We start from the raw sequence: 57,671 nt of genomic DNA on the forward strand, positions 1-57,671 counted from the left end.
TCATAAAAGAATTAAGGCAAAATTAAAGGGTATGAGCCCAGTACAATACCGGGCTCATACCCTAGAGGCTGCCTAATGAAACGACCTGTCTAACTTTCGGGGGTCACTTCACTTATTACGGTGGCTTTTGTTGCTAATGTAAACATTGCTGAAATTTCCAAAAAGATGGTTGCGTTTCTTTATTACCAACAGGTTGGTTTTTAGAAGATTCATTAAAGGAATCCATTATAATCCGCTCATTTTGTACATTTGCAAATAAAATTGTGCTAGTAGTTGACGAATCGAATCAAATCAAGAAGTAATTTATCTTGATATTTATGGATAAGTTTATAAAGAAAAAAGGCATATAAATAATGCCTTTTTTCTTTATCTTCATTTAACTGGATAACAAACTTCTGTAACCCACTTATTAGGATCGGATTCCATCGCTGGGCTCACATGATAAATATTAAACATCGGGCCTGCTAATTTGTAACCCTCTGTCTCAATCCATTTTGCCGCAGCCTCATTTACAGCTGTCATCTGTTCATAACTTCCATTAACTGTTATAGAAGCTACATTAGTCGATTCCATATTTTTAAATGTAACGTCTTTTGTATTTTCGTGCTTACCTAGAATACTTAGCTGTATTTCTATATCTACATCATTTTCTTTGTATTCACGATCATGGAAAACCGCAATACTATAACTCGGTTGGGAAATACTAATATTTCCCATTTGAATTTCTTGCATTAATACACTCCATAAATCACCTTCGCAATTATACGATGGAATAACCTTTCTAACACTAGCTACAGTTCTTTCTGGAATTTCTTTTATTGAAACATGATAATTCATCTCAACAACATCCTCTCTCATCGTTTTCATTGAGTCTTCGAGGAAACGTAATTGTTTTTGGAGGTTATTCATGTCTTCTTTAATTTGAGCACTACGATTTAAAAATTGCTCTTTTATGGTATCTATATTATCGCATTCTATTATTTCTTTGATGGTAGCAATATTAAACCCCATAGCTTTTAACGTTTGAATTTGATTTACTTTTTTTAATTGGTCTGCTGAATAAAATCGATATCCACTATGCTCATCGACTTTTACTGGTTGTAGTAATTCCACTTTATCGTAGTGTCTCAACATTCGTATACTAATGGAAGATAGTTTTGAAAAATCCCCTATTTTAAACATGATTTCCTCCTATAAGTTACATCTACTTTGAAGCTCAACTTTATCTTAAACAATGACATTGTGTGAGAGTCAACTGTTTATAACGTTTGAATTATATTTCTTTATTTACTTTTATATCCTCTTCCTTCTTTAGGTTATAAAAATTCACTAATTGATTCGATCGCGACTAGCAATCAATTGATTTACCTTCATATGAACCTCTATTCTTATTTCTCATTAAAAACATATTTGCAATATAATAATTACATAATGAATATTACCTATTATGCAATTATCCTCTCACTTCATGAATCTTATCCTTGTATATTTCAAACCACTGTTGCCATTCATCTTTAGAAAATTCTTTCTCTTCTCCTTCTAAAACGTAAGAAAAAAGATTTAAACAAATATGCCAACCAGCTATATCTCTCGGTGTATGATCTGTTAATTCATGAATGTACTCTTTAAGGAATAAAAGAGTACCATTTTCCTCTTTATGTATTTCAAATCGGACACGATCTTTATCCCAAGTAAATTCAAGTACTGAGTTTACTTGACACTCTAAAATATCAATGTTTATGAATGAACCGTTCATCATGTCGAACTTTATTATTCCACCCGTTTTAAGGCTTTCAATCTGTAAATTGGACATCCATTTTTTCAGCTTACTGTTTTCTGTTAATACAGACCAAACTTCTTCTGCCGTATATGGAAATTGGCGTTCAAATTTCACAATATATCCATCATTTAGTTTCCCAATTTCAGCTATCATTTTGATTGCCTCCTTATATAGAATATATGTTCTCATTTTATTTTACACGAATATAAATATAAAATAAATATTTATGTCAACGAAGTGTTAATTTAAAGTGAATGACGCTGAGAAAAACTTAAATATTTTCTAAATCGAGTTATATAGTATTGAAAATTAAATATAGATTTACGTACAAATAAAAAAGCCGCATTTGCGACTTATGAAATCATAGGATTAACTCCTTTTTTGGTTGAATGATTAGCGCTTAATCGCATCAACAATTAGCGATGGAAAACCAAGTTTATCGCCTTTATTTCTAGAATCATACCTTTTCGAACGGAAAATAACACCGTCGTTTGCATCCCATTCGTTGTAATAAAACTGACCATTTTCATCACAATATTCAAGTAAAACTACCTCGAATCCAGCAGTTTCAAACATTTTCGTTAATGTTTTATAATTATGAACGATTTTATGACTTGCTGCTGGATGATCTTTCGGACCGGGTCCCCCTATTTGAACTATATTTTGATATACCTCATCCTGAAAGAATGCATCAGGGACTCCGCACCGAATATGACCAGATGGTTTTAAAAATTCATAACAGATTTCAGCTGCTCTTACACCTTCTTCAAAAGTAAGGTGTTCCCATACATGCTCAGCTAAAATAGCTGAAATAGAGTTGTATTCAAATCTTTCTTCCCACGTAGCTTTATCTAGTAAGTTAAGTTCATCTTCTTGCGTTTGAATCCAGCCTGGATTATTATTAAACACTCCAGCTCCGACAACTACTTTAATTTCGTCTTGTTTTATTGCCACCATGTTCACCTCTTAAACATTTTAATTCATTAATATATTCTATGTTTACTATTATCCTTCCTCCTTCAACAAATGTAGTAACATGAGCCCAGTACAATACCGAACTCATGCCCTAAAAACTCTCTAACGCAACAATCTGTCTAACTCTATAAAATTAGTTCATAATATACGATTTTTCTTACAGAAATATAGCACACCAAACATTAGCATAATACCAATTACGTAAAAATTTGTTGTTCCGCTCCCACCAGTATTAGGAATTACCCAATTATTCTTCGCATTTTTCACTGTTATTTTTTGTGTCTTTACTGCTTCTGTAATTTCTATTTCTATTGGATCTCTAAATAACATGTATCCGTTCGGTGCTTTTATTTCTTTAATCGTATACTTTCCAATTGCTAATTGGTTGGAAATTACCTTTCCTTTTTCATCCGTTATTAATCTACTAAGTTCTTTCCCTTCTTTATCTAACACTTGAAATACAGCGCCTTTTAGCTTTAATTCACTATCCTTATCATCAACTTTTTCAATTTCAAATTGCCCAGTCGGATCTGGCAATTTCTTATTTTCTATTTTAATTTCTACTACTGTATCTTTTTCTATTTTTACAGCTATTTTATCTTTTAATAATTCATAACCTTTAGGTGCCTCTACTTCCACTAGGGTATAGTTTCCTATTGGTAAGTCCTTTGATATCATTTCTCCTTTTTCATCTGTTATTAACTCTCCAACTACTTTTCCTTTTGCATCTTCTATATGAAACTTTGCCCCTGCTAGTTTTTTATTTTTATCACTTATGTCTACTTTCACAAGCTTCATTTTTCCCATTGGATCTGGCAATTTCTTATTTCCTATTTTAATTTCTACTTCTGCATCTTTTTCTATTTTTACAGTTATTTTATCTTTTAATAATTCGTAACCTTTAGGTGCTTCTACTTCCACTAAGGTATAGTTTCCTATTGGTAAGTCTTTTGATATTACTTCTCCTTCTTCATTTGTTACTAGTTCTCCAACTATTTTCCCATTTAAATCTTCAATTTTAAACTTTGCTCCTGCTAGCTTTTTATTTTTATCACTTATGTCTACTTTCACAAGCTTCATTTTTCCCATTGGATCTGGCAATTTCTTATTTCCTATTTTAATTTCTACTTCTGCATCTTTCTCTACTTTTACAGCTATTTTATCTTTTGATAATTCGTAACCTTTAGGTGCTTCTTTTTCCACTAAAGTATAGTTTCCTATTGGTAAGTCTTTTGATATCGCTTCTCCTTCTTCATTTGTTACTAGTTCTCCAACTATTTTCCCATTTAAATCTTCAATTTTAAACTTTGCTCCCACCAATTTTTTATTATCATTATTACTATCAACCTTTTTTATTTTTACTTTTCCTGTACTAGGCTTGTTCCAATGTTTCCAGTTAAATTTGAAATTGTGAAACTCAAATCCACCAGTTTGTTGTACCGCACCAACAAATGCTTGTCCATTAATCGAACCGCCTTTTGTTTCTAATACAGCATTGGGAGCAAACACACTCCCAACTACACCATATCCCTCTGTTGTAATTTTTTTCGCATTTGGAAAAACCCAAATCATTTTCCCATATAGCTCAGTAAACGGGGAATTAGGCGAATATGGTTGTGATGTAGGAACTATATCTGTAGCCTTTCCAATATTGTTCGTGTCATATAGAATAGACCCATTTTTAAATGTAACCTCTATTGCATCTGAATACATTACAATAAAATCTTTGTCCTTAGCATTGGGCAAAAATACATCTCTTATATCTACACTGATTTTCCCTGTCAATTCTGATGAAACATAAATATTAGGATTGTTTATATCTTTTCCGATTCCATGACTCATATTTGGAATTGGGGTATTCGTTTTATATTGACCTGCATTTTTACTAACTTGGTTCACTATATTGCGAAATTCATTAAATTTCGCGTCAATTTCTAGTTTTTCTTTATAAACGATACGATCATAGGAAGATTGTATGATGCGATCATAGGAAGATTGTATGATGCGATCTGGATCACTCTCTTTTGTCATTACGACTATTCCGTTTTGAATGATAAAAGATTCTTCTCTTGATTTTTTTAGTTTTCCAGACAATAACAAGGACGGATATCCCTCATCAACCCATTTTTCACCTACTATATTAGATGTTCCTGCTGCTGCACCTACAATCGTATACCCCGATGCATCCATATCACCTTGAACTGCAATTGCTCCTTCAATGTCGCCACCTATTGCTTTATGGTTACCAAAGACAACAGCATTATAACGCGATATATCTCCTAGACCTTCTAAGGTAGTCGTGGATCCATATGCTTCTTTTGGTACATATACGACAAAACTTACACTTAACATTAACAAAACAATAAAATGAATACTTACCAGCTTTAATCGTAGCCTCAATTCCTTTGTTCCCACCTTTACCGTATTTTTTTATAATCGAATAAAATGAATTTTTATTAATGATGATTTACTTCATCCCCTATATACCGTCTTTACTTATCTTTGAATTTCCGGTCCCACTTCCCATTAATGCAGGATAAATACATTCTATCGAGTTAACTTTTTCTTATAAATTACGACTAGAAGCACACATAACAATAGGATTGTAACTATTACAGTCCACTTATTAAATATAAATATCTCTGTACTCACTTTTTGTTTTTCTTTCTTGTTTAACTCCACGCGCTCACCTCGAACTAGCAATCTATTGGTGTTTACTCCATAAGGCGTACACGTAATTAAAGTTGTATAATCTTTATTTTCTACAATTTGTAGATCGTCCGTTTCATGTGGTAACACTACTTTAATTTGATCTACTTTATAAGCAAGAACTTTGTCTAAAGAATGAATATAAAAAAGATCTCCTTTGCTCAACTTATCTAAATCTGTAAATAATTTTGCTGATGGTAAACCACGATGCCCTGTTAAAATAGTATGCGTACTTTCTCCACCTACCGGGAGCGAAGAAAAATCTAAATGACCTATCCCGCGACCCAATACTTCCTCAGAGGTCCCTTGATAGATTGGCAGTTTTATATTAATTTTCGATATTTCAATATACCCCATTACATCTCCTAAATTTAACACATCAGCATACGCTTGATGATTACTTTTTTTTTCAGAAAATGGATCTGTAAATGTTTTCGCAGAAGTTTGAACTTGTTTATTATATTCGGCTGCTTCTTTTTCCCTACGTTCGACTTCTTTCTTTTGTAATGCTTTAATCTTCTTATCGTAAGAGCTAATCTCAGAATAATGTGCACGAGTCGCCAACCAATTACTAATAGTAGGATATAAAAAAATACCTAATCCAAATAAAAAAATACCCCCCAAAACAAGATTTCGTTTCATATTTCCACCTCTGTATATGCTTAAATATCGAAAAGAGGGAAGCATTTTGCTTCTCCCCTTTTCCCATAGTTACATGTTCCTAAAATCTTAATTTCTAGCAAACTTTTTTCTAAAGAAAACAAATGCCGCTGTAAGCATTAACGTAAGGCCTATTACAGTAAAAAGAGTCGTTCCTATGCCACCCGTTACCGGAAGAATCCATCCACTTTTATTATTTTCAATCGTCAATTTAACCGTTTGATTATTTTCACTAATCTTTACATCAATGGGGTCTTTTAATAATTGATAAGATGCTTTTGTACCATCTTCTTTTGTATATGTTGGTGCTTTCGTTTCAAAAATTTGATAGTCTCCATATGGAATGTTAGACCATTTAATAACACCATTTTCATCTGATACACCTGTTACTTCTTTTCCTGCTACGACAACTATTTTTCCATTATTATCTTTAAGTACAAACTCTGCACCTTTTAATTTATTCTTATTAGCACTATCAATTTTTGTTAACTCAATTATTCCAGTTGTCGGAATAACAACTACAGGTTTAGATTCCTTTTCTCCAATTACATCATTTTTATTTGTAAAATGTATTTTTGCTGTATTTAAAATTTCCGAACCAGATGGTACTCCTTCTTTTACTTGGGATTTAATTTGCAAATGAAATTCTTTTTTACCATCTAATTTTGTGAAATCTTTTACTGTAGCTGTTACTTTTTGACCTTCTATAGCTACCTCAACAACGTTTGCATTTACTTCTGCTCCATCAATTTTCACGATTGGCTTTCCTTGAATCACTAAACGATTATCCAAAGTATCTGTTACCACATATTTTTTGTATTCCTTAATGTCTTCTGGAATTAATGTTTTAATATCATAATTATAATTAGTTAACGGATTTATTGGTAACGCTTCCAATTTTCCGTTAATTTTTTTATCAATTGTTGGTTCTTCATTGTTTTTCACTTCTATTTTAACTACTGTACCAGAAGTAATAGTTCCATCTTCATTAATTGTTCCGGAGTTCTTAACAAAAAACTCACGTTTAGTTGGATCTATTACGTAGCCTTTCGGAGCTTTTGTTTCTTGGAAATAGTATTCACCATACTCCAATCCTTGCACGCGAATATGACCATTAGCATCTGTTACTAACTCTTTTTTCACTTCTGTACCATCTTTTTTAAATAAAGAGAATACTGCACCTGCTAATGCTTTTTCATTTACACCAGTTTTTATTAAATCCACTGCACCACGTTTAATCTCATTTTTGGGATACATGTGAACATCATAGTTTAGCACCTTACCCTCTTTATTCGTTAATGGGATATCCACTGTATACGTATTGGGATTTAGATTAACATGTGGAGGTCCTGCCACTTCTTTCACCTCATAACGTCCTAGCGGAAGATCTTTTAATACAGCTTGTCCGTTATCATCTGTTACTACTTGATTTGGAGTGGCTCCCATTACAGGTTTCACGTCTTCTTTTACGATTTTCCCATCGTTTGAAATTTTTTCAAAAGAAGCAACCCTTTTCACTTCAAACGTTACACCTTTTAATGGTTTCACATCTTTTGGCACCTCTTGATTTGCAGAACCGTCACCTTCTAGTCCCTGCGCTCCATCTTTTTCTTGTTCATACTTATGAATCGTTAAAGTACCTTTAGATGGTGAATCTGCCTTTACTAATACACTAGACCATGTAGAAAATGTTAAGAATAACACTAAAAGCACACTAAATATTTTTTTCATTTCTCTTATCCCCTTTACTACTTCTATCATTTTAAAAATTTCTTTATTACTATTACCTTCTTAAAAGCAATAGTGTGCCAAGTATCAGATTTAAACGAATAACATAAAACATAGTCGTCCAACAATCCATTGTTTACAATCACTTATTCACTTTTCTTATCTTCTATTATTACGTTGTCTCTCCGCATGATATATGTAATTTTCTCCCCTAAATTACACGTATATCCCTATTTCAAGAATCATTACATTTGTTACATAATAGCTTTCACTGCTAATTTCGACTAGTCACTTACTGTCAATCTATTCATATCTCACTTCCTATCCCTATTTAAAATCCAATCTTAATCATTTTTTGATACATATAAGTAATAACCAACAAATAAGTGTGACGATTCATATTTTACGTTACTGTCCAAAACTATTACCTGTATATTCAAATAATATGTGCTATTCATGTTAAATTATGGTATTATTCTTAGAAGTTTATAACTTTTATTTATATTTTTTATTGATAAAGGTTTTCCGTATCTACTTATGAAAAAGGAATATATGTTTATTTAACTATTACGCATAACTGTAAGGAGGAAGAATATGACTAAAAAACTCAGTCTAGTTGAGATAGAGTACATTTGCAATATGTTTTTTCAATCTTTCGAAATTCCAGTTTGTTTTTTAGATTGTAACAAAAATATTCTTTTAGAATTTAAATCCAAAAATGATTCACATTCGTTATATACATCAAAAATAGAACAGTTACATATGCTTTTTCAGAGAAATGATACATATAATTCCCCCATCTTCAGAACTCACGAATATCTAGAGCACTTTATTTTAATTCACATAAAGAGCGATTATATGGTGAACGGTACTGTTATTATTGGGCCCTTGACACATGTAAATTTTTCTACAAGTAAAGCGGATAGTAACCTTAATTTTATTCCAAATTATAAAAGAACAAGAGACCATTATTTTTCATTGTCAGTCAAAGATCAAAATTTCTTTGTAAATATAGCGATATTGTTCTATAACATTCTCTATAAAAAAAATTCAGATGTAAGCACCTTTTCAAATAACAGTGACTCACTTCATATAAGTCATAGCAGCATCTTAAACGAAGATGTATATATTTCAATGCAAAAAGACGAATCCATTTATCATAATTTATATATAGAGCAGCAACTACTTAGTTCTATAGAAGACGGGGATAAAGAAACCGTCCTCAAATATTATTACGAATTCCAACAAGAGACTCTTTCATCTTTATCTTCATTCCATCAATTAAGACGTCATAAAAACATTTGTATTTCATCCATCACGCTCGCTACTAGATATGCGATAAAAGGGGGACTTCCATCTGGGATTGCTTACAAAATTTATGATTTACATATTCAAAGAACAGAAGATTTAAAAGACAAAGAATCTGTTTGGGATTTATTAAAAAATGCTTTTTGTACCTTTGCAGACCGTGTAAAGGCACAAAAAATACAGCAACATTCACAGACTATTGCTATTTGTAAAAACTACATTTTTAAAAATATTTACAATCCAATATCTGTTAAACAACTTGCTAAATTTGCAAATGTGAATTCAGATTATTTATCTATATTATTTAAAAAAGAAGTCGGTATTTCATTAATTGAGTACATTCAACGTGAACGAGTCGAAGAAGCAAAGAAATTATTAACTTTCACCACCTATCCCTTATCAGATATATGCGCTTCGCTTAATTTTAGCGATCAAAGTTATTTCACTAAAATTTTTAAAAAATTCACCAATGAAACACCTGGTAAATACCGAAAATCTCATGTTGTCATTTAGAGTGACACTTCCATTAAAACAAAGTGTTTTCAGTAACTTATCAATGGCAAATTAGAAGTACTCCTATATTCATGAGCTATAGGATTTATGCTATTTTCAAATCAAAAAACACGTTACTATTCTTTTATTTTAATGAGAATAGTAACGTGTTTTTTATGTAATATAGTTCTGTAGACAGAATAGTATCCAACTGCAAATTTTTATAAAAGCCAAATGTACCGCTTAACTATTAAAATCTTAATAAGTAAAAAATCCATATTTCGTTTTATTTACTTTCTACTTTATTTCTTTTGAATACTGAACTCTTTTCTTCAAACGAATGATCCCTACTATTATTTTTGTATCTTTCTAAATTTGCGAATCAAAGTGAGTACTGTACCTGCAATAATCATCAATATGCCGATTGCTGCACTGTTAGTTGTACTTACACCCGTCTTTGGCAGCTCCTTATATGTATATTCTTTTTTATCGGTATTACTGTTATTTGAGATATTATTGTTATTTGTCTTATTAGCAAGACCATTAGGTTTGCTAGTTTCTTTATCTTTCACTAATACTTTTTGTATCGTATTTACCTCATTGCCCACGGAATCTCTTACACTATATATTATTTCATAAATACCGGCTTTATTTGTATCTATAGTTCCTTCATACGCTACTTTAGAAGTAAGGTCACCGTCTTCTTTGTCAGTAGCTGATACTCCTATCAACGGATCAAATTGATCACCCTCAGTAATTGAAGTTGTAGCAGGTACTTTTAGTATTGGTTTATCATTTTTAACTTCTTCTCTAACTTTGACCGTTACAGTTTGCTTCGCCGTTACTTCATGGCCTTTTGAATCTGTAACTGTGTATTTTAATACGTAAGTACCGGCTTTATTTGTATCTACTTCACCATCAACTTTGATTTTAGAAGTAAGATCACCGTCTTCTTTATCGATAGCTAATACTTCTGCCATTGGAACAAATGAATCTCCTACATGAATTGTCGCTCCAACAGGCACTGTTAATTTAGGTTCTAAATCTGATGTTTCGCCATTTCCCTCTACAATTACAGTCTGTGTAGCCGTTGCATTCCCCCCTTGAGAATCAACAACCAGGTATTCCACAATGTATGTACCTGGTTTTGAAGTATCTACATCGCCTTTATGCTTTACTTTATTTGTTAAATCACCATCTTCTTTATCAACAGCTTTTACATTTCTCATTGGATCAAACGTATCACCTACACGTAGTGTAATCGTAAACGGTACAGTTAACTCTGGAGCTTGGTTTTCTGCTGTTTTTTCGTTTTCTTTCACCGTTCCTGTAATTTTTGCCGCATCAAAAGCATTTTGGACTGCTTGAACTTCAATTGAGTTCGTTCCATATTTATTAGCTGCGACTTTAAGGCATGCCAATTTCAATTCAGAGAAATCAGAAGTCATGTTTAATTCATCAGTATTTGCATAATAGAAAATATCAAACATTTTATCTTCACCAATACCATTTACATTTACACCGTTATGAGTACCACCTTGTGCAATTAAATACGCAACTTTATTAATAATACTTGAATTAAAATGTACGCCTCCATAATCCTCTCCATTTAAATCATTATATTTACTATAATCATCGGGATACGGTAGTCCTTCTGAAAAATTAATTGCAGTTGGATTTTTCATATTACGAAAAGTCGATCCAGTTTGCTCTCCTATTGTCCAGTTAAATTCCCCATTATTTATGTATTTCTCTATAGCCGTTCCCATAATATCCGATAATGCCTCGTTAATTGCCCCAGATTCTCCTGAGAATTCAAGGTTAGATTCACTTGATGTAACTGCGTGTGTAAATTCATGACCGGCTATATCGAACGCTTTTACCATAGGATCTCCATATAAAAGCATACTGATGTTATTAATATTAGTACTAAATGCATTCTCCCAATTTTCAGGATCATTTGTCCCTCCAGAATCCCATGCATGTACAACTGAAACTACTTTTTTTCCTTTATTATCAAAACTATTACGATTATATTTTTCTTTATAAAAATCATATACCTTTGTTGCTAAGAAATGAGCGCTTACCGCCTTTGGATCATTAAATGTTGTTGAAGCGCTAGTTGCTAGTATGCCAGGATAATAACTTTCTTCATTTGTAATATCTCTATAATTTACATCATATGTCTCAATTCCTTGCCCTCTTGTGTAATCAGCAAGCGCATAATTCCCACTGGTCTGTTTAGAAATACCAAATGTACGAGTTACGCCTAAATCATCTTTTCCTGTTCCAGTTAATGATGTGAAATTGCTAGTTTTATTTTCCTTAACGGATTCAACATACTCTTCACTTATTTTCAAACTTGATTCTTGTACCATATCTTTTAACATATCGCCATTATGAGCATTCACTAAATAAGTTCCAGATACATAATTTGGTGTTGTAGCAGCAAATGTAACTTGATATGCATTGCTAGCCTGCCCATGATTTTCATCAACAAAAATAACCGCCTTAACTTCTGGTTCAGAAATAAATTTAATGTCGTTTCCGTACTTTTTATAAATATATTGTTTCGCTTCTTCTTTTGATAAATTAATAGGTTTCTTTAAATCTTCTTGTGTTAAATTTTGTGCGCTAGCTCCTGAAATGCTTTTAATAATACCTTTTTTATCTACGTGAGCAGTTAACTGGTGGCCATACACTTCTTTTCCTTCATATATTTGTTGCATGCGCACAAGTGTAGTTCCATCATAAGAACCACGTTTTTGAAGAACCTTGTAATCTACTCCTGTTTCTGCACTAACTTGTTTTGGAGACAAAGCATGCTCCGTATTTTCCTTAAGTGCATCTTTCACTACATTCTCTGGCGCCTTTTTTGATGGTTGTGTAAGATCACCTGTACGGAACGAATCCTCTTGAATTTCAACTTGCATTTGACCAGGTTCCTCTGCATGACCTACTCTATATGGTGTTACACTTGTTAAAACAAATCCTGTTGTTAATGCAACTATAGCTATTTCTTTTTTATTTCTCATGGTATTTACCTCGTATAAATTTCTATTATTTATATGAAACTGCTAAAATGTATACAATCTATTCCTAACATAAAAAGATGACTTTTGTAATCTACAAAAGCCACCTCTTCAATATATAATATCCCTAAAATGTTTTTAATACATAATTTCTATACAAAAAAGAAAAAAGCATTCATTAACGAGCATTTTGCAATACTTTTATTAGGTCATTTATATTTTCAACTTTCTGCTGAAACTGATCAAATCTGTTATGTAGCGATGAAGGATTTTTATCTTCAGTTGAAATAACTTGTTTTAATTCATTTTCTAATTTATCATACATATCAAAAAAATTATCAAATTCTACACTTACAAGCTCTTCATTTTCGCGATAGAATCTTTTTGCTTCTATATAAGTCATATATGATTTATTTAAAAATCCTAATGAAATTAAATATTTAGAAGTGTTTTCTTGATAAATAGCAATATCACATGCTATTTTAATATCAGAATAAGTCTTTTGAACGAGACAATGCAATTCAAAAATCTTAAACTTTAATCCATTATTCATTTCATCCCCTCCCATCGTATCTATTCTACATAAAATTAGAATATTATACAAAGAAAATTATTAGCAAGAAATTGACAATTAAAAAAATAACTTAAGGATAAACAAAATCCCTCTCATTATAAATTATAATTGCGGAGCATTTACCAACATAACAGCAAAATAAAAAACGAAAAGAATAAATCTTTCCGCTCTTAGAGTAATAAATACATTTCATATTGCGCTAAAGAATTCTTTTCAAATCCACATTTCTTAAAAAAACCCTCTAATAAATTATTGTTAGGAAACCCAATTGATAAACTTGATAAATTTAATTCTTCTCTTGCTACTTGTAATAATTTCATCCCAACACCAATATTTCTATAATCTTTGTCTACGAAAATAAAACTAATTTTACCTTGTTCATTTACACATAGAGAGCCTTTTAAGTCATTATCGACATATGCACCATAAAATACATTATTTGTTTGTTCGATATAATCAATATCATTTTGCCAATTTATATGGAAGTTTAACCATTTCTGAATTTCATCTTTAAAAGTTGGAAATTCTAATTGTTTTACTTCAATATCCTTACAATCTTTATTCATTATTTTAGTCAAATCATTTAAATTATAATAAGAAAGATCGTACACTTTTTCATAGCCCAACTTATTATAAAAATGAATCGCTCGGTCGTTTCCTACAATGACTTCGAGAAAAAGTTGCTTACATCCATGTTGAATCGCCTCTTCTTTATGCAGTTCAAATAATTTTTGACTCACACCAATACCGCGGTAATTAGGATGAACCGCTAATGTTCCGCAGCGCATAGTCTTTATACTTTCATAATCTTTTATACCACCTAATATTACGCCAACTGATTTGTCACCGTCTAAAGCAAGAAAAGAATGTTCTAGCAAATTACCTTCTGGTCCCAAAAAACGTTGTATAAAATCCTCTTTTGAAACCTCCATCTTAATAATGTAATCTGAAAATCCATCTTTAAAAGCTTCATATACTAAATCAATATTTACTTCACTACACCTTTTATATTGAATCATATAAAATTGCCCTCCAACTGCTTATATTAAACTCAACGTGTACCCATATAATATATTCCATCTATTATAAATTTCAGCTCTTAATTTGAAATGAGCGGACATTTCCCTACATATAACTCACTATTGATTTGTTTTATAACAAACTATCTATTATTTACTACATTAACCTCATAAACACGTAAAAAAGCAATTAAATGCTCACATGCTCTTTCACATGCTAGCATTTTAAAGATTTTTTGTTCTTCTTTCGTTTTATCATTAGCCTGATCTGAAGCAGCTTTTAAACAGAGAAATGGTTTTTTATTTATTTGGCATACATAGGCGAAAGCTGCTACTTCTTGATCAACTGCCAATGCTCCATATACGGTATGGAGTAAATATCTCATTTCTGAACTACGAATACGTTGATCTCCTGATAAAAATGTACCGAAATGTATCGGATCATACGATCGTATTTTTTTTATTCTTCTTACAAGTGATTTTGTTGTTTCAATAGGTGCTGTTCTACCGTTATATAAATTCAAAACATCTTCTCCTGAACCAGCAGCAGTAACATCATGTTGTATTGCGTTTAGTGCGACTACAATATGACCGTTTTTCACCTTGTTTGATAAACTTCCGCATATTCCTGTCATAAACAACTCATCTGGCTGAAACTCACTAATTAACAATTGTACACAACTAGCGCAGCTTACTTTACCGACACCAGTAACAACTGATATAATTTCCAGCTCATTAATAGTATGAAAATGAAATTCCCAAGCTGCTCTTTTTTCAACACGTTCACTTGGATAATGTTGATGCAAATACGTCAGTTCTGGTTCCCATGCAGAGACAATTGCAATACGTTTCATTACACGCTTCACTTCCCCTATTGTCATTTAAATGAGTTATCTATACTTTCTCATTCATAATCTAGAATCCATTCTTTATATTTCTTATATAAATCTCGTATTATTTCTTTATTCTTCGCAATTACTTCACTTCCTCTATCATCATACATAAACATGACAATATCTTTCGTTGCATTTATGAGAAATACATTTGGATAAGAAATTTCTTTTTTTCGTCCAAATCGAGGATATAAATCAAAGAAATCCTCATGATTAGCAACTTGTATAAGCGATTCATATTTAATATGTTCCGCAAGGCATTTTAAAGAAAAATGATATGTACAATATAAATCTGCTTCTTCATCTTCAAATAAAAACGGTAACGTTTCTTATCTTATATGAAATCTTAAATCTCTTTTCTTAATATATTTATTGTATACATTTATTTTCTGTGGAGTTTTTATATTTTCCTTTTTAAATCTATAAACATTTGTCACTACAAACACTACATCTTCTTTTGAAAATATGTCTTCAAATAAGAATTTATTATATGTATATAGTTGAGAAAAGTATTCCGTATTTAAATTGTCGGTTCCTTCTACAATTTGATATTTATCTTTTCCAAAATCAAAATGCAAATGATTTTCCCACTAAGAATATAAGTAGGGTACTAATGTAACTCCTGGAAATGTTTGATTCATATATTCTTTTAATTGCATTTCCTTGTCCTTTCTACTGTACAATTCCTTTTAAATCCCAGTATGCTTCTTCTAGCCATGGATGTATAACTTTCAATGTATCTTTCCTTTCCCACAAATATGAAATATATACAAAAGCTGCTTTTTCCAAAGATTTTTCCAATCCTTTTTTTATTTCTATTAAATATGGTGGTGTCCCGTTTTGATCCCATTCTATTTTATCTGCAACAAATAATACTAAATCCATCTTCGTTGCATGTTTACGCAACGTTGTGTGGCAACAAATTGCATTTAAAATTTCTTCATCTTCTACTTTAAATATTTCTTTTGCGATTACTCTCGATAGTTTTTGATGAATGATCATAGGAAACTTTCTTTCTGCTTCCACTATTTCTACACCAAATTCTTCAGCAACTGCAATCCGCTCCTCGTTCGGAAAAATGCCACTAATATCATGTAAATATCCTGCAATTGCTGCTTTTTCTTTATCTACGTGAAACTTTTCTGCAATCTTTTTTGCCTCATTTGCCACACGAATTGAATGTTTATATGTAAACTCTTTATTATATTTTAGTAGAAAAGCTTTAATATCATTTTCTATTTTTCCAGTTGGAGTAAATGAATATATATCATTACATAACATAGAAAATCCCCCTTATAACTACCTTTCATTATAATGTAGAATCTAAATATCTTTGTTATTTTATATTCGATATTAATCTTTTTACTCCTTTTTAATACGTTACATGAAATTTTATACAGAATCATCGCTACAAGTACATAAATGTTTGATATTATAGTAATGTTGATGATTTGTAAGGAAAGGAACTACACAATGAATAAAAACATATTAATTATTGATGATGATAAAGAAATTGTTGAATTACTTGCTGTTTATTTGCGAAATGAAGGCTATAACATTTATAAAGCTTATGATGGCGATGAAGCATTGCAAAAAGTTTCTACATATGAAGTTGACCTTATGATTTTGGATATTATGATGCCAAAGCGAAACGGATTAGAAGTTTGTCAGGAAGTGCGTGAAAATAATACTGTACCAATTCTAATGCTTAGTGCAAAAGCAGAAGATATGGATAAAATATTAGGTCTTATGACAGGTGCCGATGATTATATGATCAAGCCATTCAATCCATTAGAATTAGTAGCAAGAGTGAAAGCTTTATTACGAAGATCATCTTTCCAAAACGCTACTTCGCAAAAGAATGAAGATGGTATTATTCGTATTCGCTCTGTTGAAATACACAAACATAATCATACTGTTAAAGTAAATGGAGAGTATATTAAACTAACCTCTATTGAATTCGATATTTTATATTTGCTTGCAAGTAATACAGGAAGAGTATTTAGTTCAGAAGAAATTTTTGAACGCGTTTGGAATGAAGATGGTTACGGTTCAAATAAGACTGTAATGGTCCATATTAGCAACTTACGGGATAAACTTGAAACAGTAATAAATGGAGAAAAATTTATTCACACTGTTTGGGGAGTTGGCTATAAAATTGAGAAATGAAGCATTTGATATATTAAAAGATATCCCTAAATGGAAACTTATTTTTTGGCTCTTATTAGCTATCACACTCACGCCTATTACTGAATTAATTATTTATCGCCTCGTTACGAGTGTAATTGAGAGTTCACTTACTCTAACTGAACTCGGTAAAGAATTCATTCGAATTTTTGGTTATGAAAAGTATAAAGGGATTAAAGAATCGTTATGGATGATGATTGTATCTTATTTGTTTTTATTTTCTATTTTTTCATCCTATCTTTACATTTTTTATCGCCACGAGAAAAAACTTTACTATGAAACTTGTATTAAAAAAATGATAGAAGAAATTCGTTATATTGCAAATGGAAACTTCAATCATAAAGTTTCTATTGTAAATCATAATTATCTAGAAGAATTAGCAATCGGGGTCAATGAAATTGTTGAACAATTAAAAGTCTCCATTGATGAAGAAAGACAAGCGGAACAAGCAAAAAGTGAACTTATTACAAATGTATCACATGACTTACGCACTCCCCTTACTTCTATAGTTGGATACGTAAATTTAATCCATCATGATAATTATAGAGATGAAGTAGAATTGCGATACTATATTCAAGTCATTTACGATAAAGTAACTCGTCTTAATGCATTAATGAATGACTTGTTCGAATATACACGTGTTCAAAATAAAGAGTTAAGCTTGTATTCTGTTCCTATTGACATAGTAGAGTTACTTGGACAATTAACTGTTCAATTCCGTATACAATTTCAAGAAGCAAATATAGAATGTCGACCTTCTTTCCCATCTCAAAAGCTCATGGTATTAGCTGATGGTGAAAAATTAGTGCGTGTGTTTGAAAATCTTATTATAAACGCTATCGCTTATGGAAGCGAAGGTCGCTATATTGACCTTACTGCTTATGAAAGCAATAATATGATTACAATTGATATAACAAATTACGGACAACCTATTCCTAGTACGGATTTACCTCATATTTTTGAACGTTTTTATCGCGTTGAGAAATCTCGCTCTACAAACACTGGTGGATCTGGACTTGGATTAGCTATTGCAAAAAGTATAGTCGAATTGCATAAAGGAACAATTGAAGTATATAGTGATGATGAAAAAACAACATTCACTGTAAAACTACTCCCATACAAATGTTAATATTATAAATAAAAAGTTCAATTTCTTATCATATAAGAAATTGAACTTTTTCCATTAATGCCCAAAATTTAATAATCCTTTATAATTCTTTAGAAATTCTTTACCTTTTCTTTCTTCCTAATTAAGCATTCCTTTTTACAATACTAGTATTGATGTCATAATAGGAGGATCGCTTATGCAATTCTTAAAAAAATTCGCTATTTTATTATTATCTTTTTTCATTACTGCACTTATCGTTTTATATTTTTACCTTTATGTAAATGGTCCGATTATTCAAGCTAAATCAGCTATTTTAATAAATGCTAATTCAGGTGAAATTGTTTATAAAAAAAATGAAGAAACTCCAGTACAATCAGCTGCTTTATCTAAATTAATGACAGAATATATCGTATTGGAGCAACTAAATGATAGAAAGATACAGTTAGATGACTTAGTACAAATAAGTAACGAAGTTTTCCGAGTAGAAACAAGCCCTATACAAGTAACATCGAATGATAAAACAACGGTTCGTGATTTACTTCATGCATTGCTACTGGCAGGGAATAATCGTTCTGCACTCGCTCTAGCAGAACACATTGCCGGAAATGAAGATAACTTTACAGTATTAATGAATAAAAAAGCAAAAGAACTAAAGTTATTACAACCATCTCCATTTCTAAACTCTACTGGAATTAATAATGATACAGATAAACAATCAACTACAACAGCGATAGACGCAGCTAAACTAGCAGCAAAATTAGTAAAAGATTTTCCAGATGTATTGAATATTACGAAACTAACCTCTTACCAATTTACCTTCAAAGATTCCCAGGTTTTCAATACGAATAAAATGATATATTCCCTTAATGAAAACATTAAACTTCAAGGTGTTGATGGCTTACAAACTAGTTTTTCAACTAACGGTAATTATAGTTTTGTCAGTACAGCAAAACTTGGAGATACTAGACTAATTTCAGTAATATTAGATGCAGATGAAGAAAACATTTCATTTATTGAAACAAAAAAGTTGCTACAGTATGGTTTTGATCCTTCCTCGTACTCTGCACTCCAAGCTTTTAAAGACGCCCTTACATCTTGGACAATATTGCTTCAGTTTAAAAATTTAATTATACAAACTATAATGATTTTTTTAATCATTACCACCTTAATGTTTTTACATATACGTCAGAAAAAATCCGAGGATTTCAATTAAGAAATCTTCTTATATATATAAAACCGACTTGCGCTTAAGATGCAAGTCGGTTTTTAATTCTATCATCCTCTTCAAATTTGCTGAAACTGGTTGCAAGTTTAACTTCCTCGCCCATACAGACAGCTGACCAATATGATGAATTTCATATCCCATTACATGTCTTAAAACCTATGTTTTTTGAGGCATACATCCATCTCTGTTTCCTTTCGTTGTGTTCGTTTGTTTAGTTTAAATGGGTTAATCTATTAATTCTATTAAATCCAACAATTTAACTATTACATTTTAAAGTTCTACTCATATACTATAGTAAATTACTAGAAAGGAGGTTTAACTATGGATAGTTGCGTTGTATTTGTAAACGGACAACCTTTTCTAGTTCTTTCAGTAGCTGGTATTGAAATTGCTAGATTAGAGATTTCCCTTCAAGTAGCATTAGCTCTAAGAGTGCTTGGGATACCAATCTGTGATTAATTACCAAATTAAAAGAAAAAGAGGGCATTAGCCCTCTTTTTTTATTTTCTTCTCACCTTTTCTTAACAACAAACAAAATTCAAATTTAATTAATTATAAAAATTAAAGTATATGAACGTTACATGAAACACTTGTTAAGATAGCTGTCCTTCACACTATTTATTTCGCCGACATTATATAATCAAAGCACACAATGATTAACTTTTTATACGGCTTATTTTAAGTGTGCTAGCATTCTAGGCTAGATAATTATGACTGCAAAAAAACTTCAAGTTCTCGTTTATATAAATTAAATAACGCTTTCACTTTTTGAATCGATTGATAATCTTTAAATTGCTGTTCTCTATCTTCTTATCCTTGAAGAGCACTAATCCAACTATACTCTACATCTACAATATGAAATAATGTTTCTAACATACCCCCAGTTTGCAAAGTAAATCTTCCTCTGAAAGTTGTTCACACCACTTAAACCAATCATCTCTTACTTGCCAATTATATTGAAATAAAGTGTACACATTTATCTCTCCCTTACTTCAATTATCCACCTAACAGCATCTGTTATACATTTAACCATTGACAATCACTTCTCTTCGGCCAAGTTCCTCTACAGCGTGATTAATTATTTCACTTACAGATAAAGAACCATCCAATATGATATCTGAATTCGGCTTAACAGTATGAATTGCCTCTAAATAAGCTTTTCTCGCATATGTCATGTAATGTTCCAAATCATTATGTATTTCATCTATTGTACCTTCCTTAAAATCTCGCAAAATCCTTCTAGCCATCGCAATATCTAAAGGCGTATCAATAAATATAGTTACATCAATGAATTTTCGCATCTCACTATTTAAGTATGCAAAAGGATAATCTACAATAATATAGTCTAAGGTATTATTTTGTATAAGTTGCTCAATATCATGAATTAATGGTGTTAATACCCACTCGTCGTAATTCGCCCCATCATCAATCCATTTACAAATATCAGCAGGAGATTTATCAAATGTGTAACTATCAAAATATAGAGCTTTTGAGTTTTTAAACTTATGCTTTAATCTTTCTGTAATTGTAGTTTTACCTCCCCCCGAAACAGCTGCAATTGAAATTATTTTTGTTTTATTATCCACTATACCCACCAAACCCCTTTGTTAACATAATATAATTATAAATTACTATCGTTGCTACTTCTTCCATTCATATTCTAACATACTCATTTCCCATAAATTCCAATACGTTTCTCCTACTCTTTTTGACTCTCTTAATAAGCCTTCTTTTACAAACCCTATTTTTTCGTAACATGAAATGGCCGATGTATTAAAATCATACACACCAAGAGTTACTCTATGTAGTTTTAATTCGTCAAAAGCAATATGAAGTACTGCTTTCATCATATGTTTTCCTATAGAACGTCCTCTCATCTTCGTATTACCAACTAATACTTTTCCAATTCTAGCGGACTTATTAATATTATCTATTTGCCCAAGCGAAATATGTCCAATAACGTCTGAAGTCTCTTCATCTACCACTTTGAAAGCGAGTGTATTTGCACTTTCTATATACTTCTCTAATTGCTGTTCGTCTAAAGGAAATGTGAATGCATTTCCTGACCATTGTATTAGAAATTCTTCGGAATTAATCCAATTTATTAATTGTTTAAAATCAGATTTCTTAAAGCTTTCTAGTTTAATCACTTCCTTGCTCCTTTCGTACATCATGCTTTATAACCTCAAACTTATTTCTATATAAAGAATATATTCTCCTTTTATATAAAATTAAAATAAAGCCATTCATGTGAATGGCTTTACAAAAAAGCAGCATAATTATGCTTTGTTTGCTACATCAATACCATTAAAATCAAAGTCAGCAGTAACCGTTGTAACCGGTGGGAAAATTGCTTCAATTTTGCAAATGGAAATAATTACTCCAACCGATCCAGGAATAGCCGCAAGCCTAACTACATCACAACTTACAGACGAAACAGTACCTACATAAGTACGTCCCTCTGTATTAATTTGAACTGTTCGATTAATTAATTTCTTAAGTTCATCTCTAATTCCTTGTACGCAAGAATTATCACATTTCTCATGCTGTTCTTTTTTACACTCTTCGAATACTTCCCAACAATCATCTTGTTTACATGTACACTTCTTTTTACAATTATTAAATCGAGAACCCAATACCTCACCCCCTAATCCTTTCTATTAGTAAAGTATGTCCACTAGCTTAAAAGGGTACGAGGCAAACACATAAAAAGAAAAAAACAAACAATTGTACCAAACTTTCTTTTCATTATTCATTATAAAAACAGACTTCTCCTAATTAAAAGCTTTTTAATGAGCGGCCGTGAATTTAGTCCTACTCCATTTAATGTTTAGACACCACTTTCTAAAACAAACCTTTTTTCTTTTAAATAAGACGCCCCTTAAAAACACACTAGATTTTCCCATTAACTCACATATACATAGACTTTATTTGTGGATTTCCCATTTTTCATTGTGAAATATACATTTAAAAAGCGTACTCGAAAATAAGATATTATTTGTAATCAGAACATTTTCTTCAACAAACGTTTATTGAAAAATACCATATCCACTATCTCTTAAAAATTTGCATATTTTGTATAAACTCTATATCGAGTAGAAAACACTCTATCATATAAAGATAAAATAGTAGGTTAATAAACAAGCCATTTTTTATTAAAACATAGAATAATATGAACACTATTGAAAGGAGGTAGAAATGAATTTCCTGGAAAAATGATTGCTGGAGTTCCCAGAAAAAGCATTGTTGTGATGATTGGTGGAAATCTAAAGAAAAGCATCATTGTGATGATAATTGGAGTTCTCAGAAAAAGCATTGTAATGATGATTGGTGGAAATCTAAAGAAAAGTGTCATCGTGATGATGATTGGAGTTCTAAACGAAATAAGTGTCGTTGTAAATGTTTCTTTATTTGTTGCCATTGTAAAAGGAAAAATTGGTAATATTTCCGATGCCAACTTAAAGGAAAGAATATGTCTTTTGGAACCGATAAATACTAGAATGTATTATACAAAAAGCTGACTGAATATAATCAGCTTTTTATCAATGAACACGTAAAGATTTCAACAGACATATGTATTTACTGATTAGGTGGGCTATTAAGAAAAAACAAGCTAACTCTTATAAATCGATTTTTAATTACTTCACGTACGTATAAAGCTTTCGATGCCCTCATTACTTCAGACGAATTCACCAGTATTTTCAGCAAAAAATTCATGGAATCTTTAATTAGTCGAGTACTTTCATTGCCTTCAGAAACCCCAGAGACAAGCGGGGTTTCTTTTATTTAAATAAAGATTTTGTTTAAACTTTACAAAACTCACCTATATTAAAATATCTTCTAAAATCCTTATTGAACATTTATAATACTATTAAACGGTTTAAATTCGACAATCAGTAATGGAGGCATTTTAATGGGAAACATCCCAAAAGTATCATCACACCAATCAAATCCTAATATACCCTCACAGCAAGTGAATCCTAATACCCAACAAGGTAGTATAAAAAAAACAAGACGCCGTATTATAACTACTTTGGCTTTTATATTACCTATAATTTTTGTCCTTCAATATTCTCTGAATAACCAACAAGAAATGATTAAAGAAAAACAAATCACACTTAATACGGAACAACAAAAATTATCTTCTGTAAAGAAGGATGGTCATTCCCTTAACAAGGATGTCAAGGCTTTAACAAGTAGTGAAGAAGAAATTTTAAAATTCGCAAGGAAACTGTATGGATTTTCCAAACCGAATGAAACTATATTTCAAATAACTGAATAAAATTACACGGCATTACCTAAAAGGCGATTTGAAGATAATCGCCTTTTTATATTTAATTTCTAAAGGAATCATACTAATCTCTCTTTCTATCATATAACTACTTTGTTTAATTTGTTAAAATAAAACCGCTTGTCCGTTTCACTTTGCTCTATCATTACATTTACTATTAGTAATACGATTTTTAGAGGTGATAAATAATGGACGAGTTTTTATCTTTTGCTGCACTTAATCCCGGTTCTATTGGACCTACACTTCCAACTGTTCAACCTTTTCAATTCCCTACCGGTCCCACCGGTTCTACAGGAGCTACTGGATTAACCGGATCAACTGGACCGACTGGGCCAACCGGATCAACCGGACCAACTGGATTTAATCTTCCTGCTGGACCTGCATCTATTACCTTGACTTCTAACGAAACCACAGCATGTGTATCCACTCAAGGAAATAATACTTTATTTTTTTCGGGTCAAGTATTAGTAAACGGTATTCCTACTCCAGGGGTAGTGGTCAGTTTTTCGTTTAGTAACCCATCTCTTGCTTTCATGGTTCCTCTTGCTGTCATTACCAATGCCTCAGGTAACTTTACCGCTGTATTTCTAGCCGCTAATGGGCCTGGAACAGTAACCGTTACTGCTTCACTTCTTGATTCTCCTGGAACAATGGCTAGCGTCATTATTACCATTGTGAATTGTCCGTAATGATTTTATTTTTAAGAACTAAGCAATTTCTAATAAAAAGAGCACTGATTTTATAGTGCTCTTTTTTTATCATTTGGATGTGCCTTTCAAATTAAATTTCGTAACAGCCTATTAAAATAACGCTTTTATTGAATTTCATCCTTAACAAAATTTAATTACTCCAATGAATAAACATGCCACAGTATCGTATTTTAATAAAAACTATAAAACAGACATACTTAACACTAATAGTAGAATTTTTCTTCTTCATCAAATTCACTTCTTTTCTTTTTATAAACATAAAAAAGGATCTCTATTTATACAGAGATCCTTTCTAACTTTATAATTTACTAGACTGTAACCCCTGAATAAACGGAACTACTTCAGGATTTACAAGCGATGATAAATCACCTAACTCTTTTCCTAAGTAAGCTGCTTTAATAACACGGCGCATTACTTTAGAGTTACGTGTTTTCGGTAAATCTTCTACAACGTGGATATCTTTAGGACACAACGCTTTTCCAATATGAGAGTTTACTAAACTCATTAATTCTTTCTTTAATTCTCCTGTGAATGTTACATGATCTCTTAATACTACAAAACAATGACAAACTTCACCTTTTACTTCGTCAGGTACACCAATTGCAGCAGCTTCAATTACATCGTTATGTTTCACAAGAATAGATTCATATTCAGCAGGTCCAATACGTTTACCTGCAATATTTAACGTATCGTCTGAACGCCCTGTGATGATATATTGTTCACCATCGTAAATGACCCAGTCACCGTGGACCCATTTATTTTCAAAACGTGACCAATATGTGTTCACGTAACGTTCATCATCTTCCCAGAAGCTTTTCGTCATACCTACCCAAGGTTTCTCTAAGCATAATTCTCCGACTTCATCTCGAATTGGTTTACCTTGATCATCCAGTACGACAGCTGCCATTCCTGGTAAAGATGCGTTAAAACTAATCGGTGCGATTGGCTTAATAAGAACATTACCGAAAATCCCACCAGAGATTTCAGTTCCACCTGAGTAGTTACAGATTGGAACATTTCCTTTTCCAACTGTTTCAAACAGCCACATCCATGGATCAGGATTCCAAGGTTCTCCTGTTGATGCGAATACTTCCAAACTCTTTAAAGAATGTTTATTGACATACTCATCACCTTTTGCCATTAATGCTCGGATTAACGTTGGCGAAATACCTAGATGAGTAATTTCATATTTATCAACTGTCTCCCATAACCGGTCTGCTTCTGGGAAGTCTGGAACACCTTCGTACATAACCATCGTTGCTCCATTAATGAGTGAACCGAATAATAGAAATGGCCCCATCATCCAGCCCATATCAGTTACCCATAATACACGATCACCTTGTTTAATATTCATTCCAAATCCTGCATCAAAGGCTGCTTTCAAAGGAAATCCTGCATGCGTGTGTACTGTTCCTTTCGGCTTACCAGTCGTTCCTGATGTATAAATGAGCATTAATGGATCATCGCTTTGCATTTCTTCGGCATGTATGAATGGTTTTTCTTTTTCTAGCGTACTCCACGAAAAGTCATAGTTATGTGGTGTAAAATCATTTCCTGCATGACGAACGATTACCACTTTTTCAACAGTTGGGCAATGTTCACAAGCTTTATCTACTTCATCTTTTAAAGAAACAATTTTACCTCGGCGTGAAAATCCATCTGCGGTAATAATCATTTTTGAACCTGCCGCTTGCACACGTGTCATAACTGCATCAGACGCAAAGCCTGAGAATATTGGTGAAATAATTGCTCCAATTTTCATTACAGCTAGCATCGCAACAACTGTTTCTGGAATCATTGGCATATAAATTGTTACACGGTCACCTTTTTGAATACCCGCGTGTTTCAAACCATTGGCAACACGGCTTACCCAGTTATCAAGCTCTTCATATGTAAATGATTTTGAAGTTCCATTTTCCCCTTCATACTGAAGTGCTGGCTGTATTCTCGTCTCTTCATCCGCAAGCCAGCGGGATAAAGCTGATTCTACAACGTTACATGTTCCGCCATTATACCACTGTGCAAACGGTGTACCATTTTCTAAATCTAATACTTCTGTATAAGGTTTCATCCATTGATAGCCAACTGCTTTTTCTGCCTCTCCCCAAAACCAAGCTGTTTCCTCAATAGATTTATTATAAAAAGTTTCATAATCTTCATATCCCAATGATTTCATCCAACCATATAAACGTGTTTTTTCCTTGTACTCTTCTGTTGGAAACCAAACTGCTTGTTTCAATGTTTTCCCCTCCTTAACTTTTTGAGCAAGAAAGCCCTAAATAGGGCTTTTAAACTGGATATACAGGATGTTTACGATCCGTGAATACTTGATATTTACTCATATACATTTCGAAACGTCCTTTTAACTCTTCACGTAAATTGTTTGGATGAACAATACCATCAATCACCATCTCTGATGCTAAATGATAAATATCAATATCTTTCTTATACTCTTCACGTTTTTCAGCAATGAAGCTAGCACGCTCTTCTTCTGGTAAAGCTGCAATTTTATTTGCATATACAGCATTAACCGCAGCTTCTGGACCCATTACCGCAATAGAGGCTGTCGGTAATGCCAGACAGCAATCTGGTTCAAATGCCGGACCTGCCATCGCATATAAACCAGCGCCATATGCTTTACGAACAACGATAGAAATCTTCGGTACAGTTGCTTCACTCATTGCAGAAATCATTTTTGCACCGTGGCGAATAATACCGGCACGCTCTACTTTTGTACCGATCATAAATCCTGGTACATCCGCAAGGAATAATAATGGAATATGATATGCATCGCATAAATTAATAAACTTAGCAGCTTTATCAGCTGAATCGTGGAATAATACGCCACCCTTCATACGCGGCTGATTTGCAATAATACCAACTGGCTTACCATCAATACGTGCTAAGCCTGTAATTAGCTCTTGAGCAAATAATTTTTTTACTTCATAGAATGAACCCTCATCAATAACTCTATTAATGAGATCTTTCATATTGAAAGGAGCATTTTGATTTTCTGGAATGATTTGTTCTAACGTTTTATCGAATTGTTTCGGTTCTTGAGGTGTAACCAATGGAGTCTTTTCTAAATAGTTGTTTGGAAAATATGAAATGTATTGTCTTGCTTGTGTAATCGCATCTTCTTCTGTCTTACATAAAACATCTCCGCATCCTGATACAGAGCAATGCATACGAGCTCCGCCCATCTCTTCTAAAGTTACCTTCTCACCGATAACCATCTCAGCCATACGAGGAGATCCTAAATACATAGATGCATTTCCCTCTACCATCATTACAACGTCACAAAAGGCTGGAATATACGCACCACCAGCTGCAGAAGGTCCAAATAACAAGCATACTTGAGGAACTTTACCTGATAACTTCACTTGATTATAGAAGATTCTTCCTGCACCGCGGCGCCCTGGGAACATTTCTACTTGATCTGTAATACGCGCTCCAGCAGAGTCGACTAAATAAAATAACGGAACACGTAGTTTTTCAGCTGTTTCTTGAATACGTAAAATCTTTTCAACTGTGCGTGATCCCCATGATCCAGCTTTTACAGTAGAATCATTGGCCATTACACACGCAGTACGACCATGTATTTTACCCGTTGCCGTTACAACGCCATCCGCAGGTAAGCCTGTTTGTTCACAGTTAGCAAATAATGCATCTTCTACATATTCGCCATTATCAAATAGAAGCGCTAAACGGTCTCGAACGAATAATTTTCCTTTTGCTTTATTTTGCTCATGATATTTCGGTGCCCCGCCTTGTTTAATTGTTTCAACTCGTTCTTCAAATGAATTAGATTGTTGTTTTTGGTCTAACATATTTACTCCCCCTTATACATCGGTTTGCGTTTTTCTTTGAATGCCTGTAATCCTTCTATTCGATCTTTCGTATGGATTACACCTTCATACGCTTGTTTTTCCATTTGTAATCCGGTATGTAAATCAACTTGAATACCATTTGAAATTGCCTCTTTTGCTAATCGAACAGCAATAGGTCCATTACTAGCAATTTTCTCTGCTATTTCAATCGCTTTCTCTTCAAGTAAATTAGCTGGTACAACAAATTCTACTAAACCGTATTCTTTTGCTTCTTGCGCTGAAATACGTCTACCTGTATAAATTAATTCTTTCGCTCTACCAACACCAATTAATCTCGGTAAGCGCTGTGTACCACCTGCTCCTGGTATAATTGCAAGTGTCGTTTCAGTAAGACCAAGACTTGCAGATTCAGCAGCAATTCTAAAATCACAAGCTAAACTTAATTCCGTACCACCACCAAGTGCAATTCCATTTATAGCAGCAATAACTGGCTGTGGTAATTGTTCAACCATCTCCATAGTAGTGCGAATCATACTAACAGCATGGCGAACTTGTTCTTCATTCATACCGGCACGCTCTTTTAAATCTGCACCAGCACAAAATGCTTTTTCACCAGCACCAGTCAAAATAACTACACGTACGTTTGAATCTTCACTTATTTGAGTTAATATCGTTTGTAGTTCATCTAATAATGCCAAAGATAATGAGTTTGCTTGTCTTGCACGATTTAACGAAATCTTTACTACGTGAGGTGTTACATAATCAACTGAAATGTTTTGTAATTGTAGCATCTTCTCACCTACTTATCGTTTTATGTTGAAGCGCTCTATACACATGACTCGGTAATTGGATATTCAACTTACTTTGAATAAATTGACTAGCTCTCAATAACTTTTCTTCGTCTATATTCGTTTGGACTCCTAATTTATGGAGCATATGTACTAGGTCATCAGTGGCAACATTACCTGATGCTCCTGGTGCATAAGGGCAGCCCCCGAGTCCACCACAAGAACTATCAAACGTTGTAATACCGTATTCTAATGATTTAACTACATTCGCTAGAGCCATTCCATACGTATTATGAAAATGCATGGCAAACTGCGAAGCATCATACTTCTTTAATAGATGTTCTAATACTTGTTCTACTTGTAATGGATTCGCTACACCGATTGTATCCCCAAGAGAAACTTCATAAATGCCGTATGAAAATAGTTGATTACATAATTCGTCAACTGCTGCGACACTTATATCCCCTTCATAAGGACATCCAAATACAGTAGAAACATAGCCTCTTACCTTTTTCCCTTCGAATAATGCCTGTTTTGTTATATCTTCAATTACAACTAATGCTTCTTTAATCGATTTATTAATATTACTTTTATTATGAGATTCACTTGCTGATAAAAAAACATTCACCTCATCTACATTTTGCAAAAAAGCTCGTTCCAAACCATTTTGATTCGGAACAAGCGCAGCATATGTAACATTTGGATCCCTTTTTAGCTCAGAAAATACATCATTTGCATCCGCTAATGCAGGGACCCATTTTGGGTGAACGAATGAGGAAACTTCAACATACGACAATCCTGCTTCTGTAAGTAGTTGAATCCATTTTACTTTATCTTTTGTGCCAACAATCTTTTTTTCATTTTGTAAGCCATCACGTGGCCCGACTTCTTTAATGACAGCAAAATTAGGTAGTTTCAATTCGCTTCCCCCTATATCTCCCTATTCAATTTCTAATAATACATCTCCTTCATTTACAAAATCGCCTTCTTGCACATTAATTTTCATAACTGTGCCAGCTTCTTCTGAAATGATTGGAATTTCCATTTTCATAGATTCCAAAATGACGACATCCTGCTCTTCCTCTACTGTATCTCCTACTCCTACAACAATCTTCCAAACGTTTCCTGCCATCGATGCGTATACTTTCGTCATCATTTTTTCCCCCTTAATATTGTTAAATCTTATTTTTTAACGAGTTGTTTCGTTACAAAGCCTGTTGTATAAATACCCTCTTTGAACACTTCGTCTTCCAAAACTTGCAGTAGCATTGGCGTGTTCGTTTTAATACCTTCTACTTTTAATTCTTCTAGAGCATCATGTAATTTCGAAATTGCTTCTTCACGAGTCTCCCCATGTGCAATGACTTTCGCAATCATTGGATCATAGAAAGGTGTAATCGTTACATGATTTTCTAAGAAGTGATCAATCCGTACATTTGACGGTAATGTTAAATCTGTAATTTTCCCAGGTGATGGGAAGAATGTTTTCGGATCCTCTGCATAAATACGAGCTTCAATGGCATGACCACTACGTTTTACATCATCCTGAGTAAATGATAGTTTCTCTCCACTTGCAATCAGAAGTTGTTGTTCTACAAGGTCTAATCCCGTAATTTCTTCTGTCACTGGATGCTCTACTTGTAATCTCGTATTCATCTCTAAGAAATAGAAGTTCTTCTGATCATCTACAAGAAACTCAACTGTACCTGCATTTGTATAGCCAAGTGCTTTGGCAGCTTGTACAGCAACTTCTCCCATCGCCTTTCGTGTACCTTCATCTAAAAATGGTGAAGGTGCTTCTTCGATTACTTTTTGATTTCGGCGCTGTACCGAACATTCACGCTCCCATAGATACACTGTGTTACCATGTGTATCTGCTAAAAGCTGAATTTCAATATGATGCGCATCTGCTATATATCGCTCTAAATACATTTCTCCGTTACCGAAGAAGTTTTGCGCTCTTGTTTTATTACTTTCAAACGCTTTGGTGAGCGTTTGCTCAGTTTCCATCAACTGCATACCAATGCCTCCGCCGCCTGCGGATGCCTTAAGCATTAATGGATAACCAATTTGTTTTGCAATTTCAATTGCTTCTTCAGCAGTTTCAATATTTGTAGTAATACCTGGGACTACTGGGACATCTGCTGCTTGCATTGCGATACGTGATTCGATTTTACTTCCCATCTTCGTAATGATTTCTTCTGAAGGACCGATAAATACGATACCTTCTTCTTTGCAACGAACCGGAAAAGACGGATTCTCTGATAATAAACCATAACCCGGATGAATCGCTTCTGCATTTGTCTTCTTAGCTATTTCAATAATTTTTTCAAGGTTTAAATAACTTTCTTGAACACGCGGTCCACCTACTAAGTAAGCTTCATTTGCCATCTTCACATGAAGGGCATTTTCATCTGCTTCAGAATAAATAGCAACAGTGCGTATGCCAAGTTTTTGACAAGTTTTCATAATACGAACAGCAATTTCCCCGCGATTCGCAATTAATATTTTTTGAAACATAGTGATTCCTCCCTTTTATCTACATCCTAAATGTCTAGCAATTACGAGACGTTGAATTTCAGAAGTTCCTTCACCAATTTCTAATAGTTTCGCATCACGAATATGTCGTTCAACTTCATATTCACGCATATAACCATATCCACCATGAATCTGTACTGCTTGATTCGCAATACGGCTTGCTGCTTCCGATGCAAATAGTTTTGCCATTGCCGCTTCTTTGCCGAAAGGTTTATCATTATCTTTTAACCAAGCTGCTTTATGTACTAAATTGCGTGCTAGCTCTACTTCAGTCGCCATATCAGCTAATTTAAATTGAATCGCTTGGAAATTAGAGATTGACTTTCCAAATTGTTGACGTTCTTTCGCATATTGCAATGCACGTTCAAAGGCTGATTGCGCAATACCAACTGCCAATGCTGCGATTGAAATACGTCCTCCATCAAGTGTATATAAAAATTGTTTAAAACCTTTATTTACATCACCAAGAATATTTTCTTTCGGTACACGAACACCATCAAGTACGATTTCACAAGTATTAGAAGCGCGAACGCCCATTTTATCGTAAGGACTAGAAATCGTTAATCCTTCACTAGTAGTAGGTACGATAAATGCTGAAATGCGTTTTCTACCATTCTCTTCAACACCGTTGACAGCGGTTACAATAATGGTATTTGCATACTCTGCGTTTGTAATCCAACACTTCTCACCACTGATTACATACTCATCGCCATCTAGTACCGCTTTCGTTTGAGTACCACCTGCATCTGATCCAGCATTCGGCTCCGTTAATCCGAAGGCACCTAATGTTTTACCTGACGCCATTGGAACTAAATACTTTTGTTTTTGTTCTTCTGTACCGAAATAATAAATTGGAGAAGCACCTAATGAAATTGTTGCAGCATAGCTTAAACCAGTGCCACCACAAGCGCGACCAATTTCTTCAACTGCTAACGCATACGATACAGTATCGCCACCTGAACCTCCATACTCTTCTGGGAATGGGATGCCTAATAATCCTAGTTCGCCCATTTTTTGAAATGTTTCATATGGAAACTCTGCAGTTTTGTCATAATATACAGCTTTCGGTGCGATTTCCTTTTCAGCAAAGTCACGTACCATTTCTTTAATCATTTGTTTTTCGCGAGTTAGAGTAAATTCCATTCCGCTACACACCCCTTATCGAATATTGAGTTTCGACAGCGTGCGAGTTTCTACTACAAACATAACAACTTAAAAGACAAGAATATTAGTTAGACAATTGCTATAATTCTGTCATGACTTAATTTTAAAACAGATTCTGTACTAATGCACAAAAAAATTCCTACATTGTTCTACAACAACATAGGATATTTTGTGTCGAATTATGTAATTTATTGTTTAATAATCTCTACCTTTTCCCGAATCAGAAATTTCTACTAATGCTTCAGGGTATGGTTCGAAATACGTTTGTCTTAATAAATACTTTTCATCAAATCGAATGGCCCATGATTTTAAAATTGTAAGTAAACTACTAAGTGGTATTTTCTTTTCTGCATACTTTTGTAACAGTTCTATAAAATGATCTTTTTCTTGTTTTTTTAGCTTTGTTTTAAAGTATCCAAAAATGTGCTCGCATACATTTACATTCGATGTATAGCGGGGGGTGCGCATAAATAATTCATATAAAGTCTTCTCATAGTTTTCAAATACAACTTCAATCTTTTCATTTTTGTGATTTGCAATTATACGCCCTAATTCCTTTTGTTTCACTTGATTATATGCCATAAATAAATATTTATTGTCCGACTGAAACGATACAAGGTCTTTCATATTTTTATTATGTTTAATCATTTTGTAATATGCGATTGTAAATAGTCTTGTAAAGAAATGCTCTCTAATAATAAAATTCGACAATCTGCCTTCCTCTTCAATAGGAAGATGCGAAAATTTTTTTACTACTACTCCGCCAAATAAGCCCGATCCTTTTCCCTTTGCTGGCGCTTTTTCAAAACCAGAATAAATTTTCACATCACGCGTACCACAACTTGGTGAACGATTCTTTAAAATAAAACCATCCACATCCGATATCGTTTGTAAAAAATCATTTGAAAACTGCTCCATTTTTTCAGTTACATCTTCTCGTGTCGACGGTTGCACAAGTCTGTTCTCACCATTTTCTTCTACAATTCGTATCGTTTCACGAGGAGTTCCCAATCCAATCTCCACTTCTGGACAAACAGGTATAAATGTAACAAATGGCTGCAAATTTCGTATTGTTACATCTGGAATCATCTCTCCATTATATCGACAAGCATCAAATTCTAAACATTTACTTACGACGATTGTAGGTTTTGCAAATTGCCGCATCTCATTACCTCCTTAGTGCTAGTCCGTATACTATAAATTGTACTAAGATTAACATTTTAAGCAAAGTTTGATTCATTTATTTTTATGAGAAATATATATCCAATAATATATTAACAATCATTCAACTCTATTTTCAATAAATGTGCGCCCTATTATACTGGTTTAGATATTGTGAAATGAATAATACACAGATGCTCCGGAGAAATTAATGATTAAGAAAGGAGGGAATTGTTATGAAAAAGAAATTATCATCTATTTTAAGTGTTTTAGCACTCTCTATTATGCTTTTAGGTACATCTGCGCAAGCTGAATACGATGGAAATAATATGAATAGAGTGAATAACACTGATATTTCAACTCGAGTAAATGACAATAATTTAGACAGAGTTAATAATGATGTAAGAACTCGAAATGTAAATACAACAAATGATTTAAATGATAATCGTGATAGAAATAATAATTGGGCTTGGCTTGGTTTATTAGGACTAGCAGGATTATTAGGTCTTAGAAGAAGAGACAAAGAAACACGCTGATTTAGAATGTTTTTAATAAACAAGTACTTATTTATCAAAAATATATAACGAAAATAAATCGCCTTTTTAAAGGCGATTTATTTTTACTTAAAAAGTAATATATGTCATTCACACTTCGACGATTAAATTCGTGGAGTTAATCCATACAATATAAATTGAATCGTATTTTCAATTTCTGCTTCATCATTCCATTTTTCTTCAGGTAATAATAAAAATCGTGTTAATAATAAACCTAATACAGCTGATAAAGTAAGACGTAGTACGGAAGATGGTGGTATCTCAATAATCTCTCCTTCTTCTTGAAATTTCACAATCAACTTTTTGAAATGTGAAAACAGTTCTGTTTCTACTAATTGCTGTATTTCATTTTTTAGTTCTGGTTGAAATGGTACTTCTTGAATTAATATTTTTATCATAGGAAAGTGTTTTTGAGCAAATTTAAATCTATTATGAATTACAACTCTTAAAAGTCCTTCATACGATTCATACTCTGATTTAAATATTTCTTTTGCAAAGGTTTGTACGAAAAATGGTGCAACGAACTTAGTTAAAGTTGGCATTACGACCGCTAGTAATAAATCTTTTTTCGTCTTATAGTAGCGGAAGATGGTTCCTTCCGCTACACCAGCACGCTTTGCAATTTCACTTGTTGAAGTTGAAGCGTATCCTTTTTCTCCAAACATATCAACAGCCGCCTCTAATATTCGCATTTGACGTTCATTTCGTTTATCCGTATTAGTTGCAGCTATTAATTCCTCCAGCCAATCCTTCTGCATTTATAAAGCTCCTTTTTGTCATTATTATATTTTGCGATGTTTCTTTAAAGCAAATACATTTCCTACTGCAAATAATAGTGAAAAAAGTAATAATACAGTAAGATCTAATGCAATCTCTGTAAACCCTTGATTCCGAATCATCACTTGTCTCATTGCGTCAGCGCCGTATGTGAGTGGAAATACTTTCCCTAACATTTGTAGCCACTTATTCATAGATTCCATTGGAAACAATCCAGAAAAGAAGATTTGTGGCACAATAACAAGCGGTATAAATTGAATCATTTGAAATTCATTATTTGCGTATGCCGATAAAAACGTACCTAATGTTAGTGCAGTTAAAGAGAGCATACATGTAATAAGTAGCGTTAGCCATATGGAGCCAGCTACGTATAAATCTAAAATATAAACGGAAAAGCTTACGATAATAATGGATTGTATAAAGGCAAAGATTCCAAAACCAATAATATAACCTGCGACTATTTCCCATCTTCTTACTGGGGTGGATAATAACCTTTCTAGCGTACCACTTAAACGTTCTCTTACGAAAGATACACCTGATAATATAAATACAAAGAAAAATGTAAAGAAACCAATTAATACAGGACCAAGCCCATCAAACATCGTAAAGTCTTTAGAGCCATGTAAATAATTTACTTCAGGTTTCATAATCGATACATCATTCTTCTCTGTGCTTTTTTGCAATACTTGAAGTACAGCACGATTTTTTGACGAATCACTACCTTCCAACAGAAGTTTCATTTTTCCATTCTCTATTCGAAATACTGCATCTACCTTTTGTTTTTCCAACTCAGAAATCGCCTTTTCCTTACTGTATTCATAAATTGACGCTTCTTGATTTTTCATCACTTTTACTATTTGAGCGGGCATATCAACAACAGCAATTTGCGGTATATAGTCTTTCTGTGTAAACACTAGTGACAAAAGCCAAAGTAATAACATCGGCGCTCCAAACATCATTGCTAACGAACGCTTATCTCGAAAAAATTGACGAATAATACGTATAATTACACCAGTAACTCTCATGATGGCACCACCTCTTCTAGCAAAAAGACATCTTCAATCCGTCCAGATGACACGCGTTTTTTCAATTCTTCAGTTGTTCCAACCGCAACTAGTTTCCCTTCTCTAATTAACCCTAGACGCTCACAAAATTCAGCTTCATCCATAATGTGCGTCGTTACAATAATCGTTGTGCCTTTCTTTTTAAGATCATAAAATTTTTCCCAAATCGTTTTTCTAAGAAGCGGATCTATCCCCACTGTAGGCTCATCTAAAATTAATATTTCTGGTTCGTGAAGGAGCGCTATTGCTAATGATAAGCGTTTTTTCATTCCACCTGAAAATTGTTGTACTTGCTTTTTCATATACTGTGACAATTGTACAAGTTCAAAAACCTCTGCAATTCTTGTCTTTTTACGTTTTCCCTTTAGTCCATACATCGTTGCTATAAAATCTGCATTTTCATATGCTGACAATTCTTCGTATAATGCATCCGCCTGGGCCATATAACCAATTCTTTTCATTTCATTTAAATTAGGCATATTAATATTATTAACAAGCACTTCACCTTTCGTTGCCTCATTAATACCTGCAATCATTTTAATGAGCGTTGTTTTCCCCGATCCAGAAGGTCCAACAAAACCAAAAATTTCTGCTTTTTCAACTTGCAATGAAAGATTGTGTAACACTTCTTTTTTCCCAAAACTTTTTGATACAGTCCGTAAAATAATGGAAGGTTGTTGCACGTTTCATCCTCCTTTTCCAATAAAATGAGTGAGTACTCACTTTTATTTTACCCTTGCTTAATTATATGTCAAACTTCATTGATTAGTATGTATGTTCAATCAACGATATTAAACAATGAAACAGAGTCGACATTAGAATTTCATTTCCTAAAGTCGACTCTGTTTCATTTAAACTATAAATTTCACTTTACGTTTTTAAATTCATATACTTCCGAATTCTAGCAACATCTAAAGAATATTCAATAACTAATTGCTGTAACGGTAAAATAACTGTGTCAGGATATAAATGTGCATATTGTAATGTTTCTGCATATTTTTCTAACCTTTTTTCTAAATACTTTATTATTTGATCAGGATGACTTACTAATAAACATTTACAATAATAATGTATTTGTTCCTCAATCGCCGTGTATTCTTCAATTTCATATTCTTTATGCATGTGTACACCCCTTTAAGTTTTTTACATGAATTACTTATCACAATTTTCACTCGACAAATTTTAAGTTTTTTGATTATTTACACTATAACAAACAATCAGGGTCAAATTTTGTTACTTTATGTAACGTAGAAAATTTTTAACAAAATTGTAATGTTAACTCCTGCAAAATACATAAAATCTCTTTACTCACTTTTGTATAAAAAAATCGTACAGCTTAATTTAACTGCACGACTACAATCTCTGGCCTATTCAAAATTCTTTGCGGAATGATACTATTTCCTAATCCTCTACTCACTACCATTGATGTAACATGCCCGGTTCTGTTCTAATAGTATCATATAACATTAAAGCCGAAATTCCTAAGTTAAGGAAATTCGGCTTTTTGAGTTCGCATAAATATCTTAGTTTTAGTTCTATGTACCTTGCAGTTGTAGATCTTAGTACATACCAGTTGTCTATCTATATGTGATGAGTTTTTTATCTTTTTCAATAATCAACTATGTATAAAATATTTAACTTAATTAATCCCCTTAATGGATATCATGCTTTTTAAAGTTACCGCCTTGTACTTCCGCAACATCATATACAGTGACAAAGGCATTTTCATCAATTTCATGAATAAGTTCCTTCATTTTATTCTCTTCTAAACGACTGATAACACAGCTAACTTCTTTATAAGCTTCTTTCGAAAAGCCACCATACATTTCATTATAGATTGCATTTCTCCCAAGACGTTCCCAAATTGTATCTATCATTAATTTAGGTTCTTTTGTAACAATTTTAAATGTTTTAGAGCCACTTAATCCTACTTCAATAATATGAATTACTTTAGAAGCAATAAAGTACGCAATCGCTGATAAAATTCCACCCTGAAGACCGAATACTGTTGACACAAAAATAAATACGAACATATTTAAAAACAAGATAAGATCACTTGTGCCAAACGGTAATCTTCTAGACAACAATACCGCTAACATATCAATTCCATCTAACGCCCCACCATTACGAAGTGCCAATCCCATACCAAAGCCAATAATCACACCACCAACAACAGTAACTAGCAATGTATCTCCTTCAATAATTGTAGGCACATTATGCATAATCACAGTACCTATTGCAAGTGATACAATACCAATAACTGAATAAATTGCAAATCCTCTACCGATTTGTTTATAACCTAACCAAACAAATGGAATATTAATAAATCCAATTAAAAGACCTAATGGCAACCCAAATAACTGAGAACTAACGATACTTATACCTGTTACACCACCATCTGAGACATTATTAGGAATAAGTACAGCCTCTAATCCATACGCGGTTATAAATGCTCCAATAACAATTAAAATTGCTTGCGAGATTCTTTTTAATTTATTAACATTTTTAGTCCTTATACTTCCCATCTCAATTCCTCATTTCTCACATTTTTCTCTTTTTGTCATTTTATAATTACATCAGCTTCTTTAATCTTAGTGTTACACCCTACTATGTAACTTCTCTCAAACTATAACTTCCTATACTTAATCCGAAGGGTATACGGTATATGTATGGATTCTTATAACTACTAATCATGCGTTACCCTATTAAATACGTTATCCACTTTGCCATTTAAACACCATGAAATTATTGTTAATAGACCGCACACAGAAACTACTGGCTGTTCCACCTCCCAAGAGTTTAAATTATTTCCGTCCACTTACCTATCACACAGTATCAAAACCGTAGTTCATGAAATCAATTCCATAAACATACTGAGTGCTACTTTACAAGTCTCAAAATAGCACTAACTGACCAATATACTCATTCAGTCAATTATAATATACCTAAAACTAAAGAGAAATTCCATTAATTAATATTATTTCTCTTTATTAAAACAAGATACATAATGTAGGATTGTTTAAGTTTTTTATAAAATAAGTAAGTTTTATAAACACTCTAGTTTTCAATGTTTTTATGATGTGAAAACTATTTAAATTACGCTTAATCGAGAGTAATTTATTCAATATATTCTTTCTTTTCACTCTTGTATTTTATCTTCATTCGTGTATTATATGATGCAAGAATCTTCACATAGAAGAAAACTTTTAACAACGAGGTGTATCATATGGAGACAAAAAATAATGTTACAATTGGTTCCTACGTACAATTTCCCTATCGTAATAACTCCACCTTACAATTAACAGGTTGTGTAGTTAATATCTTACAAAATACGATTGTAGTTGATATTGCTGATATTGCTGAAACACATGCTATTGAAGAAACTAGGCAAGTTGTAAAACATGGTTATTATAAAGTGAAACTTTAATCAGCCCTCACCAATCGGGCTTTTACGGGCAGCAGGGCCCCACCTAACTTCTTTTCTTTCGTTGAATTTTGAGGTGGGGTCTTACTGCATGGCAAATAGCAAGATTAAAAGATGAAGTAAATCGGTAACATAAAAAAGACACTAGTACACACTAGGATCTTTTTTATAGCGTTGTTTTTATAGTATTTTAATTTACAGCCATCATACTAAAAAGAATCGCTTTCCAAGTTCTTATTTTTAATGATATTACATAAAGAATTGAGAGATTATTATCTAAGAGCCTTAACTATAACTTTAGTTGCCTCTGCAATGAGTTGATTATCATAGGTTGCCTCTTTCTCATCTTTACTAGATAAAATTACGATGATAATTGGTGCTCTATTTGGAGGCCAAACGATAGCAATATCATTTCTTGTCCCGTAACTACCAGCACCTGATTTATCTCCAACTACCCAGTCAGTTGGTACGCCTGCACGAATAAGTTTGTCCCCTGTAGCATTTCCTTTCATCCACTCTGTAAGAATTTTACGTTTTTCAGCTGGAAGTGCATTTCCGACCGTAAAAGCTTTAAGATTCATAGCAATAGCTTTCGCTGTACTAGTGTCACGAATGTCTCCTGGAATAGCTTCGTTTAATTCTGTTTCAAAGCGATCAGACATAGTAATCCGATCCCCCATATGCCTAAGCGCTTTTTCATATCCTTTAGGTCCGCCTATTTTATTAAATAAAATGTTCCCTGCAGTATTATCACTTGAACGAACAGCAGCCTCAGCAATTTCTCCTAGTTTCATTCCAGTATCTACATGTTTCTCTGTAACAGGTGAATAATCCACTAAGTCTTCTTTCGTAAATGTAATTACTTCATTTAATGTATCAATTGAGTTTTGCTGTAGTAATACTCCTGCTGCTAAAGCCTTGTAGGTTGATGCGAAGGCAAATCTTTCGTTAGATCGATAAGAGATTGTTTGATTTGTACCAGTATCAATCGCATATACACCTACTCGAGCATCAAATTTTTTCTCAAGTTGTGAGAACTCTTTATGCGTCGCCTGATTTTTATGTTTCACTTGTCCAGTCTTTTCTTTCGCTTCAACTTGCAGTGCCCCTCCTGTAAAAGCTTCTAGGCTTGTAATACTTAAACCTAATATACCAACGCATATTCCTATTTTTAGCATCCTCTTATTTTTCAAAATCATCATTCCTTCCAAATTTTTAGCACCTTTTTATACGTACACATAATAGACAATCACCGAACCAAATTTGTTCCACAAACTAAAAAAATTATAGCTAGTATGAGAGTTATTAACAAAATAAGAGATAGTAGCTACGACGCCTCTATCTCTTATTTCATATTTCATTTTTTTACTTATAAATGGCTTTATATGAACAGGGTCTCTTCCCTGAGAAAAGTACTCTAATTTTGCTTAGAACTACCTGTACTAGTAGTTTCACCATGTATACGTTGCTGTTTCAAATCAAAGTATGCATCTAATACTTCCTTTCCAATTATAGAATTAATTCCATTTTTATCATCATGAAGCCATGGAACTACTACGGAAAATGCTACTTCTGGATTATCATATGGAGCATATCCAACTAACGTTAAGTTGTAACATTCCATACGTTCTCCTTTTGCATTTCTACCAATCGGGTCATCTCCACCATATACAGTTTGGGCTGTTCCTGTCTTTCCTGCTGGTTTATATGGCGCGTTTTTGAAATATTTCACGCCAGTTCCATCACCTTCTTGGAATACCCATCTAAACCCTTCTTTTATCCGATCAATATGTTCTTTCTTCATATCAATTCGATTTAATACGACAGGCTCTATGGAACGTATAACTTTGCCAACCTCTTCTTTTATTGATTGTTCTCGTATTTCTTGTACAATTTGAGGTTGCATTCTATAACCACCATTCGCAATCGTTGAAATATATTGCGCTAATTGCAACGGCGTATACGTATCATACTGACCGATAGAAAAATCTAGTAAAAACCCAGGTTGACTATCTACTTTTCTCGTTTGTCCAATTATTTCATTCGGTAAATCAATACCTGTTGGGACACCTAAACCAAATTGCTTGAAATAATAGCGCATCGTATCAAATGCTCCTTGTTTAATATCCAATGAGCCATTTGGTACGTAATTGACCCCCGCAATTTTTAAAGCTGTCTGGAACATGTATACATTCGAAGATACTTGTAAAGCCCGTAAATCATTAATATTACCAAATCCGGATACATTCCACGATTTCTTAGCTTGTGTACCTTTAAATTTCATCGGCGCGTCATAAAATTGATCTCCTGGATGTATTGCCCCTGTCTCATATCCAGTTAATAAAGTAGCACCTTTTACAGCTGACCCTAGCTCATACGAAGTTGTCATGTTTCCTAATGCCAAATCCTCAACCTCTATTTTCCCTTCTTTTTCTACAATCTTTTTGCCTGCCATCGATAAAATTTGTCCGTTATTTGGATTCGTCATGACAACAAAAGCTCGATCGAGCAGTGGCTCTGAACTCTTAAAAGCTCTCAAGTTTTTTTCTATACTTTCTTCCACTTTCTTTTGTAATTCCATATCAATCGTTAATGTTAAACTATTACCACTTTTTCCTTTAGAGATTATTTCTGTGCTAACAATGTTTCCTAATTTATCAGTAATATTTTTTACTTCTTCTTTTGTGCCGTGTAATACATCTTCATATCGTTGTTCAATATAACTTTTTCCAACACGATCATTACGGTTATATCCACGTACTAAATAAGAATCTAAATTTTCTTTCGGTAATCCTTCTTCACTACTCGTAATATTTCCTAATACAGAACGAAATAAATTACCGTTTACATAATTACGTTCCCAATCAACAGTTGCATCTACTCCTGGAAAATTCGCAAGATTTTCGCTTATCCGCGCATACTCTTCATCTGTTACATCTTTTTTAATGATTTGTGGTGTTAGTTGATAACCTGAACTCATTTTACTTTTAATAGCTAACACCTTTAAATCTTGTGCTGTTAATTCTGCTAATTCTACCTCTGTAACCCGACCTCGTCTTAAGTCTTCTATTTTTTTATCTAACTCTTTTCCCTCTATACCCTTTTCTTTAAACTTTTCTATATCTTTCTTAGTAATCTTTGTCTCCGCACGTTTCGAATTCAACTGCATCCAAAAATCTTTTTTATCGATATCTGTTAATTTATTTATATCTTGTTCAGGCATTTCAAGTACTTTCGCCAAGTCTTTTGCTGTTTTTAAAATATCTTCACTCGTAATTCCCTTCACCCTTGTATACGTAATTGTGCGAAGAGATTTATTATTAACAACTGTTTTCCCTTCTCGATCTAAAATTTGTCCACGTGGAACTGGAATACTAGTTATTGCATTTTGACTACTTTCCACTTGGTTCTTATAAGCCTCTCCCTCAACGATTTGTACCTTTCCTAGCTGCATAATAATAGCTGAGAATAGTACAAATATGCAAAGGAACATTATATTTAATCGAATAGATATATATGTCTTCTGCTTCTTGCCTTTTTGTTCTTTCATAAATCCTCCATTTAATCCTTTCAGAAATTGCTACAAATACTAAAAGCATTTCTTATATATTAGATACCGCTAATCGGTTATAAATATCGCCTCAATTTTTTGCTTAATCCTTGTAAGCATCCATTCTTTTTCGTTTAGCTACGGCATTAATAACTCTCCCTTCTTGTTTTCTCTCTATTTTTTTGCCGCTTGCATTAGAAGTGCTAAACTGTATAATGACTCTTATTAAACTTACATATAGACTTGCTAGTAAATTTTCATGCTAATTATTCCTTTCTTCATGCTTTAATACTTAATAGACAACCTAAACAATAAAGTTGTTCCACATTTACAAAAAAAATAATTAAATATAAGATGAAATAGGCTACATAAGGGAGGGTTATATGTTACATACAAAAAGATGGAGATTTTTTGCGGTTCTTTCTATTGTAGGTTTGATTTTACTAATTTTATTAAAAATCAACTTCATTTCAATTACTATCGCAACTTCTTCAGCTGAAAGAGGAAAGATTTTTGATCAAAATGGTGTAATACTAGCTACAAATAAGAAAGTTAAGTCTCTATATTGCACTTCTAATGATGAAAAGCTATCGAAACAAGATACATCAAACACATTAGCTTTTTTTAATCAATTTTCAAGCGAGTTTCAACATGATATTTCTACAGAGAACATAAAATCTCAATTACAACAATCTTGTAAAAAGCAGACTATGAATGATATACCGTTATACTCTCATATAACTGAGAATGAACTTGCATTCATAAACAAAAACAAACCCAATAATGTAATAATTAAAGATGAATGGATTCGATATTATCCTAAACACGAAATTGGTTCACAAGTAATTGGGTATGTAGAAAATGACCTTAATTCAAAGCATATGGCTGTTGGAAAAAGCGGGATTGAGCTGCAATATGAAAATGATTTAAAAGGAAAACCAGGTAAAACTCTTATTTTTAAATTGAATAATAAAAAGTTCTTATGGGACATTCAAAAAGTACAAATAGGTAAAGATGTACGGCTAGCTTTAGACTCTGAGTTGCAGCAAAAAGCAGAAGAAGCATTAAGATCTCAAATTAAGAAAATACCTGATGCTAAAGCTGGTTATGCTGTAGTAAGCGATGCAAAAACTGGCGCAATTTTAACTATGGCCAACACGGCAGTTTTTGATCCAAATATATTAAATACACGTGTATCTTCTAGAAAAGAAAACATTAACTCTCTTTCGCAAAATAAAGCAATTCAAAAATTAAAGTATGGTGAATCTTATGTAAATATGGCTTCTACTATAAAACCACTCACTATTTTAATTGGATTAAACGAAAAGCTTTTCCAACCCGAAGATACTTATTTAGATAAAGGTACTTTTCAGTATGATAATCAAAATAACATTACGAATGCGCCTGGAACACCAACAGGGGAGATTACACCGAGGCAGGCTATCATTAATTCATCTAACACATTTATGACAGCAAAAGTAGCTCTGCCCCTATTCAACCAAAATAATGGGAATATAGAAAAAGTGGCACATATATGGACAGATTATTTAATGCAATTCGGCCTACGTTCTAAAACCGGGATTGATTTACCCTTTGAAGAAGACGGACAATATGAATTCCATCCATCTAATAAGTTTGAAAATGGAATCTCCGCTTTATTAAACGCCTCTTGGGGAGGAAATGAAGTGCATACCCCTCTTCAACTCGCTCAATATGCAGCAACTTTGGCAAGTAAAGGTGATAAATATAAACCTCAAACTGTAAGTGCAATTATTAGTCCGGACGGTAAGGAAACAAAAAAGTTTAAACCAATTTTAGAAAGTTCAAATCGTTACCCGATGAACTTTTGGAGTGTCGTGCAAGGTGGAATGAGTCAAAATATAGAGGAAATTAAAAAGTTGCCCTTTGACGTCGCAGGTAAAACAGGTATTACAGGTTTTCCGAATGAGCAAGAAAGAATGATAAATCATTCTCTTTTTATTGCATATGCTCCTACTGAAGATCCACAAATTGCCGTTTCTGTCGTTATTCCTGGTAGTAATTCAGAAAAAAACATTGCCGCTCTCGTTACATCAGAAATTTTAGAGTACTGGAATACTCTTCAAAAAGAGAATAAAAACAAAGAGGAAGGTTCATTAAAGTGAACCTTCCTCTTTTACCATATAGAATCTATATTTATTATTTTCCATGTTCCTTCATTATTCTTTTCGAACATAAATGAATATTTAATATCAGTTAAAACGTACTCTTTCTGTACATATCCAGTATTACCGTTAATTGTCGAAATTTTTATATATCCATCATTTTGCACTTTTTCTGGAATCCAAGCTTTTACCATTTCATTAGATATTTCATATAAAACTTGTGATTCTCTCTTTGGTTCAGCTAAAATTTTCGTTTTATTTCCAGTAACAGTTGCATATATAAAATGCGCTTGGTTTGGTTGGTTACTTTCTGTCAATCCACTTGGTACTTTATATACTTGCTTTGTATCTTTTGCAAACTCTCCTCCCATTGTAAGGGCGACTTGCAACTCATGAAAGATATCTTCATCAAACTTCAGTTCATCCTTCCTATAACTCTTTCCTTTAAATAGAACTTCATCATTTAACGCTTTGTACAAGTTATTTTCATTTTTTGAGTTCGTACTTTGATATAGTTCATTCATAAATTGTTTTAATGATGGATCTTGAGCAGACTCATCTTTTGTTTTAGGCTTAATTTGAGTACTACTTTGTACCGGCGATTTATTATCATCAAGCCAAGGTTGTTGAACAATGAAAAATAACATTGTACAAACCAAAACAACTACAATAGGTAATGCTTTTTTACGAAATGGTCTTTTATGTTTTACAAAATCCACTTCATTATTTTCATATATAGACTGCTTTATTTTAGAAATAAATTCTTCTTCATCTTTACGATTCTCCATTGGCCCTTTTTTTATTTTTCTATACCAGTCAGGATTTTGTTTATTGTTCATCACTACTACCCTCCCCTATTAATTTTGAAACCTTACTTCTCGCTCTACTTAATCTCGATTTTACAGTTCCAATGGATACTCCTAATGTTTCAGCCATTTCTTCATAAGATAATTCATATTTTGCGTCCAATATAATTATTTCACGGTGCTTTTTAGGTAGTTCTAATACAACCTTCCACACATCATTCATTTCTTCTTGCTTAAAAAATTCTTGTTCTGCTGACAGGGATTGCTTATCGTCACTAAAAAATCCTATTAAAGATATCCTTTTAAAATAAGAGGATTTCAAATAGTTTATTGCCGTATTTCTTGTGATTTTTAATATCCACGTTTTAATAGATGACTCCTTTCGAAATGAATTCCAATTTTTAAACACCTTTATAAATACATCTTGCGTGATATCATCTGATAAGTGTGGATCTTTCGTAATAATAAATGAATAATTCCATACATCTTGCCAATAGTCTTTTATAACATAGTCCAGCTCATCATGATTACACTTTTCAATAAACGTCTGTTCCATTTCCACACCTCAAACTTATTTGAATAAACATAAAAACTGCCCTCACTTTTATTATGGTTTCAATATATAGACAAGATACAAGTTTCATTTGTTCCATTGTTTATCTTTTTCAAGCAGAATAATACTACTAAAAAACAAGTAAAGCATACAATGATAAAATTCTACTCATGAAAATCTGTTTTTTGAATTTAACGTAACACTCCACTTGTCCATTTCAATTTGCTATCTCCTTCTATTTGCCATTAACAATGTCAACTTTTCTAGAATCACAGCAAAAAAGCATTCTTTCTAATCGAGAATGCTTTTTTGAAATTTAATTGTTCTATATTTTCCCCAATTTATATCTTTGAGTTAAGCAAACCTGTAATAAATTTAGTCAAAAAATTCACCATATAATTAAGTATTATTTCTGAAATACATGTTTTACTTTTTCACCTGGAACGTTACTTCCTCCTCTTCCTTTTACATCTTCAATCATCATTGTAACAATCATGTCTGGCGCATTTGCATCGAAAGCTGCGAACCATCCCAGTTCTTTTCCGTCTGCTTCTTTCGACTCTTTCAGTTCTGCTGTACCAGTTTTACCAGCAAGCGTTACACCATCAACCTTTGCAATTCTTCCTGCGCCATCAGGGTCATTAATGACTTTAATTAATGCGCTCTTTAATATCTCTTGATTCTTTTTAGAAACCACATTTTCTTTCCAATTCCCTGCTACTTTTGCTTCTTTTAAAAGATGTGGCGACGGAATATTCCCTTCATTCACAATCGGTGCATATGTTAATGCTAAATGAAGTGGTGTCATTAGTACTTGTCCTTGTCCATAGCCCGTGTCTGCTAGTTGAATATCGTTTTTTATCCCATCTTTTGCAATGATTGAAATAGGAAGTTCGTATTCGATTGGTAATTTTTCATGAAATCCGTACTTTTTAAATTCATTTACATACTGATCTTTTCCCATTTTCAAAGCTTGTTGAGCAAAATAAATATTATCAGAGTACTTCATTGCCTTATCAAAATCAATTGGACTTGCATCCTTTACACGCGTTACATAGTAATTTCCCCAAGACGAATCTTTTGTCCACTTCGATCCTTGAATTTTAAATTCTTCCTTCGGATTTATTGTGTTTGTTTCCAAACCAATTGCACCTGTGATCGTTTTAAATACGGAACCTGGTACAAATGCTTGTGTAAAGCGATTCGTCATTGGTAGTTTCGAGTCGTTACTCCATGCTTCTCGTTGGGCTTTCGATGCTCCTCTAACTATTATATTTGGATTATAAGCAGGGCTACTTACAAGTGCGATTGTTTCACCTGTTTTAGGATTGACCGCTGCACTAGACCCTGCTTCAGTTTTCATCTCATTAAAGATTTTTTCTTGAATTGCAGCATCAATTGTTAACGTAACATTTTCTCCTTCTTTTGCTTCTTTTTTTGCTACGTTTTTAATCTCTTTCCCCTTCTCATCTTCTATAAATACGCGTCCACCCTTTTCACCACGCAATTTATTTTCTAACACTTTCTCTAAACCGGTCTTACCTACTAAATCATCTGCTTGATAACCTTGTTTTTGAAGTGATTTTAACTCCTCCGCATTCACCTTTCCTATGTATCCAGTTAAGTGTGCCGCTGCTTCACCTAATGGATACGTACGAATATTTACTGGGTGAGATGAAACTCCTTCTAATTCAATATAATCATTCTGTCTGGTTCCCTCTTTTAAAATACCAATTGGTACAAAGGAGTCTGGTTTTATCCATTTTGCTGTGAGCTTTTGTTCGACCTCTTCTATAGACATATCAAGTAATTGTGCTACTATTTCTTTCGTTTGCGCTGCTGTTTCGCCTAGTTTCTCTGGAATAATTCCAACCTCAGTCGCTTTACCATTCGTTGCAAGCCCTTTTCCATTTCGATCATATATTTCTCCACGTTTTCCTTGCTCTATTTGCATACGTACTTTGTAATCTTTTTTCATTCCTGGAAAAATGAAGTCTGGCGTCCAATCTATTTTCCAAGACTCTTTATCTTTCACAAGTTTTGCTTCATGGATGAATGAAACTGATCCTACATCGGTATCCATCTTAACTTCAAAAAGAAAAAGCTCTTTATCTTTCGTATTCTCTCCTTTCATTTTAACTTTTAAATCCTTAGCTCCAATCCCCTCATAGATTTTTTGATATTTTTCTGTGAATTCTTTTTTAGAAATTGATTTTTTTGCATGATCTGATAAATGATCATACATATTTGTAAATTTTCTATCATTCCATAAATTGATATATTCTTCAAATGCTTGTTTTGGCGGTTCGTTTTTATTACATCCTACCAACATAACCGCGAAACAAACGAAAAGCAGCATCCATAATTTTTTCAATTCAATCTTCTCCCTTAGTTAAAAATGATGATTCCTTTCTTAATTTATTTAATAAAAAATGTTTTAACGCTTAATAGACAGTGAAAGTAAGGATATTGTTCCATATTTACAAAAAACTAAAAAAGAGTGATAAGAATTCCGTAAATTTGGAATCCTCATCACTCTCGTTTGATATTGTGCAAATCATGAATATGAAATAATAATTTCTAATTTTAAAAAATAATTTTAATTTTCCAACTAACGAGATAAAAATCATGTATTTGTTCTATTTTTAATAATTCATAAATTCGTTGAAATGTTCGCATCAAATTCATCTGATGTTTTGGTATCTATTTTTCTCCCATCAATTGTCATCTTTATTTTTTGTTTTTGGTTTGCTGTTACCACCCAAGCGTTCGGTAAATAACGATCTTCATGGGATAATGTAGACGGTGAATTTATAACCTTTCCTCCTAAATATAGCGTAGCAGAAGAACCTCCATCCATTGCCATTGCATTTATAGCTCCTTTTTCATATAGAATATCTTGACACTCTTTCAACGTAGCTCCTATACTATGTGTCTGTCTACCGTCAATAACTAGAAACATAATTGTACCATCTTCTTTTTGGGCCATAATACTTCTTGGAGCCGACCCCCAACCGCCGTCTCCTTCTGTAATCATTTTTTCTCCATTTACAATTAACTGTGGCATAAATCCAGCTGCGGAAACGACTTGTTTATCCAACAGTTGTTGGGTAGAATAATTTCCTGTTATCATTTGACCAAACTTTGTTAATCCAGTAATAATTGTAGGGGCATTTCTATCCATATTTGTATCAATAGCTTTCCCATTTTCTATCACAATTCCAGTAGCAACATTTCCTCCACCCCTTCCTGTTTCGTCAGCAAATCCACTTGCATTCACAGCAACAAGTGCATGATTACGTTTTGCCATTACACTAATTTTTTCTCCCCTGTTAGCACCCTGTGTTCCTTGATGGCTAACAAGTTTAACATTGAAAGGATTACTAATTGTGACTAACTTTCCTTCGAAAAGAAAGCGACTATCTTTATTACTTTTAATCGTTTCTACATCAATTTCTAATGGCTGATTTTTTAATTCTTCTAATCTTTTTCCTACTATTTTTTTATAAATATGCTCATCACTGTTTGACCATTTTGGATGATTAATTCTATCTTGCAGTTTATCTAGTTCCTTTTGGGATAGGAATGTATATTTCGCATATTGTGGATGCTGAGAAGTTAATATACTCCCAGCGATTGTTATACGAAGCTCTCGGCCATAGCTAGTACCAAATAGTATTCCTACGCCAATAATCATTAAAATAGAAAATAGAAGCAAAATTCGTTTGAAGATTTTTCTTAGATGTTTCATAGTTTTATCCTCCAGCATTCATTACATTCAATAAATCCATTAAAATATTATTTATCTAAAGACAAAAGTGTTTGATTTCCCCATGCCTGAATTCCCCACTATGTTTTAGCAATTAAGGCAACATACTTATTCCGGATTTCGTTTTTTCAGTGTATATTTATAAATTTAATAATATTTTTGCAACCATGAAGTAAATTACTAATCCTGTTCCGTCAACAAATGTTGTAATAAATGGACCTGAAACAACTGCAGGATCTAGTTTTAATTTTCTTAGAATTAAAGGTAAAACAGCTGCTACAAGAGAGGCCCAAATAACAATAAATAATAAAGTAATTGCTACAACTTGCGCAACTTCTGTTCCAACTCCTAACATATAAGCACGAGTGAGCCCAGCTATCCCAAGTGCAAGTCCAAGAAGCATACCAATTGCAAATTCTTTTTTCATTACACGGAAAATGTCTTTAAATTTCAACTCTCCAATACCAATTGCACGAGTAATTGTTGCTACAACCTGTGTTCCTGTATTCCCTCCAGTACCTACTAATAATGGAACAAAGAAAGCAAGGGCAACTACAGTTTCAATTTCGTCTTCAAAATACTTTAATACTGTACCTGTATATGCCTCAGCAACAAAAAGAAGTAATAACCATGGTAGACGTTTTAGGAAAATGCTCCAAATACTAGCTTCAAAGTAAGATTGATTCAATGGTTCACTTCCGCCTAACTTTTGAATATCTTCTGTAGCTTCTGCTTCCATAACATTCATTACGTCATCAAATGTTATAATACCAATCATTTTATTATTTGCTGTTGTGACAGGTATTGCTGCTAAATTATAATTCAGTAGCTTTTTTACAACTTCTTGCTGGTCAACTTCAGCGTGTACTGAAATTGCCTCTGGCATCATGATAGTAGATAATATCTCTTCATCTGCTGCTAGTAATAACTCATGTATGGAAACGATTCCCTCAAGATAACCATGACTATCAAGAACATAACTATAAGATATTGATTCTACATTTTCAGAATGTTCCCTAATGTACTTCAATGTCATTTTTACTGACCAATCTCCTCTAACTGCAACAAAATCACTTGTAACAAGACTTCCTGCCGTTTCAGGTTTGAAAGTCATTAATTTTTTTACGTTATGTTTTGTAATTTTATCTAGATACGCCATTAATTTAGCCTGCTTTTCCGAATGAACCGCTAGAAGTAAATCTACTAATTCATCAATCGGTTGTAAATTTAGTAACTTTTTAGCTTTATTTTCAGATAAGTGAATTAAGATATTATATTTTTCTTCTGCACTCATATATTGAAGAACTTTAGAGCTTTTTAATACAGGAATCGTATTTAGTAATATGACTTGATCTTCAATTGAAAACTGTTTTACTTCTTGCGCAATATCATACGACGGAAGACGTAAAACTTTCTCTGCATCCAAGTTATTTTGGGTTATAAGTAATTCCTTTAATAATTTCTTCATGTTAACTCCTCCTCATATTGCTAAGGGAGACTCTAGAGTTTCATGAGTGGTTTTGTTTTATTTTATCTGTCTTAATTTTTTTATTAGAGCAATAATAGTTACATTGCAATCAATTTATTAGTTAGAATTACCTCCTTTTTGAATATAGACAAGATAAAAATAAATAACATTAAACAGAAAAACCTTTACTCAAAAAGGAGTAAAGGTTTTTTCACAATACAAATAAATGATTATTAAGACAGCTCTGCCGAAATCACAGAGGTGCCTTTCTATCAAATCGTATACCACTCCCTCGTTGAGTTTTAGCACTGTATAGCATAGGTTTTTATAACCAGCTACATTAAGAAGGGCCTTAATCCGACCGTTCCTGTTGACCCATTGGCGTCTCTCGACATTTTTGGGCAGCAGCGTTTCTCTATACAGGAGCCTCACCTAACAAAGTTTATTGAATTACTTCAAAATTTAAACCAGAATTTAATATTTGTCAACTGACTTTCAATTCCATTTATAAAAAAATCTTTTATAGAAAATGAAATTATATTTTATTATAAATTTAAAATCCCCCTTAAAAAACATAGAATTCAAATAGATTTAATTCGAAGAAACGTAATAAAACATATGAAACTTATTATTTTTAATCAAATTCCAACTTTATAACAAAAGATGAATAATTAGTCATTCTGTATATAAAAAGAACATTCACAAAAAATCTTCTTTTATGATTAAAATCTTCTTTACTATTTATCAAATTTATATGGTTAAACTACTTAATTAAACGATACACTACAAGTCAAAAATATGTACTTATACAGAATGATTACAGACATTTTTTTATATCATTTCTCAAAGGACTATAAAGCAATAAAACAAATAAAATTAGCAATATGGTTGCTTGACAAGCAAAAAAAATATATTTATGCTTGCTACACGAAACAAACACATAAAATTTATATTGCTTAACCTGTTAGGTGAGGCTCCTATGCAAACACAGGCTATTGCCCAAAAATGTCGAAAGACGCCAATGGGTAGAACAGGAATTGTCGGATTAAGGCTCTTCTTAAGATAGCTAAGTAATGAATTTTCATTACTTTACGTTGTATAGTGCCAAAGCTCTACTAGGGGGAAAAAGCCTTATTTAGTCATGCCATTTTGAATCCCTCTAGTTACATACTAGGGGGATTTTTGCGTAAAAAACAGGGAATAAGTGATAGAATCTTTCTAAACAAAAGTCATATTTAGTAATTGACGAGAACAAGATTCTATTCATTAGCAAATGTAATATTATGTTTTGTTTTAAATCAGGAGGATATTAAAATGAAAAAAATATTAAAACTCGATTATCTATTGCTCCTTCCTCTATTCATAACATGTACTTTAGGTATTATCATGATGTATAGTGCAAGCTCCATTGTCGCTGTCCAACATTACGGTTATAACAGTAAACATTTTGTTGATTCTCAATTAACAAAGCTACTTTTAGGAACAATAGGATTAATAATTTGTGCTTTACTCCCATATGAAATATGGAAAAAACGAATAGTCTCAATCTTTATTATGGTTGGGGGGATTTTTTTATTAATTATGGTTTTATGGAAAGGAAAAGTGGTAAATAATGCTCAATCATGGATCTTTGGAATACAGCCAGCTGAATTTCTTAAATTAGGAACAATACTTGTAACAGCCCGTTTTTTTGCATTGCGACAAGAACAAGCTAAAAATAACTGGAGTGGTATCGGAAAACTTTTATTTTTTTTAGCTACAATTTTTTTTCTTATCTTTAAACAACCAAATTTAGGATCTGCACTTTTAATATTAGGTATAGGTATTAGCATATTTCTTTGTTCAGGAATAAATATAAATCTACTAATCAAAAGAACTACCATCGGTTCTATTTTATGGTTACCTATTTTATATTATTTGATTCAATATAGTTTATCAGCAGTTCAAAAGACACGTATTACTACGATTTTCAATCCCTTTCTTGATGCGCAAGGAAATGGATATCAGCTTGTAAACTCTTTTATTGCCATTGGCTCTGGAGGAATCACTGGTCGTGGATTTGGAAATAGCATACAAAAAACAGGGTATCTTCCAGAACCACACACTGATTTTATAATGGCAATAGTTTCTGAAGAACTAGGATTTATTGGTGTATTTATTCTATTGGTGGGAGTTTTGACTATAGTACTTCGCTCCTTAAAAATTGCACAATTATGTGTAGATCCATTCGGCAGTTTTATAGCAATTGGTATAGGATGTATGATTGGTATGCAATCTGTTGTAAATTTAGGTGGTATTACGGGACTATTTCCTCTTACAGGTACTCCATTTCCATTTGTAAGTTTTGGTGGAAGTTCTTTAATGGTCAATTTAATAGCAATAGGAATATTGCTTAATGTCTCAATTTTCAATAAAATGAGACATTCTCCTTTTTAAAATCTATTGTACTATAGTCATTTTTGTTACATTTAGAGAGATTATACAGGCTTTCATAATGATTTGATCAAACTGTAGATTTATTAATTTTAGACGAACATTTAAAATATTTTATAGCATAGAATAGACAGTATACAGTAGACACCACTAATATCTACTAGGTGAATAAAAAAGAAGGAGAAAATAAATGACTCTAAATATAAATAGAGTATTCCCACGTAATTGGTATGCTGTGAGTTATGCAAAAGATATAAAAAAGATTCCAGTAAAAAAAAGATTTGCTGGCAAAGATTTTGTATTATATCGGGATGAAAAAGGCGAAGTTCAGGCTCTATCACCTTACTGCCCTCATCGTGGCGCTGACTTATCACTGGGACAAGTAGTAAATGGTAAACTAGTCTATCCCTACCATGGTTGGGAGTTCGATAGTTGTGGTACTTGTGTAAGAATTCCATCCCAACCCAATAAACCTATCCCGAAATTTGCTCATACCCTCTCATACCCTGTAAAAGAAAAGATTGGGTTGATTTGGATATATCCTGATAATGAGGAAACTCCACCTGAATGGCAAACTTTTCATGTAATGGAGAACACTCCTTTTAAACTCTCTTTCTTCCACGCCACTTGGAATGCACACCTTACTCGATCAATCGAATCTGTGCTGGATATTGCTCATCTTGCTTATGTACATAAAAAAACGATTGGTAGAAAAACAAAAGCCGAATCAACCAATTATAAGCTGGAGGGAACACTGGATCAGTTTATATTCTCAAATGGTGATGCTTACCTTGAATACAAATTCCCACATCAGTGGATGCTTCACAGTGGCAAACAGGAGAATGAGTCATTTATTCAGTACATTACGTTTACACCAATTGATGAAGAAGAGACATTAATTATGGGATATACCGGAAGGACATTTTTAAAGTACTTCCCTTTACTAGACCAAATTTTAGCTAAATTTAGTTTAAGAGTACTAAAAGAGGATCAAATTATTGTAGAAAGTCAACATCCTAGACCTATACCAGAAGCTTTAAAAATGGAGGCCCATGTTCATGCAGATATGGCTCAAGTTCAGTTTAGAAAACGTTGGTTTCAGTTTTTACAAAATGGGTCTTGTTTTTCACTTGATTAAAGGCACGTAACGCAGTATTAAATATAGGTGTAGTGATGTTGATAGACGTGGATGCTACCCCATCGCCATCAAGCTAAAATTTTATAGTACCCCCTGAACCCAATTTTGTACTAACTCGTAACAAAAAATCCCTTCAAAAAAAGAAAGGCGCCTATGCACATTTCTTTTGTAATTCATTCTCACTCTCTTAGCATTCAGAATCCCTTATGAATCACTTTAATGCGTCATTGTACGGACCTAATTACTCTTTAAAAAAGTAATAATTTGTCTCCTTACTTTTCAGTAACATATTTCCTCTTATTATTAAAAATAAGTCGTTTCTGCTTAATATTTTTACTATAACTCTAACTAGTGCTAACCAAAGGATCATAATAAGCCAAATATAATTTATTAATCACGTTTAAAGTACATAAGTCTGCACTGATTGAAAATGCAGAACCAGCATTAATATCGTTTAGCGTATTCCTAATCCGCTAACGACTTAAATCACCTTATTTCACTCTCTTCGGTAAAGCTGAGCCTGCATGTTCAATTACTGGATGAACATAAACATTAATATCAGCATTACTAAAATAATTTTCACCTTGATCCCAATTCTTACTTATTTTCTTCCATTCTTTATAATTATTCCGCTTATATACTTCTCCTAATGCTAATACATCCACCTTATATTTTTTTGAACAAGCTTTATTGATTTTTGAATCCTTTGATCCATCTCTTTTGAAATATCCTTCGTTAAGCGTTTTTTATCTCCATGCTCAAATGTTTTCAATTATTTTTGTTTCTCCAGATTTATTATAGAATCTTTCATCTAAAATTAGTCTGTTTTACCAGTTAACATAGAATTTGACAGACGAATAAATTCTTCTTTGCGATCTAAAAAAATGTATGTGCAATAAGAGTTATGTTTAACATTAACAAAACACTTAATATAACCAATAAACCATACACCCAAAATTTACTTCTTCATTGAAAAAACAACATTTTTAGCTAGATGTAGTAAGTTATTTTAGGATGAAAAATTTAAAATATCTATCTTTATATACAGTTCAATATATTACTACAATTTTAACAAAGGACTACAAGCAATTGTAAAAGAGAAAATGAAAAAACAACTTAAGTTTTACCCTATACAATCATTAAAATATATTAAATTTATTGTTGTATTAATTACCAATAAGAATTTCATAAAGAAAGCACAGACTTATTAAGGCACATATTTATCTAACCTACATAAAATAAAGATGTACAATTGCCTACTTTATGAATTTTTTATAATGATATATAGAAAGGATTCATTAAGTTATGTTTGTTGGGAAATAACATTTATATTTCTTCTAAAATAAACAGGGTACAAATTACACATATCAGCCTTTTTATTTTAGAGAAAAGTTGTTTATAAGTAGTTCTTTTCTTTAAAAGAAGGAACTACATTTTTTAAATTAAATTTCTACATGAATAAATTTAGCACGGGAAAGGAATTGAACTTATGTCTAATTTAAATTTCATTTCTGATCAATTTGCTGCAATTCTTAAAGGAAAGAGTAAAATAAATCAAGGTGGTTGTTCGGTGTCTTTTCACCGCAATTTTAAGGTCCTGGTTCAAGGAAAACCAAGTGCCTATGTAGTTCCCGTCGGAGTAAGTTTTGAATCGTTGGATCAAAATGGCAATGCATTAAATTTAGGAGAAATCGCGGTTCTACAAGAAGAGATCCCTGCATTTATGAAATCAATTGTACAACAAGGAATTATTGTCAGTGCTTTACATAATCACTGGTTATACATGAATCCCTTAATTATGTATATTCATATCCAATCG

At 32.8% G+C, this 57,671-nt stretch carries 50 protein-coding genes, 7 pseudogenes and 2 riboswitches (1 of these 59 running past the window's edge); of the genes and pseudogenes, 15 read left to right on the forward strand and 42 right to left on the reverse strand.

The annotated features are described in order from the left end of the window. The coding region (locus tag ACS2CR_RS16025) for an IS3 family transposase (RefSeq protein WP_142309144.1) at positions 1-76 on the forward strand (76 nt) is incomplete at its 5' end. A gap of 296 nt (positions 77-372) precedes the next feature. Here the strand turns inward: ACS2CR_RS16025 and ACS2CR_RS16030 are convergent. The 6 genes from ACS2CR_RS16030 to ACS2CR_RS16055 all read right to left on the reverse strand — a co-directional run bounded on the left by ACS2CR_RS16030 (position 373) and on the right by ACS2CR_RS16055 (position 7,855). After that, positions 373-1,182: a MerR family transcriptional regulator gene (locus tag ACS2CR_RS16030; RefSeq protein ID WP_053512865.1), complete on the reverse strand. Its 810-nt coding sequence runs from the start codon at positions 1,180-1,182 to the stop codon at positions 373-375. 271 nt (positions 1,183-1,453) lie between these two features. Beyond that, on the reverse strand, positions 1,454-1,933 hold the full coding sequence (locus tag ACS2CR_RS16035) for an SRPBCC family protein (RefSeq protein WP_000559838.1): 480 nt from the start codon (positions 1,931-1,933) through the stop codon (positions 1,454-1,456). 240 nt (positions 1,934-2,173) lie between these two features. Beyond that, positions 2,174-2,737 carry a class I SAM-dependent methyltransferase gene (locus tag ACS2CR_RS16040; protein WP_000225725.1) on the reverse strand — a complete coding sequence of 188 codons (564 nt, stop codon included), beginning with the start codon at positions 2,735-2,737 and terminating at the stop codon, positions 2,174-2,176. A 156-nt stretch (positions 2,738-2,893) separates the two neighbouring features. Then, positions 2,894-5,155 carry a SpaA isopeptide-forming pilin-related protein gene (locus ACS2CR_RS16045; protein WP_053512866.1) on the reverse strand — a complete coding sequence of 754 codons (2,262 nt, stop codon included), beginning with the start codon at positions 5,153-5,155 and terminating at the stop codon, positions 2,894-2,896. 147 nt (positions 5,156-5,302) lie between these two features. Continuing rightward, a complete protein-coding gene (locus tag ACS2CR_RS16050) occupies positions 5,303-6,106 on the reverse strand; it encodes a class C sortase (RefSeq protein ID WP_003284325.1) in 804 nt (267 codons plus the stop codon). An 87-nt stretch (positions 6,107-6,193) separates the two neighbouring features. Then, positions 6,194-7,855, reverse strand: a complete 1,662-nt coding sequence (locus ACS2CR_RS16055; RefSeq protein ID WP_000719305.1) for an LPXTG cell wall anchor domain-containing protein — start codon at positions 7,853-7,855, stop codon at positions 6,194-6,196. A 591-nt stretch (positions 7,856-8,446) separates the two neighbouring features. On the opposite strand from ACS2CR_RS16055, the gene ACS2CR_RS16060 reads away from it, so the two are divergent. Further along, positions 8,447-9,673 (forward strand): AraC family transcriptional regulator, encoded by a 1,227-nt coding sequence (locus ACS2CR_RS16060; RefSeq protein ID WP_153602640.1) that lies wholly within the window; start codon positions 8,447-8,449, stop codon positions 9,671-9,673. Positions 9,674-10,005: 332 nt separating this feature from the next. Here the strand turns inward: ACS2CR_RS16060 and ACS2CR_RS16065 are convergent, their stop codons facing one another. From ACS2CR_RS16065 to yqeK, 6 genes and pseudogenes are all read right to left on the reverse strand, one after another. Then, complete coding sequence (locus tag ACS2CR_RS16065) at positions 10,006-12,687, reverse strand: M4 family metallopeptidase (RefSeq protein ID WP_001244672.1); 2,682 nt, start codon at positions 12,685-12,687, stop codon at positions 10,006-10,008. Between the two features lie 175 nt (positions 12,688-12,862). After that, on the reverse strand, positions 12,863-13,237 hold the full coding sequence (locus ACS2CR_RS16070; RefSeq protein ID WP_001059023.1) for a hypothetical protein: 375 nt from the start codon (positions 13,235-13,237) through the stop codon (positions 12,863-12,865). Between the two features lie 191 nt (positions 13,238-13,428). Then, entirely contained in the window at positions 13,429-14,277 is an 849-nt protein-coding gene (locus ACS2CR_RS16075) for a GNAT family N-acetyltransferase (RefSeq protein WP_053512868.1), read from the reverse strand. A gap of 143 nt (positions 14,278-14,420) precedes the next feature. Next, complete coding sequence (locus ACS2CR_RS16080) at positions 14,421-15,158, reverse strand: phosphorylase family protein (protein ID WP_053512869.1); 738 nt, start codon at positions 15,156-15,158, stop codon at positions 14,421-14,423. Positions 15,159-15,181: 23 nt separating this feature from the next. Beyond that, positions 15,182-15,829: pseudogene (locus ACS2CR_RS16085) on the reverse strand (DUF3885 domain-containing protein). Between the two features lie 13 nt (positions 15,830-15,842). Next, positions 15,843-16,451: a bis(5'-nucleosyl)-tetraphosphatase (symmetrical) YqeK gene (yqeK, locus tag ACS2CR_RS16090; RefSeq protein ID WP_053512870.1), complete on the reverse strand. Its 609-nt coding sequence runs from the start codon at positions 16,449-16,451 to the stop codon at positions 15,843-15,845. 192 nt (positions 16,452-16,643) lie between these two features. Here yqeK and ACS2CR_RS16095 point away from each other — a divergent pair, with 192 nt between their 5' ends. The 3 genes from ACS2CR_RS16095 (at position 16,644) to ACS2CR_RS16105 (ending at position 19,678) form a co-directional block, all read left to right on the forward strand. Further along, entirely contained in the window at positions 16,644-17,339 is a 696-nt protein-coding gene (locus ACS2CR_RS16095; protein WP_001038807.1) for a response regulator transcription factor, read from the forward strand. Next, the gene (locus ACS2CR_RS16100; protein ID WP_001243309.1) at positions 17,329-18,486 is read left to right on the forward strand and encodes a sensor histidine kinase; all 1,158 of its coding nucleotides are present in this window, start codon (positions 17,329-17,331) and stop codon (positions 18,484-18,486) included. The genes ACS2CR_RS16095 and ACS2CR_RS16100 overlap by 11 nt, the downstream gene beginning before the upstream one ends. Positions 18,487-18,661: 175 nt before the next feature. Then, positions 18,662-19,678 carry a D-alanyl-D-alanine carboxypeptidase family protein gene (locus ACS2CR_RS16105; RefSeq protein ID WP_001160052.1) on the forward strand — a complete coding sequence of 339 codons (1,017 nt, stop codon included), beginning with the start codon at positions 18,662-18,664 and terminating at the stop codon, positions 19,676-19,678. A 9-nt stretch (positions 19,679-19,687) separates the two neighbouring features. On the opposite strand, the pseudogene ACS2CR_RS16110 reads toward ACS2CR_RS16105, so the two are convergent. Next, positions 19,688-19,846, reverse strand: a pseudogene (locus ACS2CR_RS16110) (DinB family protein); the annotation flags it as partial. Between the two features lie 165 nt (positions 19,847-20,011). Here ACS2CR_RS16110 and ACS2CR_RS16115 point away from each other — a divergent pair. Beyond that, the gene (locus tag ACS2CR_RS16115; protein ID WP_000376554.1) at positions 20,012-20,149 is read left to right on the forward strand and encodes a DUF3956 domain-containing protein; all 138 of its coding nucleotides are present in this window, start codon (positions 20,012-20,014) and stop codon (positions 20,147-20,149) included. A 255-nt stretch (positions 20,150-20,404) separates the two neighbouring features. On the opposite strand, the pseudogene ACS2CR_RS16120 reads toward ACS2CR_RS16115, so the two are convergent. The 4 genes and pseudogenes from ACS2CR_RS16120 to ACS2CR_RS16135 all read right to left on the reverse strand — a co-directional run. Then, positions 20,405-20,664, reverse strand: a pseudogene (locus ACS2CR_RS16120) (DinB family protein); the annotation flags it as partial. A 51-nt stretch (positions 20,665-20,715) separates the two neighbouring features. Further along, positions 20,716-21,285, reverse strand: coding sequence for an AAA family ATPase (locus tag ACS2CR_RS16125; RefSeq protein WP_000513265.1), 570 nt, complete (start codon positions 21,283-21,285; stop codon positions 20,716-20,718). Between the two features lie 45 nt (positions 21,286-21,330). Then, complete coding sequence (locus ACS2CR_RS16130; protein WP_000990082.1) at positions 21,331-21,864, reverse strand: GNAT family N-acetyltransferase; 534 nt, start codon at positions 21,862-21,864, stop codon at positions 21,331-21,333. 105 nt (positions 21,865-21,969) lie between these two features. Beyond that, complete coding sequence (locus ACS2CR_RS16135) at positions 21,970-22,326, reverse strand: hypothetical protein (protein ID WP_000535577.1); 357 nt, start codon at positions 22,324-22,326, stop codon at positions 21,970-21,972. 546 nt (positions 22,327-22,872) lie between these two features. On the opposite strand from ACS2CR_RS16135, the gene ACS2CR_RS16140 reads away from it, so the two are divergent. From ACS2CR_RS16140 to ACS2CR_RS16150, 3 genes and pseudogenes are all read left to right on the forward strand, one after another. Next, positions 22,873-23,211 carry a hypothetical protein gene (locus tag ACS2CR_RS16140; protein ID WP_080495976.1) on the forward strand — a complete coding sequence of 113 codons (339 nt, stop codon included), beginning with the start codon at positions 22,873-22,875 and terminating at the stop codon, positions 23,209-23,211. Between the two features lie 392 nt (positions 23,212-23,603). Further along, on the forward strand, positions 23,604-23,972 hold the full coding sequence (locus ACS2CR_RS16145; RefSeq protein WP_000526886.1) for an FtsB family cell division protein: 369 nt from the start codon (positions 23,604-23,606) through the stop codon (positions 23,970-23,972). A gap of 197 nt (positions 23,973-24,169) precedes the next feature. Continuing rightward, a pseudogene (locus ACS2CR_RS16150) lies at positions 24,170-24,226 on the forward strand (exosporium leader peptide-containing protein); the annotation flags it as partial. A gap of 17 nt (positions 24,227-24,243) precedes the next feature. Here ACS2CR_RS16150 and ACS2CR_RS16155 read toward each other — a convergent pair. The 10 genes from ACS2CR_RS16155 to ACS2CR_RS16200 form a co-directional block, all read right to left on the reverse strand. Then, complete coding sequence (locus tag ACS2CR_RS16155) at positions 24,244-24,393, reverse strand: hypothetical protein (RefSeq protein ID WP_309567771.1); 150 nt, start codon at positions 24,391-24,393, stop codon at positions 24,244-24,246. A 45-nt stretch (positions 24,394-24,438) separates the two neighbouring features. Beyond that, positions 24,439-24,654: a hypothetical protein gene (locus ACS2CR_RS16160; RefSeq protein ID WP_000236250.1), complete on the reverse strand. Its 216-nt coding sequence runs from the start codon at positions 24,652-24,654 to the stop codon at positions 24,439-24,441. Between the two features lie 335 nt (positions 24,655-24,989). Then, on the reverse strand, positions 24,990-26,930 hold the full coding sequence (locus ACS2CR_RS16165; RefSeq protein ID WP_053512873.1) for an AMP-binding protein: 1,941 nt from the start codon (positions 26,928-26,930) through the stop codon (positions 24,990-24,992). 49 nt (positions 26,931-26,979) lie between these two features. Beyond that, positions 26,980-28,521: an acyl-CoA carboxylase subunit beta gene (locus tag ACS2CR_RS16170; protein WP_000886744.1), complete on the reverse strand. Its 1,542-nt coding sequence runs from the start codon at positions 28,519-28,521 to the stop codon at positions 26,980-26,982. Between the two features lie 2 nt (positions 28,522-28,523). Then, positions 28,524-29,312 (reverse strand): enoyl-CoA hydratase, encoded by a 789-nt coding sequence (locus tag ACS2CR_RS16175; RefSeq protein ID WP_000939798.1) that lies wholly within the window; start codon positions 29,310-29,312, stop codon positions 28,524-28,526. 4 nt (positions 29,313-29,316) lie between these two features. Then, a complete protein-coding gene (gene mvaB / locus ACS2CR_RS16180; protein WP_000775433.1) occupies positions 29,317-30,228 on the reverse strand; it encodes a hydroxymethylglutaryl-CoA lyase in 912 nt (303 codons plus the stop codon). A gap of 21 nt (positions 30,229-30,249) precedes the next feature. Then, entirely contained in the window at positions 30,250-30,465 is a 216-nt protein-coding gene (locus ACS2CR_RS16185) for an acetyl-CoA carboxylase biotin carboxyl carrier protein subunit (RefSeq protein ID WP_001987345.1), read from the reverse strand. Positions 30,466-30,491: 26 nt separating this feature from the next. Beyond that, positions 30,492-31,829, reverse strand: coding sequence for an acetyl-CoA carboxylase biotin carboxylase subunit (locus tag ACS2CR_RS16190; protein WP_000486742.1), 1,338 nt, complete (start codon positions 31,827-31,829; stop codon positions 30,492-30,494). A gap of 15 nt (positions 31,830-31,844) precedes the next feature. Next, positions 31,845-32,990, reverse strand: a complete 1,146-nt coding sequence (locus ACS2CR_RS16195) for an acyl-CoA dehydrogenase (protein WP_000397282.1) — start codon at positions 32,988-32,990, stop codon at positions 31,845-31,847. 216 nt (positions 32,991-33,206) lie between these two features. Continuing rightward, positions 33,207-34,175 (reverse strand): YbgA family protein, encoded by a 969-nt coding sequence (locus tag ACS2CR_RS16200; protein WP_016110024.1) that lies wholly within the window; start codon positions 34,173-34,175, stop codon positions 33,207-33,209. Between the two features lie 233 nt (positions 34,176-34,408). Here ACS2CR_RS16200 and ACS2CR_RS16205 point away from each other — a divergent pair, with 233 nt between their 5' ends. Continuing rightward, complete coding sequence (locus ACS2CR_RS16205; protein ID WP_016110023.1) at positions 34,409-34,708, forward strand: WGxxGxxG family protein; 300 nt, start codon at positions 34,409-34,411, stop codon at positions 34,706-34,708. A 122-nt stretch (positions 34,709-34,830) separates the two neighbouring features. Here the strand turns inward: ACS2CR_RS16205 and ACS2CR_RS16210 are convergent, their stop codons facing one another. From ACS2CR_RS16210 to ACS2CR_RS16235, 6 genes and pseudogenes are all read right to left on the reverse strand, one after another. After that, a complete protein-coding gene (locus ACS2CR_RS16210; RefSeq protein WP_001168198.1) occupies positions 34,831-35,484 on the reverse strand; it encodes a TetR/AcrR family transcriptional regulator in 654 nt (217 codons plus the stop codon). A gap of 24 nt (positions 35,485-35,508) precedes the next feature. After that, positions 35,509-36,528 carry an ABC transporter permease gene (locus ACS2CR_RS16215; protein WP_001266728.1) on the reverse strand — a complete coding sequence of 340 codons (1,020 nt, stop codon included), beginning with the start codon at positions 36,526-36,528 and terminating at the stop codon, positions 35,509-35,511. After that, the gene (locus ACS2CR_RS16220) at positions 36,525-37,250 is read right to left on the reverse strand and encodes an ABC transporter ATP-binding protein (protein WP_016098537.1); all 726 of its coding nucleotides are present in this window, start codon (positions 37,248-37,250) and stop codon (positions 36,525-36,527) included. Before ACS2CR_RS16220 ends, ACS2CR_RS16215 begins: the two co-directional genes overlap by 4 nt. A 187-nt stretch (positions 37,251-37,437) precedes the next feature. Next, positions 37,438-37,689 (reverse strand): hypothetical protein, encoded by a 252-nt coding sequence (locus tag ACS2CR_RS16225; RefSeq protein WP_000548621.1) that lies wholly within the window; start codon positions 37,687-37,689, stop codon positions 37,438-37,440. Positions 37,690-37,903: 214 nt separating this feature from the next. Further along, positions 37,904-37,996 (reverse strand): annotated as a pseudogene (locus ACS2CR_RS16230) (phosphoesterase); the annotation flags it as partial. A 223-nt stretch (positions 37,997-38,219) separates the two neighbouring features. Next, on the reverse strand, positions 38,220-39,092 hold the full coding sequence (locus tag ACS2CR_RS16235) for a YitT family protein (protein WP_000534865.1): 873 nt from the start codon (positions 39,090-39,092) through the stop codon (positions 38,220-38,222). A gap of 701 nt (positions 39,093-39,793) precedes the next feature. Here ACS2CR_RS16235 and ACS2CR_RS16240 point away from each other — a divergent pair. Next, the gene (locus ACS2CR_RS16240; RefSeq protein WP_053512911.1) at positions 39,794-39,994 is read left to right on the forward strand and encodes a DUF2187 family protein; all 201 of its coding nucleotides are present in this window, start codon (positions 39,794-39,796) and stop codon (positions 39,992-39,994) included. Positions 39,995-40,263: 269 nt separating this feature from the next. On the opposite strand, the gene bla is transcribed toward ACS2CR_RS16240, so the two are convergent. Both bla and ACS2CR_RS16250 read right to left on the reverse strand, forming a co-directional pair. Continuing rightward, positions 40,264-41,190, reverse strand: coding sequence for a class A beta-lactamase Bla1 (gene bla / locus ACS2CR_RS16245; RefSeq protein WP_002101021.1), 927 nt, complete (start codon positions 41,188-41,190; stop codon positions 40,264-40,266). Between the two features lie 218 nt (positions 41,191-41,408). Continuing rightward, positions 41,409-43,541, reverse strand: a complete 2,133-nt coding sequence (locus tag ACS2CR_RS16250; protein ID WP_074642436.1) for a peptidoglycan D,D-transpeptidase FtsI family protein — start codon at positions 43,539-43,541, stop codon at positions 41,409-41,411. A 383-nt stretch (positions 43,542-43,924) separates the two neighbouring features. On the opposite strand from ACS2CR_RS16250, the gene ACS2CR_RS16255 reads away from it, so the two are divergent. Then, positions 43,925-45,685, forward strand: a complete 1,761-nt coding sequence (locus ACS2CR_RS16255; RefSeq protein WP_000903340.1) for a peptidoglycan D,D-transpeptidase FtsI family protein — start codon at positions 43,925-43,927, stop codon at positions 45,683-45,685. Between the two features lie 11 nt (positions 45,686-45,696). Here ACS2CR_RS16255 and ACS2CR_RS16260 read toward each other — a convergent pair whose 3' ends face one another. The 5 genes from ACS2CR_RS16260 to mgtE form a co-directional block, all read right to left on the reverse strand. Next, entirely contained in the window at positions 45,697-46,524 is an 828-nt protein-coding gene (locus ACS2CR_RS16260; RefSeq protein WP_001060763.1) for an SH3 domain-containing protein, read from the reverse strand. Continuing rightward, positions 46,514-47,047 (reverse strand): RNA polymerase sigma factor, encoded by a 534-nt coding sequence (locus ACS2CR_RS16265; protein WP_000438327.1) that lies wholly within the window; start codon positions 47,045-47,047, stop codon positions 46,514-46,516. Before ACS2CR_RS16265 ends, ACS2CR_RS16260 begins: the two co-directional genes overlap by 11 nt. Positions 47,048-47,450: 403 nt before the next feature. Continuing rightward, positions 47,451-49,418, reverse strand: coding sequence for a penicillin-binding transpeptidase domain-containing protein (locus ACS2CR_RS16270; RefSeq protein WP_000737767.1), 1,968 nt, complete (start codon positions 49,416-49,418; stop codon positions 47,451-47,453). Positions 49,419-49,697: 279 nt separating this feature from the next. Further along, on the reverse strand, positions 49,698-50,795 hold the full coding sequence (locus ACS2CR_RS16275) for a phosphodiester glycosidase family protein (protein ID WP_000681825.1): 1,098 nt from the start codon (positions 50,793-50,795) through the stop codon (positions 49,698-49,700). A 157-nt stretch (positions 50,796-50,952) separates the two neighbouring features. Beyond that, positions 50,953-52,281, reverse strand: coding sequence for a magnesium transporter (gene mgtE / locus ACS2CR_RS16280; RefSeq protein ID WP_053512969.1), 1,329 nt, complete (start codon positions 52,279-52,281; stop codon positions 50,953-50,955). A 281-nt stretch (positions 52,282-52,562) separates the two neighbouring features. Beyond that, positions 52,563-52,728, reverse strand: a riboswitch (M-box (ykoK) riboswitch). A 506-nt stretch (positions 52,729-53,234) separates the two neighbouring features. Further along, positions 53,235-53,411, forward strand: a riboswitch (M-box (ykoK) riboswitch). Between the two features lie 184 nt (positions 53,412-53,595). On the opposite strand from mgtE, the gene ACS2CR_RS16285 reads away from it, so the two are divergent. Both ACS2CR_RS16285 and ACS2CR_RS16290 read left to right on the forward strand, forming a co-directional pair. Further along, a complete protein-coding gene (locus tag ACS2CR_RS16285; RefSeq protein WP_074643218.1) occupies positions 53,596-54,717 on the forward strand; it encodes an FtsW/RodA/SpoVE family cell cycle protein in 1,122 nt (373 codons plus the stop codon). Between the two features lie 187 nt (positions 54,718-54,904). After that, positions 54,905-55,852, forward strand: coding sequence for an aromatic ring-hydroxylating oxygenase subunit alpha (locus ACS2CR_RS16290; RefSeq protein ID WP_153602875.1), 948 nt, complete (start codon positions 54,905-54,907; stop codon positions 55,850-55,852). Between the two features lie 241 nt (positions 55,853-56,093). On the opposite strand, the pseudogene ACS2CR_RS16295 reads toward ACS2CR_RS16290, so the two are convergent. Both ACS2CR_RS16295 and ACS2CR_RS16300 read right to left on the reverse strand, forming a co-directional pair. Then, a pseudogene (locus tag ACS2CR_RS16295) lies at positions 56,094-56,162 on the reverse strand (HXXEE domain-containing protein); the annotation flags it as partial. 181 nt (positions 56,163-56,343) lie between these two features. Continuing rightward, a pseudogene (locus tag ACS2CR_RS16300) lies at positions 56,344-56,603 on the reverse strand (Ger(x)C family spore germination C-terminal domain-containing protein); the annotation flags it as partial. A 738-nt stretch (positions 56,604-57,341) separates the two neighbouring features. Between ACS2CR_RS16300 and ACS2CR_RS16305 the strand changes: the two are divergent. Continuing rightward, on the forward strand, positions 57,342-57,671 hold the 5' portion of the coding sequence (locus ACS2CR_RS16305) for a DUF1259 domain-containing protein (RefSeq protein ID WP_000067578.1). Its footprint extends 90 nt past the window's final position; only the first 330 of its 420 coding nucleotides appear in the window; it begins with the start codon at positions 57,342-57,344; its stop codon lies beyond the right edge, outside the window.

Origin of the sequence: Bacillus cereus group sp. BceL291, assembly GCF_051776705.1 — a bacterium.
GTDB lineage: Bacteria > Bacillota > Bacilli > Bacillales > Bacillaceae_G > Bacillus_A > Bacillus_A cereus.

What these genes read in the sequence shown, in the direction of transcription:
- ACS2CR_RS16030 (WP_053512865.1), bottom strand. Translation starts at nt 1,182, where the DNA reads ATGTTTAAAATAGGGGATTTTTCAAAACTATCTTCCATTAGTATACGA.
- ACS2CR_RS16035 (WP_000559838.1), bottom strand. Translation starts at nt 1,933, where the DNA reads ATGATAGCTGAAATTGGGAAACTAAATGATGGATATATTGTGAAATTT.
- ACS2CR_RS16040 (WP_000225725.1), bottom strand. Translation starts at nt 2,737, where the DNA reads ATGGTGGCAATAAAACAAGACGAAATTAAAGTAGTTGTCGGAGCTGGA.
- ACS2CR_RS16050 (WP_003284325.1), bottom strand. Translation starts at nt 6,106, where the DNA reads ATGAAACGAAATCTTGTTTTGGGGGGTATTTTTTTATTTGGATTAGGT.
- ACS2CR_RS16055 (WP_000719305.1), bottom strand. Translation starts at nt 7,855, where the DNA reads ATGAAAAAAATATTTAGTGTGCTTTTAGTGTTATTCTTAACATTTTCT.
- ACS2CR_RS16060 (WP_153602640.1), top strand. Translation starts at nt 8,447, where the DNA reads ATGACTAAAAAACTCAGTCTAGTTGAGATAGAGTACATTTGCAATATG.
- ACS2CR_RS16065 (WP_001244672.1), bottom strand. Translation starts at nt 12,687, where the DNA reads ATGAGAAATAAAAAAGAAATAGCTATAGTTGCATTAACAACAGGATTT.
- ACS2CR_RS16070 (WP_001059023.1), bottom strand. Translation starts at nt 13,237, where the DNA reads ATGAATAATGGATTAAAGTTTAAGATTTTTGAATTGCATTGTCTCGTT.
- ACS2CR_RS16075 (WP_053512868.1), bottom strand. Translation starts at nt 14,277, where the DNA reads ATGATTCAATATAAAAGGTGTAGTGAAGTAAATATTGATTTAGTATAT.
- ACS2CR_RS16080 (WP_053512869.1), bottom strand. Translation starts at nt 15,158, where the DNA reads ATGACAATAGGGGAAGTGAAGCGTGTAATGAAACGTATTGCAATTGTC.
- yqeK (WP_053512870.1), bottom strand. Translation starts at nt 16,451, where the DNA reads ATGTTATGTAATGATATATATTCATTTACTCCAACTGGAAAAATAGAA.
- ACS2CR_RS16095 (WP_001038807.1), top strand. Translation starts at nt 16,644, where the DNA reads ATGAATAAAAACATATTAATTATTGATGATGATAAAGAAATTGTTGAA.
- ACS2CR_RS16105 (WP_001160052.1), top strand. Translation starts at nt 18,662, where the DNA reads ATGCAATTCTTAAAAAAATTCGCTATTTTATTATTATCTTTTTTCATT.
- ACS2CR_RS16115 (WP_000376554.1), top strand. Translation starts at nt 20,012, where the DNA reads ATGGATAGTTGCGTTGTATTTGTAAACGGACAACCTTTTCTAGTTCTT.
- ACS2CR_RS16130 (WP_000990082.1), bottom strand. Translation starts at nt 21,864, where the DNA reads ATGATGTACGAAAGGAGCAAGGAAGTGATTAAACTAGAAAGCTTTAAG.
- ACS2CR_RS16145 (WP_000526886.1), top strand. Translation starts at nt 23,604, where the DNA reads ATGGGAAACATCCCAAAAGTATCATCACACCAATCAAATCCTAATATA.
- ACS2CR_RS16160 (WP_000236250.1), bottom strand. Translation starts at nt 24,654, where the DNA reads ATGGTAATAATGACGCTAGCCATTGTTCCAGGAGAATCAAGAAGTGAA.
- ACS2CR_RS16170 (WP_000886744.1), bottom strand. Translation starts at nt 28,521, where the DNA reads ATGTTAGACCAAAAACAACAATCTAATTCATTTGAAGAACGAGTTGAA.
- ACS2CR_RS16175 (WP_000939798.1), bottom strand. Translation starts at nt 29,312, where the DNA reads ATGCTACAATTACAAAACATTTCAGTTGATTATGTAACACCTCACGTA.
- ACS2CR_RS16185 (WP_001987345.1), bottom strand. Translation starts at nt 30,465, where the DNA reads ATGATGACGAAAGTATACGCATCGATGGCAGGAAACGTTTGGAAGATT.
- ACS2CR_RS16190 (WP_000486742.1), bottom strand. Translation starts at nt 31,829, where the DNA reads ATGTTTCAAAAAATATTAATTGCGAATCGCGGGGAAATTGCTGTTCGT.
- ACS2CR_RS16195 (WP_000397282.1), bottom strand. Translation starts at nt 32,990, where the DNA reads ATGGAATTTACTCTAACTCGCGAAAAACAAATGATTAAAGAAATGGTA.
- ACS2CR_RS16200 (WP_016110024.1), bottom strand. Translation starts at nt 34,175, where the DNA reads ATGCGGCAATTTGCAAAACCTACAATCGTCGTAAGTAAATGTTTAGAA.
- ACS2CR_RS16205 (WP_016110023.1), top strand. Translation starts at nt 34,409, where the DNA reads ATGAAAAAGAAATTATCATCTATTTTAAGTGTTTTAGCACTCTCTATT.
- ACS2CR_RS16210 (WP_001168198.1), bottom strand. Translation starts at nt 35,484, where the DNA reads ATGCAGAAGGATTGGCTGGAGGAATTAATAGCTGCAACTAATACGGAT.
- ACS2CR_RS16215 (WP_001266728.1), bottom strand. Translation starts at nt 36,528, where the DNA reads ATGAGAGTTACTGGTGTAATTATACGTATTATTCGTCAATTTTTTCGA.
- ACS2CR_RS16225 (WP_000548621.1), bottom strand. Translation starts at nt 37,689, where the DNA reads ATGCATAAAGAATATGAAATTGAAGAATACACGGCGATTGAGGAACAA.
- ACS2CR_RS16235 (WP_000534865.1), bottom strand. Translation starts at nt 39,092, where the DNA reads ATGGGAAGTATAAGGACTAAAAATGTTAATAAATTAAAAAGAATCTCG.
- ACS2CR_RS16240 (WP_053512911.1), top strand. Translation starts at nt 39,794, where the DNA reads ATGGAGACAAAAAATAATGTTACAATTGGTTCCTACGTACAATTTCCC.
- bla (WP_002101021.1), bottom strand. Translation starts at nt 41,190, where the DNA reads ATGATTTTGAAAAATAAGAGGATGCTAAAAATAGGAATATGCGTTGGT.
- ACS2CR_RS16250 (WP_074642436.1), bottom strand. Translation starts at nt 43,541, where the DNA reads ATGAAAGAACAAAAAGGCAAGAAGCAGAAGACATATATATCTATTCGA.
- ACS2CR_RS16255 (WP_000903340.1), top strand. Translation starts at nt 43,925, where the DNA reads ATGTTACATACAAAAAGATGGAGATTTTTTGCGGTTCTTTCTATTGTA.
- ACS2CR_RS16260 (WP_001060763.1), bottom strand. Translation starts at nt 46,524, where the DNA reads ATGAACAATAAACAAAATCCTGACTGGTATAGAAAAATAAAAAAAGGG.
- ACS2CR_RS16265 (WP_000438327.1), bottom strand. Translation starts at nt 47,047, where the DNA reads ATGGAACAGACGTTTATTGAAAAGTGTAATCATGATGAGCTGGACTAT.
- ACS2CR_RS16275 (WP_000681825.1), bottom strand. Translation starts at nt 50,795, where the DNA reads ATGAAACATCTAAGAAAAATCTTCAAACGAATTTTGCTTCTATTTTCT.
- mgtE (WP_053512969.1), bottom strand. Translation starts at nt 52,281, where the DNA reads ATGAAGAAATTATTAAAGGAATTACTTATAACCCAAAATAACTTGGAT.
- ACS2CR_RS16285 (WP_074643218.1), top strand. Translation starts at nt 53,596, where the DNA reads ATGAAAAAAATATTAAAACTCGATTATCTATTGCTCCTTCCTCTATTC.
- ACS2CR_RS16290 (WP_153602875.1), top strand. Translation starts at nt 54,905, where the DNA reads ATGACTCTAAATATAAATAGAGTATTCCCACGTAATTGGTATGCTGTG.